49 protein-coding genes are annotated in these 56,133 nt (G+C 73.9%); 24 read left to right on the top strand and 25 right to left on the bottom strand.

Features of this window, described 5'->3' with window-relative positions; all coding sequences use genetic code 11:
* Positions 1-150 precede the first annotated feature (150 nt).
* Positions 151-1,104 (top strand): ROK family protein, encoded by a 954-nt coding sequence (locus ACFWJB_RS22535; protein ID WP_385463973.1) that lies wholly within the window; start codon positions 151-153, stop codon positions 1,102-1,104.
* Between the two features lie 16 nt (positions 1,105-1,120).
* Here ACFWJB_RS22535 and ACFWJB_RS22530 read toward each other — a convergent pair whose 3' ends face one another.
* Positions 1,121-3,151, bottom strand: coding sequence for an NPCBM/NEW2 domain-containing protein (locus ACFWJB_RS22530; protein WP_386924314.1), 2,031 nt, complete (start codon positions 3,149-3,151; stop codon positions 1,121-1,123).
* A gap of 233 nt (positions 3,152-3,384) precedes the next feature.
* On the opposite strand from ACFWJB_RS22530, the gene ACFWJB_RS22525 reads away from it, so the two are divergent.
* Entirely contained in the window at positions 3,385-3,582 is a 198-nt protein-coding gene (locus tag ACFWJB_RS22525) for a hypothetical protein (protein ID WP_385463966.1), read from the top strand.
* Positions 3,583-3,724: 142 nt separating this feature from the next.
* Positions 3,725-4,765 (top strand): NUDIX domain-containing protein, encoded by a 1,041-nt coding sequence (locus ACFWJB_RS22520; RefSeq protein ID WP_386924312.1) that lies wholly within the window; start codon positions 3,725-3,727, stop codon positions 4,763-4,765.
* 126 nt (positions 4,766-4,891) lie between these two features.
* Here ACFWJB_RS22520 and ACFWJB_RS22515 read toward each other — a convergent pair whose 3' ends face one another.
* On the bottom strand, positions 4,892-6,247 hold the full coding sequence (locus ACFWJB_RS22515; RefSeq protein WP_386924310.1) for a dipeptidase: 1,356 nt from the start codon (positions 6,245-6,247) through the stop codon (positions 4,892-4,894).
* Between the two features lie 228 nt (positions 6,248-6,475).
* On the opposite strand from ACFWJB_RS22515, the gene ACFWJB_RS22510 reads away from it, so the two are divergent.
* The 3 genes from ACFWJB_RS22510 (at position 6,476) to ACFWJB_RS22500 (ending at position 9,821) form a co-directional block, all read left to right on the top strand.
* A complete protein-coding gene (locus tag ACFWJB_RS22510; protein ID WP_386924308.1) occupies positions 6,476-7,717 on the top strand; it encodes a geranylgeranyl reductase family protein in 1,242 nt (413 codons plus the stop codon).
* 203 nt (positions 7,718-7,920) lie between these two features.
* Positions 7,921-9,159, top strand: a complete 1,239-nt coding sequence (locus ACFWJB_RS22505) for a sensor histidine kinase (RefSeq protein WP_386924306.1) — start codon at positions 7,921-7,923, stop codon at positions 9,157-9,159.
* Positions 9,156-9,821, top strand: a complete 666-nt coding sequence (locus tag ACFWJB_RS22500) for a response regulator (protein ID WP_386924304.1) — start codon at positions 9,156-9,158, stop codon at positions 9,819-9,821. The genes ACFWJB_RS22505 and ACFWJB_RS22500 overlap by 4 nt, the downstream gene beginning before the upstream one ends.
* 24 nt (positions 9,822-9,845) lie before the next feature.
* On the opposite strand, the gene ACFWJB_RS22495 is transcribed toward ACFWJB_RS22500, so the two are convergent.
* Both ACFWJB_RS22495 and ACFWJB_RS22490 read right to left on the bottom strand, forming a co-directional pair.
* A complete protein-coding gene (locus ACFWJB_RS22495) occupies positions 9,846-10,595 on the bottom strand; it encodes a maleylpyruvate isomerase family mycothiol-dependent enzyme (protein ID WP_386924302.1) in 750 nt (249 codons plus the stop codon).
* A 75-nt stretch (positions 10,596-10,670) separates the two neighbouring features.
* A complete protein-coding gene (locus tag ACFWJB_RS22490) occupies positions 10,671-11,843 on the bottom strand; it encodes an MFS transporter (RefSeq protein ID WP_386924300.1) in 1,173 nt (390 codons plus the stop codon).
* Positions 11,844-12,001: 158 nt separating this feature from the next.
* Between ACFWJB_RS22490 and ACFWJB_RS22485 the strand changes: the two genes are divergently transcribed.
* A complete protein-coding gene (locus tag ACFWJB_RS22485; RefSeq protein WP_386924298.1) occupies positions 12,002-13,243 on the top strand; it encodes an ROK family protein in 1,242 nt (413 codons plus the stop codon).
* A gap of 50 nt (positions 13,244-13,293) precedes the next feature.
* On the opposite strand, the gene ACFWJB_RS22480 is transcribed toward ACFWJB_RS22485, so the two are convergent.
* From ACFWJB_RS22480 to ACFWJB_RS22465, 4 genes are read right to left on the bottom strand one after another with little or no spacing between them, the layout of a single operon-like run.
* Positions 13,294-14,673: a GH1 family beta-glucosidase gene (locus tag ACFWJB_RS22480; protein WP_386924296.1), complete on the bottom strand. Its 1,380-nt coding sequence runs from the start codon at positions 14,671-14,673 to the stop codon at positions 13,294-13,296.
* A 29-nt stretch (positions 14,674-14,702) separates the two neighbouring features.
* Positions 14,703-15,530, bottom strand: a complete 828-nt coding sequence (locus tag ACFWJB_RS22475; RefSeq protein ID WP_385470000.1) for a carbohydrate ABC transporter permease — start codon at positions 15,528-15,530, stop codon at positions 14,703-14,705.
* Positions 15,531-15,536: 6 nt separating this feature from the next.
* Positions 15,537-16,487 carry a carbohydrate ABC transporter permease gene (locus ACFWJB_RS22470; RefSeq protein ID WP_385470002.1) on the bottom strand — a complete coding sequence of 317 codons (951 nt, stop codon included), beginning with the start codon at positions 16,485-16,487 and terminating at the stop codon, positions 15,537-15,539.
* A 12-nt stretch (positions 16,488-16,499) separates the two neighbouring features.
* Entirely contained in the window at positions 16,500-17,756 is a 1,257-nt protein-coding gene (locus ACFWJB_RS22465; RefSeq protein ID WP_386924377.1) for an ABC transporter substrate-binding protein, read from the bottom strand.
* 283 nt (positions 17,757-18,039) lie between these two features.
* On the opposite strand from ACFWJB_RS22465, the gene yicI reads away from it, so the two are divergent.
* On the top strand, positions 18,040-20,310 hold the full coding sequence (gene yicI / locus ACFWJB_RS22460) for an alpha-xylosidase (protein ID WP_386924293.1): 2,271 nt from the start codon (positions 18,040-18,042) through the stop codon (positions 20,308-20,310).
* Positions 20,311-20,317: 7 nt separating this feature from the next.
* On the opposite strand, the gene ACFWJB_RS22455 is transcribed toward yicI, so the two are convergent.
* The 3 genes from ACFWJB_RS22455 to ACFWJB_RS22445 all read right to left on the bottom strand — a co-directional run bounded on the left by ACFWJB_RS22455 (position 20,318) and on the right by ACFWJB_RS22445 (position 23,406).
* Positions 20,318-21,520: a cysteine desulfurase-like protein gene (locus ACFWJB_RS22455; RefSeq protein ID WP_386924291.1), complete on the bottom strand. Its 1,203-nt coding sequence runs from the start codon at positions 21,518-21,520 to the stop codon at positions 20,318-20,320.
* A gap of 88 nt (positions 21,521-21,608) precedes the next feature.
* On the bottom strand, positions 21,609-22,670 hold the full coding sequence (locus ACFWJB_RS22450) for an ABC transporter permease (protein WP_386924289.1): 1,062 nt from the start codon (positions 22,668-22,670) through the stop codon (positions 21,609-21,611).
* Positions 22,671-22,812: 142 nt separating this feature from the next.
* Positions 22,813-23,406 carry a Dps family protein gene (locus ACFWJB_RS22445; protein WP_385470010.1) on the bottom strand — a complete coding sequence of 198 codons (594 nt, stop codon included), beginning with the start codon at positions 23,404-23,406 and terminating at the stop codon, positions 22,813-22,815.
* Between the two features lie 276 nt (positions 23,407-23,682).
* Between ACFWJB_RS22445 and ACFWJB_RS22440 the strand changes: the two genes are divergently transcribed.
* From ACFWJB_RS22440 to ACFWJB_RS22425, 4 genes are all read left to right on the top strand, one after another.
* On the top strand, positions 23,683-24,798 hold the full coding sequence (locus tag ACFWJB_RS22440) for a Gfo/Idh/MocA family protein (protein WP_386924287.1): 1,116 nt from the start codon (positions 23,683-23,685) through the stop codon (positions 24,796-24,798).
* On the top strand, positions 24,795-25,724 hold the full coding sequence (locus ACFWJB_RS22435) for a PmoA family protein (protein ID WP_385470014.1): 930 nt from the start codon (positions 24,795-24,797) through the stop codon (positions 25,722-25,724). Before ACFWJB_RS22440 ends, ACFWJB_RS22435 begins: the two co-directional genes overlap by 4 nt.
* 155 nt (positions 25,725-25,879) lie before the next feature.
* Positions 25,880-26,332, top strand: a complete 453-nt coding sequence (locus tag ACFWJB_RS22430) for a phospholipase (RefSeq protein ID WP_386924285.1) — start codon at positions 25,880-25,882, stop codon at positions 26,330-26,332.
* A 185-nt stretch (positions 26,333-26,517) separates the two neighbouring features.
* Positions 26,518-27,156 (top strand): SRPBCC family protein, encoded by a 639-nt coding sequence (locus tag ACFWJB_RS22425; RefSeq protein WP_386924283.1) that lies wholly within the window; start codon positions 26,518-26,520, stop codon positions 27,154-27,156.
* On the opposite strand, the gene ACFWJB_RS22420 is transcribed toward ACFWJB_RS22425, so the two are convergent.
* Together ACFWJB_RS22420 and ACFWJB_RS22415 are read right to left on the bottom strand one after the other, a co-directional pair.
* Entirely contained in the window at positions 27,132-27,800 is a 669-nt protein-coding gene (locus ACFWJB_RS22420; protein WP_386924281.1) for a phosphatase PAP2 family protein, read from the bottom strand. The two genes, ACFWJB_RS22425 and ACFWJB_RS22420, sit on opposite strands and share 25 nt — an antisense overlap.
* A gap of 275 nt (positions 27,801-28,075) precedes the next feature.
* Positions 28,076-30,334, bottom strand: a complete 2,259-nt coding sequence (locus ACFWJB_RS22415; protein ID WP_386924279.1) for a heavy metal translocating P-type ATPase — start codon at positions 30,332-30,334, stop codon at positions 28,076-28,078.
* Between the two features lie 187 nt (positions 30,335-30,521).
* Between ACFWJB_RS22415 and ACFWJB_RS22410 the strand changes: the two genes are divergently transcribed.
* Positions 30,522-31,496, top strand: coding sequence for a hypothetical protein (locus ACFWJB_RS22410; protein WP_386924277.1), 975 nt, complete (start codon positions 30,522-30,524; stop codon positions 31,494-31,496).
* Between the two features lie 8 nt (positions 31,497-31,504).
* Here ACFWJB_RS22410 and ACFWJB_RS22405 read toward each other — a convergent pair whose 3' ends face one another.
* Positions 31,505-32,284, bottom strand: coding sequence for a DeoR/GlpR family DNA-binding transcription regulator (locus ACFWJB_RS22405; protein ID WP_385470582.1), 780 nt, complete (start codon positions 32,282-32,284; stop codon positions 31,505-31,507).
* Positions 32,285-32,431: 147 nt separating this feature from the next.
* Here ACFWJB_RS22405 and ACFWJB_RS22400 point away from each other — a divergent pair, with 147 nt between their 5' ends.
* The gene (locus tag ACFWJB_RS22400; RefSeq protein WP_385470584.1) at positions 32,432-33,313 is read left to right on the top strand and encodes an SIS domain-containing protein; all 882 of its coding nucleotides are present in this window, start codon (positions 32,432-32,434) and stop codon (positions 33,311-33,313) included.
* A gap of 41 nt (positions 33,314-33,354) precedes the next feature.
* A complete protein-coding gene (locus tag ACFWJB_RS22395) occupies positions 33,355-34,215 on the top strand; it encodes a ketose-bisphosphate aldolase (RefSeq protein WP_386924274.1) in 861 nt (286 codons plus the stop codon).
* Here ACFWJB_RS22395 and ACFWJB_RS22390 read toward each other — a convergent pair.
* Positions 34,205-35,338 carry a methyltransferase gene (locus ACFWJB_RS22390; RefSeq protein WP_386924375.1) on the bottom strand — a complete coding sequence of 378 codons (1,134 nt, stop codon included), beginning with the start codon at positions 35,336-35,338 and terminating at the stop codon, positions 34,205-34,207. The genes ACFWJB_RS22395 and ACFWJB_RS22390 overlap by 11 nt on opposite strands.
* Before the next feature lie 88 nt (positions 35,339-35,426).
* Here ACFWJB_RS22390 and ACFWJB_RS22385 point away from each other — a divergent pair, with 88 nt between their 5' ends.
* Both ACFWJB_RS22385 and ACFWJB_RS22380 read left to right on the top strand, forming a co-directional pair.
* The gene (locus tag ACFWJB_RS22385; RefSeq protein ID WP_385470588.1) at positions 35,427-36,074 is read left to right on the top strand and encodes an alpha-ketoglutarate-dependent dioxygenase AlkB family protein; all 648 of its coding nucleotides are present in this window, start codon (positions 35,427-35,429) and stop codon (positions 36,072-36,074) included.
* A gap of 37 nt (positions 36,075-36,111) precedes the next feature.
* A complete protein-coding gene (locus tag ACFWJB_RS22380; protein ID WP_386924272.1) occupies positions 36,112-37,350 on the top strand; it encodes an ROK family protein in 1,239 nt (412 codons plus the stop codon).
* Positions 37,351-37,357: 7 nt separating this feature from the next.
* Here the strand turns inward: ACFWJB_RS22380 and ACFWJB_RS22375 are convergent, their stop codons facing one another.
* Positions 37,358-37,756, bottom strand: a complete 399-nt coding sequence (locus ACFWJB_RS22375; RefSeq protein WP_386924270.1) for a VOC family protein — start codon at positions 37,754-37,756, stop codon at positions 37,358-37,360.
* Between the two features lie 235 nt (positions 37,757-37,991).
* Here ACFWJB_RS22375 and ACFWJB_RS22370 point away from each other — a divergent pair, with 235 nt between their 5' ends.
* Positions 37,992-38,276 carry an SHOCT domain-containing protein gene (locus ACFWJB_RS22370; protein WP_386924373.1) on the top strand — a complete coding sequence of 95 codons (285 nt, stop codon included), beginning with the start codon at positions 37,992-37,994 and terminating at the stop codon, positions 38,274-38,276.
* A gap of 71 nt (positions 38,277-38,347) precedes the next feature.
* Here ACFWJB_RS22370 and ACFWJB_RS22365 read toward each other — a convergent pair whose 3' ends face one another.
* Positions 38,348-38,851, bottom strand: coding sequence for an ATP-binding protein (locus ACFWJB_RS22365; protein ID WP_386924268.1), 504 nt, complete (start codon positions 38,849-38,851; stop codon positions 38,348-38,350).
* A gap of 215 nt (positions 38,852-39,066) precedes the next feature.
* A complete protein-coding gene (locus tag ACFWJB_RS22360; protein WP_385470596.1) occupies positions 39,067-39,390 on the bottom strand; it encodes a hypothetical protein in 324 nt (107 codons plus the stop codon).
* A 343-nt stretch (positions 39,391-39,733) separates the two neighbouring features.
* On the opposite strand from ACFWJB_RS22360, the gene ACFWJB_RS22355 reads away from it, so the two are divergent.
* The gene (locus tag ACFWJB_RS22355) at positions 39,734-40,858 is read left to right on the top strand and encodes a PLP-dependent cysteine synthase family protein (protein WP_386924266.1); all 1,125 of its coding nucleotides are present in this window, start codon (positions 39,734-39,736) and stop codon (positions 40,856-40,858) included.
* A gap of 12 nt (positions 40,859-40,870) precedes the next feature.
* On the opposite strand, the gene ACFWJB_RS22350 is transcribed toward ACFWJB_RS22355, so the two are convergent.
* Both ACFWJB_RS22350 and ACFWJB_RS22345 read right to left on the bottom strand, forming a co-directional pair.
* Positions 40,871-41,344, bottom strand: coding sequence for an SRPBCC family protein (locus tag ACFWJB_RS22350; RefSeq protein WP_386924264.1), 474 nt, complete (start codon positions 41,342-41,344; stop codon positions 40,871-40,873).
* Positions 41,345-41,458: 114 nt separating this feature from the next.
* On the bottom strand, positions 41,459-42,280 hold the full coding sequence (locus tag ACFWJB_RS22345) for a DeoR/GlpR family DNA-binding transcription regulator (protein WP_385470602.1): 822 nt from the start codon (positions 42,278-42,280) through the stop codon (positions 41,459-41,461).
* 271 nt (positions 42,281-42,551) lie between these two features.
* On the opposite strand from ACFWJB_RS22345, the gene ACFWJB_RS22340 reads away from it, so the two are divergent.
* Entirely contained in the window at positions 42,552-44,936 is a 2,385-nt protein-coding gene (locus tag ACFWJB_RS22340; protein WP_386924262.1) for a hypothetical protein, read from the top strand.
* 203 nt (positions 44,937-45,139) lie between these two features.
* Here ACFWJB_RS22340 and ACFWJB_RS22335 read toward each other — a convergent pair whose 3' ends face one another.
* The 4 genes from ACFWJB_RS22335 to ACFWJB_RS22320 form a co-directional block, all read right to left on the bottom strand.
* A complete protein-coding gene (locus ACFWJB_RS22335) occupies positions 45,140-47,587 on the bottom strand; it encodes a right-handed parallel beta-helix repeat-containing protein (RefSeq protein ID WP_386924260.1) in 2,448 nt (815 codons plus the stop codon).
* Positions 47,588-47,809: 222 nt separating this feature from the next.
* Positions 47,810-48,415, bottom strand: a complete 606-nt coding sequence (locus tag ACFWJB_RS22330; protein WP_385472112.1) for a hypothetical protein — start codon at positions 48,413-48,415, stop codon at positions 47,810-47,812.
* 185 nt (positions 48,416-48,600) lie between these two features.
* Complete coding sequence (locus tag ACFWJB_RS22325; protein ID WP_386924257.1) at positions 48,601-49,428, bottom strand: MOSC domain-containing protein; 828 nt, start codon at positions 49,426-49,428, stop codon at positions 48,601-48,603.
* Between the two features lie 43 nt (positions 49,429-49,471).
* Positions 49,472-49,921 carry a DUF6643 family protein gene (locus ACFWJB_RS22320; RefSeq protein ID WP_385472107.1) on the bottom strand — a complete coding sequence of 150 codons (450 nt, stop codon included), beginning with the start codon at positions 49,919-49,921 and terminating at the stop codon, positions 49,472-49,474.
* Positions 49,922-50,219: 298 nt separating this feature from the next.
* Between ACFWJB_RS22320 and ACFWJB_RS22315 the strand changes: the two genes are divergently transcribed.
* Positions 50,220-51,500 carry a TerD family protein gene (locus tag ACFWJB_RS22315; protein WP_386924371.1) on the top strand — a complete coding sequence of 427 codons (1,281 nt, stop codon included), beginning with the start codon at positions 50,220-50,222 and terminating at the stop codon, positions 51,498-51,500.
* A 19-nt stretch (positions 51,501-51,519) separates the two neighbouring features.
* Here ACFWJB_RS22315 and ACFWJB_RS22310 read toward each other — a convergent pair whose 3' ends face one another.
* Positions 51,520-52,746 carry a glycosyltransferase gene (locus tag ACFWJB_RS22310; protein ID WP_386924255.1) on the bottom strand — a complete coding sequence of 409 codons (1,227 nt, stop codon included), beginning with the start codon at positions 52,744-52,746 and terminating at the stop codon, positions 51,520-51,522.
* A gap of 38 nt (positions 52,747-52,784) precedes the next feature.
* Between ACFWJB_RS22310 and ACFWJB_RS22305 the strand changes: the two genes are divergently transcribed.
* From ACFWJB_RS22305 to lnt, 3 genes are all read left to right on the top strand, one after another.
* Entirely contained in the window at positions 52,785-53,570 is a 786-nt protein-coding gene (locus tag ACFWJB_RS22305) for a glutamate racemase (RefSeq protein ID WP_385472098.1), read from the top strand.
* Positions 53,571-53,651: 81 nt separating this feature from the next.
* Positions 53,652-54,197: a hypothetical protein gene (locus ACFWJB_RS22300; protein WP_385472095.1), complete on the top strand. Its 546-nt coding sequence runs from the start codon at positions 53,652-53,654 to the stop codon at positions 54,195-54,197.
* Positions 54,198-54,338: 141 nt separating this feature from the next.
* A complete protein-coding gene (gene lnt / locus ACFWJB_RS22295) occupies positions 54,339-55,952 on the top strand; it encodes an apolipoprotein N-acyltransferase (RefSeq protein ID WP_385472092.1) in 1,614 nt (537 codons plus the stop codon).
* The last annotated feature ends 181 nt before the right edge of the window (positions 55,953-56,133 follow it).

Here is a 56,133-nt window from a genome sequence, read left to right as displayed (position 1 = left end):
GTGGCGTCGAGCATAGAGCCTGGACAACGTTGTCAGATGCGGGGGACACTGTCCATCGCACTCTTCGGTCCGCGACCCCCACCGCGCGGCCGTCCGCTGCTCCCGCTCGTGTTCCCACTTTCTTACGGTTGACGGGGAGATCCGACTCTGATGCACACCGACCTCGTGGCAGCGCTGGACATCGGCGGCACCAAGATCGCCGGGGCGCTGGTGGACGGCCACGGCCGGATCCAGGCCCGCGCGCAGCGTGCGACGCCCGCCCGGGAGGACGGCGAGACCGTGATGGGTGCCGTGGACGCGGTCCTCGCCGAGCTGACCGCGTCGCCGCTGTGGGGAGGGGTCACGGCCGTCGGCATCGGCAGCGCCGGACCCGTGGACGCCTCCGCCGGCACGGTCAGCCCGGTCAACGTGCCCGGCTGGCGCGGCTTCCCCCTCGTCCGGCGGGTCGGCGCCGCCACCGGTGGCCTGCCCGTCGAGCTGATCGGCGACGGAGTGGCGATCACGGCGGCCGAACACTGGCAGGGCGCGGCCCGCGGGCACGACAACGCGCTGTGCATGGTCGTCTCGACGGGCGTCGGCGGCGGTCTGGTCCTCAACGGCGCGCTGCATCCCGGCCCGACCGGCAACGCCGGGCACATCGGGCACATCAGCGTGGATCTGGACGGCGACCCGTGCCCGTGCGGCTCGCGCGGCTGTGTGGAGCGGGTGGCCAGCGGCCCGAACATCGCGCGGCGCGCGCTGGCCGACGGCTGGCGTCCCGGCCCGGACGGCGACACGTCGGCCGCCGCGGTGGCGGCCGCCGCCCGCCTGGGCGACCCGGTGGCCCTGGCCTCCTTCGAGCGGGCGGCGCAGGCGCTGGCCGCCGGGATCGCCGCCACCGCGACCCTCGTCGAGATCGACATCGCCGTGGTCGGCGGGGGAGTGGGCAAGGCCGGCGAGGTGCTCTTCGGCCCGCTGCGCAAGGCCCTGGCCGACTACGCGACGCTGTCCTTCGTGCAGCGCCTGACGGTCGTGCCCGCCCGCATGGGCACGGACGCGGGACTGGTCGGGGCCGCCGCGGCCGCGCTCACCAGGACGGCGGGCGTGACCACGGCGGGGGTCTGACCGGGGCGGACGCGGCTCAGCAGGTCAGCCGGGCCCGCGCCCAGTCGGCGTGGTCCGAGTCGGTGTTGTCGCCGCCGTTGGTGACGACGAGCCGGACCACCTCGGCGCCGGTCACGTCCGCGCTGATCGGCTGGGCCGGCATCGCGTTGGTGAGGACCCCGGTCGACGCCACCTCGGTGCCGTCCGCCCAGATCTGGAAGGCGACGGTTCCCTTGGCGCCCTTCTCGTCGTCGACGCCGACCTCGGCGGTGACCTTCTCGCAGGCCCTGCCCGTGTAGTACGCGACGCTGCTCGCCGCGTGCACCCCGAGCCCGGCCTCGTACACCACGCCGCCGATGGTGATCGGGTTGCCGTCGCCCGCGGCGCTCTCCCCGTTGCTGGTGTCGCGCTCGACCGGGCCCCAGCCGTTGGTGGCCGACAGCCACGGCAGGTCGCCGAGCCCGGACGTCCCGGCGGGCGGCGGCACCACCACGGACGCCGTCACCGGCAGGGTCGTCCCCACGCGTGCGCCGTCCGGTGAGCGGTGGGTCACCTCGACGGTGAGGTCGTACGGCCCCGGGGGAGTGCCCGCGGGCGCGGTGAGGGACCACGTGGTGCGCAGCGAGCGGCCCGCCGGGAGGACGGCGGTGCCGGTCGGTGAGGTGGCCCGCACCCGCCAGCCCTCCGGGCCGCGCACGGTCACGGACACCTGCCGCGCCGGGGTGCGGCCGAGGTCGGTGGCCGTCGTGGTCAGCGGGGCCGGGGTGCCCGCCTCCACCAGCGTGCCGCCCTCCAGGCCGAGTGCGACGGCGGGCGGATGCTGGGCCCAGCCGCGGTCGGTCCGGACCCGAAGGAGGACCGTGCCGTGCGCGGGGACGGTGGCCGACAGGGTGCCCGCGGTGTGGTAGTCGCGGTGCTGCCACAGGTCCCGCAGGGTGTAGGCGGGAGCGTCCGGGAGTCCCACGGCCTCGGCGTCGGTGGTGATCCGCTGCGGGCTGTCGGACTCGTTGAAGAGCGCCACCGCGCGGCTGCCGTCCCGCATCTCCTTGGCGACCACCCAGCGGCCGCCCTCGGAGGAGATCACGGTGCCCTGCTTGCCCAGCGGGTCCTGGTCGACCGCGATGACCTCGCGGTTGCCGAGGATCTCGAGGGTCTCGTCGGACGCCTTGCGCAGGTCGGTGCCGATGAGGAGCGGGGCGGCCATGACCGACCACATCGAGAAGTGGGTGCGGTACTCGGTGCCGGTCATGCCTCCGTTGCCGACCTCCAGCATGTCCGGGTCGTTCCAGTTGCCCGGGCCGGCGTACGGGGCGAGCGGGAGGTTCTTCTTGAGGATCGACAGCATCGAGCCCCAGTTGTCGCTGATGTCGCCGGTGGTGCGCCACAGGTGCCCGAGGTCGCCCGCCCACTCCCAGGGCTTGTTCTCGCCCCATTCGCAGATGCTGTACACGATGGGCCGGCCGGTGGCCCGCAGGGCGTCGCGCATGGTCGTGTACCGCTGCACGGCGTCCAGGCCCTGGTTGTTGCAGTTGTCGTACTTGAGGTAGTCCACGCCCCAGTCGGCGAACTGCCGTGCGTCGCTGTACTCGTGGCCCAGGGCGCCGGGCATGCCGGTGCTGTCGCACGTCTTCGTGCCCGCGCTGGTGTAGATGCCGAGCTTGAGGCCCTTGGCGTGCACGTAGTCGGCGACCGCGTCGATGCCGTTCGGGAAGCGCGCCGGGTCGGGCACGAGCTTGCCGTCGGCGCCCCGCTGCGGGAGCGCCCAGCAGTCGTCGAGGTTGACGTACTCGTACCCGGCGTCCTTGAGGCCCTTCTCGACGAAGATGTCCGCGATGCCCTTGACCATCGCCTCGTCGAACTCCGCGCGGCAGTGCGTGGAGTTCCAGTTGTTGAAGCCCATGGGCGGGGTGAGGGCGAGTCCGTCGTCCGGGGCGGCCGCCGGCTGCTCCCGGGCGGCCGGCGGGGCGGCGGCCGCGGGGGCGGCGAGTCCCGCCGCGCACAGCAGTCCGGTGACGAGCGCCCCGGCCAGGGCTCTGCGGGTGGGGCGGGGGGAAAGGTGACGTCTCATTACGTTCCTCCGAATCCGCGGCAGGTGGAACGACGGGTGAAACGTGGCACGGGCGCGGAGGGACACGGTCCGGGGCGCCATGTGCACGTCATCACTGCGCGTTTACGTTAGGACGTGTCGGGCTTTGTTGGAAGAGGGTGGGTGATGGTGATTAGACGCCACTCGTGAACCGGCTCGTGGACCGGACGGACGCCCGGCCGTGACCAGGGACCGGTCACGCAGTTGAAGCAGGCATGAAGAAGCGCAGCATGCTCGCCCTCGCCTCCCTGGCCACCGGCTTCGTCGTCGCCGCCGTCAGCCCGTCCCACGCCGCCCCGGACGACGTCCCGCTCCACCACCTCGACGTGGACGACACGCTCGGCACCGTGGAACGGACCGTCGCCCCCGAGGGACTGTCCCTGGGCCAGGACCGTCCGGCGCGGGGCGCCTGACGCGCCGTTCGCGGCCCGCGCGGCGCCGGTGCCCTTCGTCCGGGGGGCACCGGCGCCGCCGTCGTAGGCCCTCAACTGGATCTGGTTTCCGTGGCAGGGTGAAGCGGGCAAGCCACAGGGGGCCAAGACAAGAGGGGGACCTGTGACCGTCGTCTGGATCAACGGCGCGTTCGGTGCGGGGAAGTCCACCACCGCACGGGAACTGATCGAGCTGATCCCGAACAGCACGCTCTTCGACCCCGAGGTCATCGGCGCGGCGCTCGGGCACCTGCTGCCGCCCAAGCACCTCGCCGACGTCGGAGACGTCCAGGACCTGCCGATCTGGCGGCGCCTCGTGATCGACACGGCGGCCGCGATGCTCGCCGAACTCGGCGGGACGCTGGTGGTCCCCATGACCCTGCTGCGCCAGGAGTACCGTGACGAGATCTTCGGCGGCCTCGCCGCCCGCCGGACAGCGGTCCGGCACGTCCTCCTGGCTCCGGCGGAAACGATCCTGCGGGAACGGATGGCGCGCCGCGAGGGGTCGGAGGCGGCGGACGGGGAGATACCCGTACGCCAGTGGTCGTACGACCGCATCGAGCCGTACCGGGCCGCCCTCGCTTCCTGGCTGACGGCCGACGCCCATCCCATCGACAACGGCGGCCTCACCCCGTACGAGACCGCCGCCCGCATCGCCGAGGCCGTCGGCACCGGGAAGGTGCCCGCCTGCGACATCGTGCAGACCCCGGAGCCCACCGCCGAGACGCTGGCCGCCGGTGTCCTCCTCTTCGACGAGCAGGACCGGGTACTGCTCGTCGACCCCACCTACAAGCCCGGCTGGGAGTTCCCCGGCGGTGTCGTCGAACCGGGCGAGGCGCCCGCCCGGGCCGGGATGCGCGAGGTCGCCGAGGAGACCGGCATCCACCTCGACGAGGTGCCCGCCCTGCTGGTCGTCGACTGGGAGTCGCCCGCGCCCCCCGGTTACGGCGGTCTGCGCCTGCTCTTCGACGGCGGCCGGCTCGACGCCGAGGAGGCGGACCGGGTGCTGCTGCCGGGTCCCGAACTGCGCGACTGGCGCTTCGTCGGCGAGACCGAGGCCGCCGCCCTGCTGCCCCCGGTCCGCTACGAGCGCCTGCGCTGGGCCCTGCGGGCCAGGGAACGCGGCAGGGCGCTGTACCTGGAGGCGGGCAGGCCGGTCGGCTGACACCGGCCGGCCGCACCGCGCGTCCGCACCACCGCCCGCCGCGCCCTTCCGGGCCGCCCGCGGGGACGGCCCGCGCCCGTGACGGGGGCCGTCCCCCGTCCGGCCGAGCGCGAAGGGGCGGAGTCGTCAGCTCGCCGCGTAGTTCCGCAGGAACAGGGCCTCCGCCACGGACAGCCGCTCCAGTTCCTCCGGGGACACGCTCTCGTTCACGGCGTGGATCTGCGCCTCCGGCTCGTTCAGGCCGATCAGCAGGATCTCCGCCCGCGGGTAGAGCGCGGCGAGGGTGTTGCACAGCGGGATGGATCCGCCCTGGCCGGCGTACTGCATCTCCTCGCCCGGGTACGCCACCGCCATCGCGTCCGCCATCGCCTGGTACGCCGGGCTGGTGGTGTCGGCGCGGAACGCCTGGCCCTGGCCGATCTGTTCGACCTCCACCCGCGCGCCCCACGGCGTGCGCGTCTCCAGGTGGGCCCGGAGCAGCTTGGTGGCCTCGGCGGCGTCCACGCCCGGCGGGACCCGCAGGCTCACCAGGGCCCGGGCACTCGCCTGCACCGAGGGAGTCGCGCCGATCACCGGCGGGCAGTCGATGCCGAGCACCGTGACGGCGGGGCGCGCCCAGATGCGGTCGGCGACCGAGCCGGAGCCGATCAGTTCCACACCGTCCAGCACCTTGGCGTCCCGGCGGAACTGCTCCTCGTCGTACTGCAGCCCCTGCCACCCGTTGTCCGACGCCAGGCCGTCGACGGCCGTCGAACCGTCCTCGGCGCGCAGCGAGTCCAGGACGCGGATCAGCGCGCCCAGCGCGTCGGGTGCCGCGCCGCCGAACTGGCCGGAGTGCAGGTTGCCCTCGAGCGTGTCGACCTTCACGCGGACCAGCGTCATGCCGCGCAGGGTCGAGGTGACCGTCGGCAGACCGACGCGGAAGTTGCCGGCGTCGCCGATGACGACGGTGTCCGCCGCCAGCAGCTCGGGGTGTGCCTCGGCGTACCGCTCCAGACCGCCCGTGCCCTGCTCCTCGGAGCCCTCGACGATGACCTTGACGTGCACCGGCACGCCGCCGTTCGCCTTCAGCGCGCGCAGGGCGAGCAGGTGCATCAGCACGCCGCCCTTGCAGTCGGCGCTGCCGCGTCCGTACCAGCGGCCGTCGCGCTCGGTCAGCTCGAACGGCGGTGTGTCCCAGCCCGCCTCGTCCAGCGGCGGCTGCACGTCGTAGTGCGCGTAGAGCAGCACCGTCCTCGCGCCCTCGGGGCCCGGCAGGAAGCCGTACACCGACTGGGTGCCGTCCGGGGTGTCGAGCAGGGCCACGTCCTCGAAGCCCTCGGCGCGCAGCGCGGAGGCTATCCAGCCGGCGGCGCCCTCGCTCTCGACGCGCGGGAACTGGCCGAAGTCCGCCACCGACTTGAAGGCCACCAGCTCGGCCAGCTCCTCCTTCGCCCTGGGCATCAGCGAGGACACGGTCTCGGCGACCGGATTCGACGACATGGGCACGCTCCTTGCGGGTGCGACGTTGTACCGATGAGTACGTGAGCGGGCGCTGCGGCGAGTGCCCGCATGCGTACCGCTGTGTACGGGTGATCCTGCGGGTGCGGGCACCTCCCGGTGTGCGGGTGGCGTCCGTCGCCGATCCTCCCACAGTGGCCTGCGGCGATGCCCGCCGTAGGATGCGGGGGTCAGGTGCGGCATGCGGTTTGATCGGAGCAGTAGACCATCGTGAGCAGCGAGAACTCTTCGGCGGACGACACGCGTCAGGTCTGGGACGTCGTCGTGGTGGGCGCGGGACCGGCAGGGGCCTCGGCCGCCTACGCGGCGGCGGTCGCGGGGCGGCGCGTGCTGCTGCTGGAGAAGGCGGAGCTGCCCCGCTACAAGACGTGCGGCGGCGGCATCATCGGACCCTCGCGCGACACCCTGCCTCCCGGCTTCGACCTGCCGTTCCGGGACCGTGTGCACGCGGTGACGTTCTCCCACAACGGCCGCTTCACCCGGACCCGGCGCTCCAAGCAGATGCTGTTCGGCCTCGTCAACCGGCCGGAGTTCGACCAGCAACTCGTCGAGCACGCCCAGAAGGCGGGCGCCGAGCTGCGCACCGGGGCGACGGTGACGCGGGTCGAGCAGCACGGGTCGGCGGTGCCCGACCGGCGGACCGTCGCCGTCGTCCTCCAGGGCGGCGAGACGGTGCTGGCCCGGGCCGTCGTCGGCGCGGACGGCAGCGCGAGCCGGATAGGCGCGCACGTCGGGGTCAAGCTGGACCAGGTCGACCTCGGCCTGGAGTCCGAGATCCCGGTGCCCGAGACGGTCGCCGACGACTGGAAGGGGCGGGTCCTCATCGACTGGGGCCCGATGCCGGGCAGTTACGGCTGGGTGTTCCCCAAGGGCGACACGCTCACCGTCGGTGTGATCTCGGCCCGCGGCGAGGGCGCGGCGACCAAGCGGTACCTGGAGGACTTCATCGGGCGCCTCGGTCTCGCCGGCTTCGAACCGAGCATCTCCTCCGGCCACTTGACGCGCTGCCGCGCCGACGACTCGCCGCTGTCCCGGGGCCGGGTGCTGGTGTGCGGGGACGCGGCGGGGCTCCTGGAGCCGTGGACGCGCGAGGGCATCTCGTTCGCGCTGCGCTCGGGACGGCTCGCGGGGGAGTGGGCGGTGCGGATCGCGGAGGCGCACGACGCCGTGGACGCGCGCAAGCAGGCCCTGAACTACGCGTTCGCCGTCAAGGCCGGGCTGGGCGTCGAGATGAGCGTCGGCAAGCGGATGCTGACGATGTTCGAGCGCCGTCCGGGATTCTTCCACGCGGCGCTGACCGGCTTCCGTCCCGCCTGGAAGGCGTTCCGGGACATCACCCAGGGCTCGACGTCGCTCGGCGAGCTGGTCCGCAGCCACCCGCTCGCGCAGCGGGCCCTGTCGGCCGTGGACCGGCGGTCCGCGGCGCCCGCGGCCGACGAGACCGGAGCCTGACCGCGCTCCCGGCCAACGGGAGGCACGGGTGCGCCGGCCCGTCCGGGAGGCGCCGGGAGCGTCCGCTCCGGTGGCCGCGGGCGGGGCGCCGAGCCGCCCCGCCGCTCCGCGTCGCCGGCCGCCGCCGTACTTCGCCGGGAGTACCCGCGATCACCACGCGCGGGTGACGCCGCCCGGCGTGCGCGGCGTCTAGCGTGGCGGGCATGGACGGACAGCACGAGCACGGGGGCGGGCCACCGCCGCGGTGGCGGTACGCGCCCTCGTGGCGGCACCACCGGGGCGACGGCGAGCGCGGTCCCCGGTGGCCCTGGCTCTCCACGGCGCTGATCACGGCGTTCGTGCTGCTCGGCTCGAACTTCGCCGCCCACGCCCAGACGGGGGAACGGTCCCCGCTCGACCCCTTCGCCCGCGTCCTGCTGCTCGTGACCGGCGTCGCCCTGCTGGCCCGGCAGCGGTACCCGGTGGTCGTCGTGTCCGGCACTGCCGCCACCACCCTGGTGTACCTGGGGGCCGGATATCCGTACGGGCCGGTGTTCCTCGCCGTCGCGGTGGCCTGCCTCAGTGCCGTCGTCGCCGGGCACCGCGGAGCCGCGTGGGCGGCGATGGCCGCGCTGTGGGCCGGGCACGCCCTGCTGGCCCACTGGCTCTACCGGTGGCTGCCGCCGTCGGGGGACCGGGCCGCCTCCTGGGGGCAGGAGCTGGTGATCGCCGTCTGGGTGGTGGCGATCGTCGCCCTGTCGGAGCTGGCCCGCACCAGGCGCGAGCAGTGGGCGCGGGAGCGGGCCGAACGCGAGCAGGCCGCCAGGCGGCGCGCGGACCGGGAACGGCTGCGGATCGCCCGCGAACTGCACGACGTCCTCGCCCACAGCATCTCCGTCATCAACGTGCAGGCGGGCGTCGGTCTCGCCCTCCTGGACAGCGACCCGGAACAGGCCCGCACCGCGCTCACCACCATCAAGGGCAAGAGCAAGGAGGCGCTCGGCGAGGTCCGGCAGGTCCTCGACACCCTCCGCGCCCCCGGAGACGCGCCCCGCGCCCCGGCCCCCGGCCTGGACCGGCTGCCCGAGCTGGTGGAACAGGCGGCGAGCGCCGGACTCACCGTGGAGGTCGAGGGGGAGCCGCCGCGCCTGCCGCCCGGCACCGGCCTCGCGGCGTTCCGGATCCTCCAGGAGGCCCTCACCAACGTGGTACGGCACTCGGGTTCGCGCCGCGCCCGCGTCCACCTCACCCGGGACGGCGGCACCCTGCGGCTGCGCATCGACGACGACGGACCCGCGACCGGCGCCCCGGCGGGCGGCAGCGGCAACGGACTGGCCGGCATGCGGGAGCGGGCGGCGGCGCTCGGTGGCACCGTCGAGGCGGGCCCGCGCCCCGGCGGCGGCTTCCGGGTGCTCGCGTCCCTTCCGCTCACCGTGCGGCACGCCGAGGAGGAGGACCGGTGATCCGGGTACTGCTGGCCGACGACCAGTCACTGGTCCGGGCGGGCTTCCGGGCCCTGCTGGACGCGCAGCCGGACATCGAGGTGGCCGGTGAGGCCGCAGACGGCGAGGAGGCGGTGCGCGCGATCAGCGAACTGCGCCCCGACGTCGTCCTGATGGACATCAGGATGCCCGCCCTCGACGGCCTGGCCGCCACCCGCCGGGTCACCGGCGACGAGGCGCTGAAGGACGTGAAGGTGGTCATGCTCACCACCTTCGAGCTCGACGAGTACGTCTTCGAGGCCATCCGCTCGGGCGCCTCCGGGTTCCTGGTCAAGGACACCGAGCCCGCCGAACTCCTGCGCGCCGTGAGGGCCGTGGTGGCCGGGGACGCGCTGCTCTCGCCGGGGGTGACCCGCCGTCTGATCGCCGAGTTCGCGGCGCGCTCCAAGGAACCGGCCGCCGCCGGCGCGCTGTCCCGCCTCACCGAGCGGGAACGGGAGGTGATGGCCCTGGTCGGCATCGGCCTGTCCAACGACGAGATCGCCCGCCGCCTGGTCGTCAGCCCCCTCACCGCCAAGACCCACGTCAGCCGCACCATGGTGAAGCTGGGCGCCCGCGACCGTGCCCAACTCGTCGTCCTCGCCTACGAGTCGGGGCTGGTGCGCCCGGGCTGGCTGGGCTGAACCCCGCGCCCGGACCGGCTCGGCTCAGGTGACGCCCGACCTCTCGCGCCACAGCGCGGCCAGGGACCGGTCGCCGGTCACCTCCGGGAACGGGCGGCGGTTCCACAGCGCCGCGTACAGCGCCGCGGCCGGACCGCTCAGTTCGCAGTCGGCGGCGTCGGCGCCTGTGCGGTGCGCGACGGGCGGCTCGGCCGACAGCCGTACGGTCCACACGGCACCGGGGGCGTCCGTCGCCCGTACCCGCAGGGCGTGGGGTTCCCCGGTGCGCACCGCGCTCCTGGGGCGGGCGTGGAACGCGCACAGCAGCTCCTCTATGCCGTCCACGGCGAAGTCCGTGCCGACGTCGGCCGGGGCGCCGCCGGCCGGGTCGCCGTCCCGGGCCGACTCGGCGTCGAGCCGGTGCACGGTCGTCTCGTGCGCCTGGCGCCGGGCCCAGAAGGCCAGCGGCGACGGCGCGGGCAGGAAGTGCCAGCAGCGCACGTCGGGCGGGGCGGTGGCGAGGGTGGTGACGAGCTGCCGGTGACCCTCGCGGAACCAGGCCAGGAGCCGGTCGCCGTCCAGGTCGGGCAGGCCGCCGTCGGGGTGGTACGAGGTGTGGCCCTCGGCGACGAACCCGGCCGCCCAGCGGTGCACCGTCCCGGTGTGCCGCAGCAGGTCGCGCACCCGCCAGCCGGGGCAGGTCGGCACCTCGGCGCCGGTCCCCGCCTTCTCCGCGGCGGCGGCCAGCAGCCCGCCCTCGCGGTCCAGTGTCTCGACGAACGTGACGGTCTCCATGGCGCAGAGTCTGCACGACGGGACGCGCCCCGGGGCAGGCCCGTCACCACCCGGTGCGCGGGACGCCGGACCCCGTCAGGGCGAGGCCGCCGCGCGGCGGGTCGCGAGGGTGATGAGCACCGCCACGGCCGCCAGTGCCGCGACGCTGGTGAGCGCCGCCGGCAGCGACATCCAGTCGGCCATGAAGCCGATCGCGGGCGGCCCGAGGAGCATGCCGCCGTAGCCCAGGGTGGACGCGGTGGCGACGCCGCTCGGGCCGCCCAGCGCGCCGGCCCGTTCCACCGCGACGGGGAAGAGGTTGGCGAGACCGAGCCCGGTGACCGCGAAGCCGAACAGCGCCGCCCACACGGAGGGGGCGAGCGAACCGAGCAGCATGCCGGCCACGGCGACGGTGCCGCCGGCCACCACCGTCGGCGTCTGCCCGAGGCGCTCCAGCAGCGTCGTGCCGGTCAGCCGGCCCACGGTCATGGCGAGCGCGAAGCAGGAGTAGCCGGCCGCCGCCAGGCCCGGCGACACGTCGAGGTCCTGCTCCAGGTGCAGGGCGCCCCAGTCGGCCATCGCCCCCTCCCCGTACGCCGTGCACAGCGCGATCAGGCCGAAGGTGAACACCAGGCGCCGGGTACGGCCGTCGAGCCGGCGTGGGGTGCCCTCGTGCCGGCGGGCGGCGTCCGGCGGCGCGGCGGGTGCGCAGCGCAGCAGGGCGCGGCCCGCGACCGCCGTGACCAGCAGGCCGATCACGGTGAGGCCGAGCAGATGCCGGACCGGCGACAGCGACCCGGCGACGAGCCCGCCGAGCCCGGCGCCGACCATGCCGCCGAGGCTGAACGCGGCGTGGAAGCTCGGCATGATCGGGCGCCGCAGCACGGCCACCAGATCGACGGCGGCACTGTTGAAGGCGACGTTGATCCCGCCGTACGCGCTGCCGAACACCAGCAGGAAGGCGCCGAGGGCGAGCGCGGAGTGGGTCAGCGGGGGAAGGGCCACGCTCAGGCAGAGCAGGACCGCGCAGGCGACGGTGACGGGATGGCTGCCGTAGCGGCGGCACAGCCGTCCCGTGAGGGTCATGGTGACCACGGCGCCCGCCGAGACACCGAGCAGGGCCAGTCCCAGCGTGGCGGCGGAGGCGCCGGTCTGCTCCTTGATGGCGGGGATGCGCACGACCCAGCCCGCGAAGACGAAGCCGTCGAGGGCGAAGAAGGCGGTCAGGGCGGCTCGGAGACGGGTGAGATCGGTTCGGGGACCCGGCACGGCGCTGTGCGATCGGGTTTTGTTTATTTGCGGCACAAAACAGCAGGCTAGGTGCGGACCCCGGCGACCGGCAAGGCCGGGTCCTCGCCCGCCGCCCGCTCGTCGCGGCTCCGTCCCAGGTGGGAGCCGGGTTCGCCGTCGCATACGCTCGACGCACGATGATGAACAACCTGACCCCCCTGGAGCCGAAGGCCGACAAGGCCACGGTCAGACGGCACAACCTCAGTCTGGTCCTGAGAGCCGTGCACGACGCGGGGGAGGCGACCCGGGCCGGGATCGCCACGCACGTCGGGCTGACCCGCGCCGCGGTGTCGTCCCTGGTGGAGCAGTTGCTGGAGTACGGCTTCGTCACCGAGTGGGGCAAGACCAGCAGCGGCCAGGTGGGCCGGCCCGGCACCGTCCTGAAGGTGTCCCGGTCGGGTCCGGCGGGTCTGGGCGTCGAGATCAACATCGACTACGTCACCGTGTGCGTGGTCGACCTCGCCGGCACCGACCGGGTGCGCCTCGTGGAGCACCACGACAACCGCGGGGTCCAGCCCTCCGAGGTGCTGGCGCGCGCGGCCCGGCTCGCGGCCCGCGCCGTCGGCTCGGCGGCCGAGCAGGACCTCGCACCGGCCGGCGTCCACGTCGCGCTGCCCGGACTGGTGACCGGCGGCACCGTCCGCCAGGCACCCAACCTCGGATGGCAGCGGGTCGCCGTCGAGGGCCTGTTCGCGCAGGCGCTCCTGGCCCTGCGACCCGCCCACCGCCCGCTGCCGGTCAGCTCCGACAACGAGGCCAACGCCGCCGCGCTCGCCGAGCTGTGGTTCGGGGCGGGCACCGCGGGAGTGCGCAGCTTCCTCTATCTGACGGGCGAGATCGGCATCGGCGGCGCGCTGGTCCTCCGGGGCGAGCTGCTGCGCGGCGCGCACGGCTTCGCCGGGGAGATCGGGCACATGGTCGTCGACCCGGACGGTCCGCTGTGCCGGTGCGGGGCCCGCGGCTGCCTGGAGCAGTACGCCGGTCAGGCCGCCCTGCTGAAGGCCGCGGGCATCGACGCGGGCACCGGCGTGCGGGGCGTCGCCGAACTCGAACGCCGGGCGCGGCGGGGCGAGCCGTCCGCGCTGGCGGCGATCGAACGGGCGGGACGGCAGCTGGGCGTCGTGGTGTCGGGTGCGGTGAACCTCTTCGATCCCGAAGCGGTGATGCTCGGCGGTGTCTACCGGGAGCTGATGGACTGGCTGGCGCCCGCCGTCGACCGCGAACTCGCCCTGCGGGTGGTCTCCGGGCTGTGGACCGAGGACGGGAAGCGGCTGCGGGCCGCCTCGTCCCTCGGCGACGCGGCCCGGGGCGCGGCCGGAGCGATCGTCCGCGAGGTGCTCGCGGACCCGGCCGGGCACGCGGAACGCGGCGCGGGCTGAAACGGGGAGGGGGCCGCCCGGCTGCCCGGCGGCCCCCTCCCCGCGGTGTCTCACCCGCGGTGCGCGGCGATCAGCTCCCGGTACCAGCGGTAGCTGTCCTTCGGCGTGCGCTCCTGCGTGCCGTAGTCGACCCGCACGATGCCGAAGCGCTTGTCGTAGCCGAACGCCCACTCGAAGTTGTCCAGCAGCGACCACACGTAGTAGCCCCGCACGTCCACGCCCGCGTCCATCGCCGCCCGCAGGGCCGTGAGGTGGTCGCGCAGGTAGGCGACCCGGTCCGTGTCGTGCACCGCGCCGTCCGCGGCGACCGTGTCGTCCTCCGCCGAGCCGTTCTCCGTGATGTGGACCGGCGGCAGCGCGTCACCGTACTGCTTCTTCAGCTGCACGAGCAGGTCGGTGAAGCTGCCGGGGACGACCGGCCAGCCCATCGCCGTGTGCCGCACGCCGGGCAGCCGCACCTCCTCGTAGCGGTTGTCCGTCGCCACCCTGAGCGCCGGGTCCGCCTCGCGGTACGGGGCGTCGGCGACCACGATCGGCCGGTAGTAGTTGATGCCGAGGAAGTCCAGCGGCTGGGAGATCAGCTCCAGGTCGCCGTCCCGCCGGAAGTCCTCGCCGGTGATCAGCTCGCCGAAGGTCTCCTCCTCCGTCGCCGGGTACCGGCCCGCCAGGAGCGGCTCGGTCCACACCAGGTTGTGCTGGGTGTCGGCGCGGACCACGGCCGCCAGGTCGGCGGGGGAGTCGGTGGCCGGCAGGTTGCGGTCCAGGTTGAGCGTGATGCCGGCCTCCCGCACCCCGGCCGCCCGCAGTGCCCGGACCGCCAGACCGTGGCCGACCAGCAGGTGGTGGACGGCGGCCAGGGCGCCGCGGCCCTCCTTGGCGCCGGGGGCGTGGCGGCCGATGGAGTAGCCGAGGAAGGAGCTGCACCACGGCTCGTTCAGCGTGATCCAGCGCGGCACGCGGTCGCCCAGGTGCTCGGCGACCACGGCCGTGTACTCGGCGAACCGCTCCGCCGTCTCCCGCACCCGCCAGCCGCCGCGGTCCTCCAGCGCCTGCGGCAGGTCCCAGTGGTAGAGGGTGGCGGCCGGCTCGATGCCGGCCTCCAGCAGCTCGTCGACGAGGCGGGAGTAGAAGTCCAGCCCCTTGCCGTTCACCGCGCCCGACCCGTCGGGCACGATGCGCGGCCAGGCGATCGAGAAGCGGTACGAGTCCACGCCCAGGTCGCGCAGCAGCGCCACGTCCTCCCGGTAGCGGTGGTAGTGGTCGCAGGCCACGTCACCGGTGTCGCCGTTGGCCGTCAGACCGGGGGTGTGGCTGTAGGTGTCCCAGATCGACGGCCCGCGGCCGTCCTCCCGTGCCGCGCCCTCGATCTGGTACGAGGCGGTCGCGGCGCCGAAGACGAAGCCGGGCGGGAAGCCGGGGAAGTCACTCATGCGGAAGAGCCCATCTCCAGGTGCGGTGGTCACTTGACGGAACCGCCGGTGATGCCGGCGGCGATGTACTTCTGGGCGAGGACGAGCAGGATCGCCGCGGGGACGGCGGACAGCACGGAGGCGGCCATCACCGAGCCCCAGTCGCCGACGTGCGCGCCGATGTACTGGTAGATGCCCAGCGTGACCGGCTTGACCTCGTCGGTGGTGTTCAGGGTGAGCGCGAACATGAAGTCGCTCCACGAGAACAGGAAGGCGAACAGGCCCGAGGTGATGAGGGAGTTGCGGCTCATCGGCAGGACCACCCGCAGGAACGTCCGGACCGGTCCGGCGCCGTCCATCTGCGCGGCCTCGATCACCTCGCCGGGGATCGACACCATGAAGGACCGCATGAGGACGATGGAGAACGGGATGCCGAGCGAGGCGTCCGCCAGCATCAGGCCGAAGTAGGAGTTGACCAGGCCCAGGTCGACGTAGGAGTTGTAGAGCGCGTTGGCGATGACGATGCCCGGCACCATCTGGGTGATCAGCGTCCCGAACACGATGGTGCGCGAGCCGCGCAGCCCGAACCGCGCCAGCCCGTACGCCGCGGGCGCCGCGATCGCCAGGCAGATGACGACCGCGCCGAGCGAGACGGCCAGCGAGGTCAGCAGATGGCCGCCCTGGTCACTGAGCGCCTTGGAGAAGCCGGACAGGTCCACGCCGCCCGGCACCGGGTCGACCTCGAGCAGCCCCGACTCGGGCTGGAGCGCGGTGTTGAGCATCCAGTACAGCGGGAACAGCATCACGCACAGGACGAGCACACCGGCGACGGTGGAGCCCCAGCGGCGCCGGGACCCGGGGGGAGTCTGAGGAGCCATCGTCGGTCACTTCCCTTCGGAGCGGTTGGCCCGCAGGTAGAACACCGCGAACACGGCGGAGATCAGGATCAGTACGTTGCCGACGACCGCGCCCGCGCCGAAGTCGAGCTGGACGAACGAGTTCTGGTAGGTGAGCGTGCCCAGGGTCTGGGTGGAGTCGGCGGGGCCGCCGTCGGTCAGGGCGAGGATCAGGTCGAGGATCTTGACCGTCGACATGAAGCCGAGCACGAGCACGACGGTGATGACGGGCCTGAGCATGGGCAGCGTCACGGAGCGGAAGGTCCGCCAGGCGGAGGCACCGTCCAGGGAGGCCGCCTCGTGCAGCTCCTTCGGGATCTCCTGGAGACCGCCGTACAGGATGACCATGTTGAACGGGATGCCGATCCAGATGTTGACCAGGATGACGGACAGCAGCGCCATGTCCGGACTGGTCAGCCACGGCGTGTGGCCGCCGAGCCCGAGGGTGTCCAGGAACGAGTTGAGCACGCCCGTGTCCTGGTCGAGGATGCGCCGCCAGACGATGCCGGACACCACCATGGGCACCAGCCAGGGCAGCAGGATCAGCGAGCGCAGCACGCCGTTCAGCGGGAAGCGCCGGCTGAAGAACACCGCGAGTGCCAGACCGATGCAGAACTGGCCGAGCAGTGAGCCCGCGGTGAACACGAGCGTGTGCCACAGCGCCTTGCCGAAGAGGGCGTCGTGGAAGACGGTGGACCAGTTGTCGGTGCCGTTGAAGGGCGCCTCACCGGTGAAGAACGTCTTCGGCGTGTAGTGCTGGAAGCTCATCACGACGTTGCGGACGAGCGGGTAGCCGAAGAACAGCAGCATGAAGACGACGGCGGGGGCGACGAAGCCCCACTGGGAGAGCCTGCGCCGGCGCCCGGCCCGGGCGGGGTCCGGCGCGGCCGGTGCGGACGCCCCGGCGGGTGTCTGTGCGGTGACGGTGGACGTGGTCATGGGTGCGCTCCCTCAGTTCCCGCTCGTGGCCCGCTGCTGGGCGCGCTTCAGTGCGGCCTCGCTGGACTGGCCGGTCAGGGCGGACTGGAAGGCGCTCTGCAGGGCGAGCGACACCCCCGACCAGCCGGCGCCGAGCTTGGCGGTCCGGGACCGGGCGGTGGCGACCTGGTCGGCGAGGGCGTCCAGCTCGGGCACCCGCTCGCGCCACACGGCCGCGGCCTTGGCGTTCGCCGGGACCATCCAGCTGTTGAGCGCGTAGGTCAGCTGCTCCTTCTGGCCGGCCAGGCAGGCGACGATCCTACCGGCCGTCCTCTCGCGCGCCGCGTCGCCCGTCCTCGGCACGGTGAGCACCGCGCCACCCAGTGGTCCCACCGAGTCGTCACCGGCCTCGGGCACCGGAATCCGCGCGATGCCCCAGTGCAGCGACTTGTCGGTGTTGAGGGTCTCCACCTGCCACGGGCCGTTGATCATCATCGCCGCGTTGCCGGCCATGAACTGGTCGTTGACGTCGGCCTGGGTCCAGTTGACCGTCGACTTCGACAGCGAACCGTCCTTCAGCAGGCTCTTCCAGTAGTCGAGCGCCCCGGCGACCTGCGGGCTGTCCAGCTTCGTCTCGTCGCCGCCGTTGGACCACATGAACGGCGTGAACTGGAAGACGCCGTCCTCCGCGCCGCCCGCGCTGAGCGCCAGACCGTACCGCTTGCCCCGCGTGAGCGTCCTGGCGGCCTCGCGCAGCTCGGCCCAGGTGGCGGGCACCCGGACACCCGCCTTGTCCAGCACGTCCTTGTTGTAGAAGAGGGCGAGCGTGTTCACGGAGCGGGCCGCGCCGTAGTACGTCCCCTCGTACGAGCCGAAGTCGACGATGCCGTCGGGGATGTCCTTCGTGCTCAGCCCGAGCGTGCGGAGGTCGACGAGGCCGCCGGCGTCGGCGAACGTGGGCATCTCGGAGGCGTCGAACTGGACGATGTCCGGCAGTGACTTGGACGACGCCATGCGCAGCGCCTTCGTCATCACCTGCGCCGCGGGGACGCTCTGCTGCTCGATGGTGACGCCCAGCTGCTCCCCGCAGCGGGCCATCGCCTCCGCGTCCCAGCGGTGGTACGACTCGTCGGTCGAGGAGTTCATCACGGTGTACACATCGGCGTCGCGCTGCTGCCCGCAGCCGGTCAGTGCCGTTCCGGCGACCAGGACGGAGACGGCGGCGAGCGGGACGACGGCTCTGCGTGAGCGTTCGCGCCCGCGGTGCGCGGCGTTGAAGCGCTTCGACATCATGCGGCCCTTGCTGTCGTACGATCCGGCTTCCTTGCCGGACTGTTTTGTTTGTTGTGATGACTAATACGTCAGAGGCGGGCCGCGGCGCTAGGGGTAGACGGCCTCCATCTCGTTCTTCCGCCGCGTGAAGGCGTCGTTCTTTTACGTGATCGCACCTGATCAGAGCGACAAAGGCCGACCGGGGGCCTCGGTTTCCGGATTTGTTCTGTGTACGATCAAAACGCTGTGGGACGGCCTCCGCGCACCCACTCGACCGTTCCCGCCCCATCCAAGGAAGATCATGAAGTTCACCGACGGCTTCTGGCTCATCCGCGAGGGCGTGCACCTGTCGTACGCCACCGAGGTACGCGCTGTACGCACCGAATCGAAGCGCTTCACCGCCCATGCCGCCGTGAAGAAGGTGACGCGGCGCGGCGACACGCTCAACGCCCCGCTCCTCACGGTCGAGTGCTTCTCCCCCGTCGAGGGCGTCATCGGCGTGCGGGTCACCCACCACGCGGGCAAGCACCGCCCGGGCCCCGACTTCGCCCTCACGGAAACCCCCGACGGCGCCGGCGCGGTGCGCGAGGACGGCACGGTCACCGAGCTGACCAGCGGCCCGCTGACCCTGCGCCTGGACAGCGCCGGCCCCTGGGGCCTCACCTTCCACGACGCCGACGGCCGCGAACTGACCCACGCGAACGCCAAGAGCACCGCGTTCGCCACGACCGGCGACGGCGCGCACCACATGCTGAGCCGGCTGGCGCTCGGCGTCGGCGAGCAGATCTACGGGCTCGGTGAGCGCTTCACCCCGTTCGTGAAGAACGGCCAGGTCGTCGACATCTGGCAGGCGGACGGCGGCACCAGCAGCGAGCAGGCCTACAAGAACATCCCGTTCTACCTCTCCTCACGGGGCTACGGCGTCTTCGTCAACCACCCCGGCGCGGTCTCCTTCGAGGTCGGCTCGGAGTCCGTCGGGCAGGTGCAGTTCAGCGTCGAGGACCAGACGCTGGAGTACTACGTCGTCGCCGGCCCCACCCCCAAGGACGTCCTCACCCGCTACACCGCCCTCACCGGACGCCCCGCCCTGCCGCCCGCCTGGTCCTTCGGCCTGTGGCTCACCACGTCCTTCACCACGTCCTACGACGAGCGGACGGTGACGTCGTTCGTCGACGGCATGGCCGAGCGCGGCATCCCGCTGACCGTGTTCCACTTCGACTGCTTCTGGATGCGCGAGTACCAGTGGTGCGACTTCCAGTGGGACCCGGAGGTCTTCCCCGACCCGGAGGGCATGCTCGCCCGGCTCAAGGCACGCGGGCTGAAGGTCAGCGTCTGGATCAACCCCTACATCGCCCAGAAGTCACCGCTCTTCGACGAGGCCGCCGCCCTCGGGCACCTGGTGCGCCGGCCGAACGGCGACATCTGGCAGTGGGACCTGTGGCAGGCCGGGATGGGCCTGGTCGACTTCACCAGTCCGGCCGCCCGCGACTGGTTCGCCGGCAAGCTCAAGCCGCTGCTCGACCAGGGCGTGGACTGCTTCAAGACCGACTTCGGCGAGCGTGTCCCCACCGACGTGGTCTGGCACGACGGGTCCGACCCGGAGCGGATGCACAACTACTACACCCACCTGTTCAACCGGACCGTCTTCGAACTCCTCGAGAAGGAACGCGGGCAGGGCGAGGCCGTTCTCTTCGCCCGCTCCGCGACCGCGGGCGGCCAGCAGTACCCCGTCCACTGGGGCGGCGACTGCTGGTCCTCCTTCGAGGCGATGGCCGAGTCGCTCCGGGGCGGCCTGTCCCTGTCCCTGAGCGGCTTCGGCTTCTGGAGCCACGACATCGGCGGCTTCGAGGGCACGCCCGACCCGGCGGTCTTCAAGCGCTGGCTGGCCTTCGGCCTGCTCTCCTCGCACAGCCGCCTGCACGGCTCCTCGTCGTACCGGGTGCCGTGGGAGTTCGGCGACGAGGCCGTCGACGTGGCCCGCCGCTTCACCCTGCTCAAGCACCGTCTGATGCCCTACCTGTACGGGGCCGCCGCCGAGGCCCACCGGACCGGCGTGCCGGTGATGCGGCCCATGGTCCTGGAGTTCCCGCACGATCCCGGCTGCCGCCCGCTGGACCGCCAGTACATGCTCGGCCCCGACCTCCTGGTTGCCCCGGTCTTCACGGAGGACGGCGAGGTCGAGGTGTACCTCCCCGAGGGCACCTGGACGCACCTGCTGTCCGGCGAGCGCGTCACCGGCCCGGCGTGGCGCACCGAACGGCACGGCTACGACAGCCTCCCGCTGTACGTCCGCGAGGGCGCCGTCCTGCCGCTGGCCTCGGACGACCGGTGCCCCGACGGCGACTGGCTGGACGCCCCGGTGCTGCTGGTGCACCCCACCGCCGCGCCCGGGTACACCGCCGAGGTCACCGTGCCCGACCTGCTGGGCGCCCCGGCCGCGACCTTCAGCGTCCGGCGCGACGGCGACGTCCTGCGGGTCACCGCGAGCGGGACCGGGCGTCCGTTCACTGTGCGCGTCGCGGGCGGGGAGAGCGCCCAGGGCAGCGGCGAGGTGAGCGTGCCCCTGGCGTGAGCGACGGTCAGCGGGGGAGGCCGCCCAGCGCCGTCAGCAGCCGGTCCACGTCGTCCGTGCTGCTGTACGGCGCGAGACCGACCCGGACGCCGCCCTCGTCGCCCAGCCCCAGGTGACGGGAGGCCTCCACCGCGTAGAAGGACCCGGCGGGGGCGTCGACCCCCCGCTCGGCCAGCAGGCGGTAGACCTCGGCCGGGCGCAGGCCCGCCACGGTGAACAGCAGGGTCGGCGTGCGCCGCGCGGCCCGCGAGTACACCGTGATCCCGCCGAGCTCGGACAGCCCCCGCTCGATGCGGCCCCGCAGGGAGTCCTCGTGGGCCTCCAGCGCCGCGAAGGACGCGGCCAGCCGCTCCCGCCGGCCGCCGGAGGTGTCCGGCGCGAGGTCCGCGAGGAAGTCCACCGCGGCGCGGGCACCGGCCAGCAGCTCGTACGGCAGCGTGCCCAGCTCGAAGCGCTCGGGGACGGCGTCGCTCGAGGGCAGCAGCTTGTCCGGGTGCAGGGTCTCCAGGAACTCGGGCCGGGCCGCCAGCACGCCGAGGTGCGGGCCGAGGAACTTGTACGGCGAGCACACCAGCGTGTCCGCGCCGAGCGAGGCCAGGTCGACGGCGGCGTGCGAGGCGTAGTGCACGGCGTCGACGTGCAGCAGTGCCCCCACGCCGTGCGCGAGCCGGGCGACGGCCGGCAGGTCGGGCATGGTGCCGATGAGGTTGGACGCGGCCGTGACCGCGACCAGCCGGGTGCGCGGGGACAGCACCGCCCCGATGTGCTCGGGCAGCAGTTCCCCGGTGGCCGGGTCGAAGTCGGCCCACCGCACGGTCGCCCCGGCCGCCCGGGCCGCCTGCGTCCACGGCCGGATGTTGGAGTCGTGGTCGAGGCGGGTGACGACCACCTCGTCACCGGGCCCCCACGTCCTGGCGAGGGTCCGGGACAGGTCGTACGCCAGCTGCGTGGCGCTCCGCCCGAAGACCACGCCGCGCGGATCGGCACCGAGCAGGTCGCCCAGGGCGGCGCGGGCACCGGTGACGATGCCGTCCGCGTTGCGCTCGCCCTCGGTGGTCCGCCCCCGGTTGGCCAGCGGGGCGGCCAGGGCCTCCGCGACGGCGTCGATGACGGGCTGCGGGGTCTGGGTGCCGCCGGGCGCGTCGAAGCGGGCGGTGCCGGACTTGAGGGCGGGTATCTGCGCGCGGATCGCGTCGATGTCGAGGGCCATGTGCACTCCAACCGGTGGCGGGGACTCCCGTCATGATCGCAGCCGGGCGGCGGCCGGAACAGATCCGCGGGGCGGACGGGGCGGCAGGTCAGGACTCGGCGTCGGCCTGGCTCCTCTCGCGGCCGCCCGGGTGGCGGTGCCGCCAGGTCCAGAACACCGCGCAGGACAGCAGCGCCCACCCGCCCAGCACCAGGTACGGGAACAGGTGCTGGTGGCCCTGGAAGTACACGGCCGTGTGCTGCGCGTTGACCGAGCCGCCCGGCGGCAGCCACCGGCCGATCTCGCCCAGCGGGGACGGCAGCAGCGGCCAGGACACCGCGCCGCCGGACGAGGGATTGCCGAGCAGCACCATGAGGCCCCAGGTCGGCAGCATCGCCCACCGCCCGACCAGGGTGTTGAACATCGTGAACACCATGCCGCTGGTGAACAGGGTGAGCGCCAGGATCGACCACGACTGCACGAACGGCAGGTCGAGCGCGCCCAGCAGCCAGTCCACGGTCGCGGCGATGGCGAACCCGCCGAGCAGCGCGTAGGCGATCGTGAAGAGGATGCGTTCGAACGGGGTCAGGGAACGGGCGTGCACGCTGAGCTGGATCGCCCCGACGAAGCCGATGATCACGGCGGCCAGGGAGATGTAGAAGATCGCCAGTCCGCGCGGGTCGCCCTCCTGGAGGGGATTGATGTCCCGGACGGTGACCGCGACCCCGGTCTTCTTCCCCACCGCCGGGGCGGTCTGCTCCAGCACCTCGGCGACGGAGGCGCCCGACGCGCTGGACAGGTCGAGCACGGCCGTCCGCCCGTAGTCGTGCAGTTCGAAGATCCCGAAGACCTTCTGGTCCTCGATCGCGTCGCGCGCCGCGGCGGTGGTGTCGTAGGGGTGCAGCCTCACCGAGGCGTTCAGCGCCTGCTCCAGGCCGTCCAGGAAGGCCTTGCCGCGTCCCTGGTCGTACGGGCCGACCACGGCCGTCGGGATCGAGTGCGGCGTCGGGTTCGCCATGGAGTAGGTGTACGAGCCCGCGAAGAGTCCGGCCGCCGCCGCGAGGATGAGCACCAGCACGGTGGCCGGCCAGAATGGCGACTGCCGGAACGTGGACCACTTCTGACCGCGCGTCGGCGGCTGGGCACGGGCGCCGTGGGAATCGGAGGGCATGTGGGCCATAACGGGACACTTTCACAGCGGAGGTGAAAGAGCGGCGAGGCGCTTCGGCGGCGGGCGCGGGGCGACCGCGGGTGCGGTACGGGCCGGCCCCGGACGGAGGACGTCCGGGGCCGGCCGGCCCCTCGGCGGTCGGTCAGACGTGCACGAGAGGCGTGTCGACGAGGTGCTCCGCGAGGAACCAGGCCTGGAGCTCGTTGGTCCGCACGACCTCGGAGACCAGGAGGTCGTTCGTGCCGTCGTCGCCGAGTTCCTGGGTGCGGGCCGCGGCGTCGTGGCAGTCGGTGAGGATCAGCTCGTGCGCCTCCAGCAGCCGCGAGAGCATCGCCGGGACCTCCTCCACGCCGTCCGGCGGGCGCGGCACCGTGGTGATCTCCGCGACGTGCCGGGGGTCGCCGATCGCCACGCCGCCGAGCGTCTGGACGCGCTCCGCGACGGTGTCGATCAGCTCCAGCTGCTCCCCGGCGTGCTTGTCCAGCAGCAGGTGGAGTTGGTAGAACGTCGCCCCGCGCATGAGCCAGTGATACTTCTTGTACAGATCGTGCAGGATGCGGGTGTCCGCCAGGACCTTGTTGAGCCGCTGGCACGAGTAGAGGCGGGTCTCCATGGACATCGCCACGGGGAACTGCTTGACGGTGCCGAACTCCTGGATGGTCCGGCCTCTCTGGTGCAGCCAGGGCTGGCTGCCGTCGGAGCTCTGCTGCTGTGCCGACGGCTTCGGGGTGCTCACGCCTGTACTCCTTCCGGAGAAGAGCTGAAGGGTCCGCACCGGCGCGGTGCGACCGGCTCGCCCCCCGCGACAGTCGACCAGCCGCCCGCCGGTCCCGCAAACGCTGGGACCCGGTCAGGTCTCCCGTCCGCGGCTCCCGCGAGGGCTTGTGGGGTGCTTCCTCCGCGATCTAGGGTGCGCCGGAGGGCAAGCGCTTTCTAAGCCTTCGGGAGTGTCCGCGAGGGCGCACCCGCGGCCCGGAGCGCGGGCCGTCCGCCGCCGTCAGAGGAGGACCGCATGTCCCCACCACCCGCCCGCCGCCGCGTCGCCGTGGTCGGTACCGGCGCCGTCGTCACCGGCGGCCACCTGCCCGCGCTCGCGGCCCACGCCGACCGCGTGGAGCTGGTCGCCGCCGTCGACGTGGACCGGGCCCGGCTCGACGCCTTCCGGCGGGCCGCGGGCGGTGACGTCGCCGGCTTCACCTCGACGGGCGCCATGCTGGACGAGGTCCGCCCCGACCTGGTGCTCGTCGGCACACCGCCGTCCCTGCACCGGGAGCAGGCGGTGGCGGCGCTCGAGGCCGGGGCCTGGGTGCTGTGCGAGAAGCCGCTGTGCCTGTCCCTCGCCGAGTACGACGACATCGCGGCGGCGGAGGAGGCGTCCGGGGCCTACGCCTCCGTGATCCTCCAGCACCGGTACGGCTCCGGCGCCGCGCACGCCCGGGAGCTGATCGCGAGCGGCGAGCTCGGCGCCCCGCTGGTCGCGCACTGCCAGACCACCTGGCACCGCGACGCCGCCTACTACGCGACGCCCTGGCGCGGGCGCTGGGCCACCGAGGGCGGCGGCCCGACGATGGGCCACGGCATCCACCAGTACGACCTGCTGCTGCACCTGCTGGGGCCCTGGCGGGAGATCCGGGCCATGGCCGCGCGCCTGGTCCACGACACCGAGAGCGAGGACGTCTCCACGGCCCTGGTGCGCTTCGCGAACGGCGCCCTCGCCACCGTCGTCAACAGCGTGCTCTCCCCGGACGAGGTGAGCCGTGTCCGCGTCGACTGCGCCGACGCCACCGTGGAGCTCACCCACCTGTACGGGCACCGCAACGAGGACTGGACCTACACTCCGGCCCGGCACGTGGACCCCGCGCGCGCCGCTGCCTGGCGCACCCCGGCGGCGGACGTGCCGAGCTCGCACACCGCGCAACTCGGCGCCGTGCTGGACGCCTGGGACGCGGGGGCGAGACCGCCCGGCAGCGGTGCCGAGGCCCGGGGGACGCTGGAGTTCGCCGCCGCCCTGTACAAGGCGGCGTTCACCGGCCGGCCGGTGAACGCGGGCGACATCGGTCCCGGCGACCCGTTCCACCCGGCCATGCACGGCGGCCACCCCGGCTGGGCCCCCGGGGGGCGCGCATGAGCACCCTGCGCGTCGGTCACACCCTCGGCGACCACATCGCGGTCACGGCGGCGAACGGCACCGAGATCCTCCGCTACGTCTACCGCCCCGATCCCGAGGCCTTCGAGTCCCGCAAGCCCTACGCCCATCCCGTGCGCACTCTCGCCGGGCACACGGTCACCGGCTACCGGCCGAACGACCACCGCTGGCACAAGGGCGTGCAGATGACGGCCAGTCACCTCTCCGGCCAGAACTTCTGGGGCGGCAACTCCTACGTCCACGGCGAGGGCTACCTGCCGCTGCCCGAGCGCGTCGGCGCCATGCGGCACGACGGCTTCCCGGACCTCACGGCCGGGGACGACCGGCTCGACGTCACCGAACACCTGACCTGGGTCGAGAACGGCGGTGCCGAGTGGGCCCGGGAGGAACGCGGGCTCGCCGTCCACTCGGTCGACGAGGAGGCCGGCGCCTGGTCCCTGGACTGGTCGATCCGCCTCACCAACATCCGGGCCGAGCCGCTGGTCTTCGGCTCGCCGACCACAGCGGGCCGGGAGATGGCGGGCTACACCGGCCTCCAGTGGCGCGGCCCCCGCGACTTCACCGGCGGCACCGTCTTCGCTCCGGACGCCGGTGCCGGCGCCGAGAGGCTGATGGGCACGCAGGGCCCGTGGCTCGCCTTCACCGCGGAGCGCGACGGGAGCGACGGCCACTCGACGCTCGTCTTCGCGCACGCGCCGGAGAACCTGGACGGCGGGAGCGCGATCCACCCCTCGCACTGGTTCGTGCGGGCCACGCCGGTGCCGACGGTCGCGTTCTCCTGGGCGTTCTTCGAGGAGTTCGCGCTGCCGCCCGGTGAGTCCTTCGCCTACCGCTACCGCCTGGTGATCGCCGACGGGGCGTGGGACGCCGGCCGGGTCGGCGCCCACCTGGACGGCCTCCCGTGGTGAACGCCTCCGCCGGGCGCGGCGCGTCGAGGGCGCCCGCGCCCAAGAGTTAACGACCCGTTAGGGACGCGGGGGTGTGAAGAAGTGGCCGTGATGCGCATCATCTTGACATGAACCTGCGGTCCGAGGGGCGGGCCGCACCCTCATGGAGGTGTGGAATGCGCCGCAGACTTGCCACCGGACTCGCCGCCTCGGCCCTGGCCGTGACCACCGTGGTCGCCACCGCCGCGACCGCCGACGCCGCTCCCGCCGACAAATCGCAGGTGCTCGCGAGCTGGACCCAGACCAGCGCGTCGAGCTACAACGCCTGGACCGCCGCCCGGGCGAACAGGTCCGCCTGGAGCGCGTACGGATTCGACTGGTCGACGGACTACTGTTCGAGCTCGCCCGACAACCCGTTCGGCTTCCCCTTCAGCACCTCCTGCGCACGGCACGACTTCGGCTACCGCAACTACAAGGCCGCGGGCACCTTCAGCGCGAACAAGTCGCGCGTCGACAGCGCCTTCTACGAGGACCTCAAGCGCGTCTGCGCCGGGTACGGCGGGGGCACGAAGACCGCCTGCAACAGCACGGCGTGGACGTACTACCAGGCGGTGAAGGCCTTCGGCTGACGGGTGCCTCCCGAACACGGGCAGACCATCAGCTGATGCCCGCACCCGTGCCGGCTGACAGTCTGTGCGCATGCACGCCTTCGACGTGCGCGCAGCCCCCGTGCGCCACCGGTGCCCCGGGTCGCTCGCCGACGGAAGGGCGGCTTCGGGGCCGGTCGGCGAGTTCGCTCAGGAGGTATTCACCCGTGATCGATGAGACGCACCAGATCGACTCCGTGCGCCGGCAGGTCGGCCGGCGTGCCGGCAGGGCGGGTGAGGCCCGCGTCCTGACGGTGGGCCGGACGTACGACACCCCCCTCGACGACCTGTGGGCCGCCTGCACCGATCCCCGGCGCATCCCGCAGTGGTTCCTGCCCGTCTCCGGCGATCTGCGGCAGGGCGGGCGGTACCAGCTCGAGGGGAACGCGGGCGGCACGATCGAGACCTGCGACCCGCCCAGGAGTTTCGCCGCGACCTGGGAGTACGGTGAGGAGGTCAGCTGGATCGAGCTGCGGCTGACGCCCGGGGAGGGGGGCACCCGCTTCGAGCTGGAGTACCTGGCCCATGTCGACGACGAGCGGTGGGCCGGGTTCGGTCCGGGCGCGGTGGGCATCGGCTGGGACCTGATGCTCGTCGGCCTCACGCTGTACCTGTCGAGCGGCGGCACGCCGGTGGACCCCCAGGAGGTCGCGGAGTGGTCGGCCTCGGAGGCCGGGCGCCGGTTCGTGCTCTCCAGCGGCGAGGCCTGGTACGGGGCCGACGTGGCGAGCGGTACGGATCCCGCGTCGGCGCGCGTGCGGGCGGATCGCACCGCCGCCTTCTACACGGGCGGCGCCACCGAGTAGACCGTCCGCAGACCGGGCACCGGAAGCGCCGCGGCCACCGCCAGCGCGGTGGCCGCCCCGGCGATGCCGAGGACGGCGCCCGCCACCACGTCGCCCGGATAGTGCACACCGGTGTGGACGCGGGAGTATCCGACGGCGGTCGCCAGCGCACCGAGGGGCGCGGCGGCCGCCGGCAGGACGACGCCGACCGCCGTGGCGAAGGCGACCGCCGAGGCCGTGTGACCGGACGGGAACGAGGCCGACGCGGGCATGGGCACGTATCGGTCGACGCTCACGCGGGCCGCCTCCCGGTCGGGCCGGGGCCGGCGCACCAGGCGCTTGCCCAGCAGGTTCGCGGCCGTGGACGTCACGGCCACCGCACCGACCCCGACGAGCGCCGCGCCACGGGCCCGCGCCCCGCCCAGGGCGAGGGCGGCGGCGATCCCGAGCGAGATCCTCGAATGGTCGGCGGCGCGGGACAGCCGTCGCAGGAACCGGTCCAGCGTGGGCGTGTACGTGGCGGCCACCGCCGCGTACAGCGCGCCGTCCACCGCCCGCAGATCGCCGAGCACGGCGGCGAGGGCGCGGCCGGGGGACCGCGCCGGCCCCGCGTCCGGTGCGAGCGGTCCGCCGGTGTCCCCGCCGGCGTCGGTCGGTTCGGTCATGGGCTCCTGCTCCGTGAGGTGTCGGGGGGCATGTGCGGGGTCCCCCCCCCGCGTCCGGTTCACGGTGCCGTCCGTGCGGCCCGCGGCCGTCCGTCGCGTCCGCCGCGGGATCCGTCCGCCGGACCAGCCTCGTCCGTGTCCTGCCGTACGGCGCCCCGGCGGCACCCGTCCGGGCGACGGTGCGCGCCCCACAGCGGCCCGGGGGCCTGGCCTGGCACGCGGAAACGGGGCGGGGGCGGACCCCGGGGCCCGCCCCCACCCCGCGCGCGGGCGGCTCAGCCCGCGGCCCTGAACCCGCGCAGTCGCAGACTGTTGCCGACGACGAAGACGGAGGAGAAGGCCATGGCCGCCCCGGCGATCATCGGGTTGAGGAGTCCGGCGGCGGCGAGGGGGAGTGCGGCGATGTTGTAGGCGAAGGCCCAGAAGAGGTTGGACCTGATGGTGCCGAGGGTCCTGCGGGCCAGCCGGATGGCGTCGGCGGCGGCCCGCAGATCGCCCCGGACGAGGGTCAGGTCGCCGGCCTCGATGGCGGCGTCCGTGCCGGTGCCCATGGCCAGCCCCAGATCGGCCTGGGCGAGCGCGGCGGCGTCGTTGACCCCGTCGCCGACCATCGCGACCGAACGGCCCTCGCCCTGGAGGCGCTTGACGACGTCGACCTTGTCCTGCGGCATGACCTCCGCGACGACGTGCTCCTGGTCGATGCCGACCTCGCGGGCGACGGAGGCGGCCACGGCCCGGTTGTCGCCGGTCAGCAGGACCGGGGTGAGGCCCAGGGCCCGCAGCCGCGTGATGGCCTCGGCGCTGGTGTCCTTGACCGCGTCGGCGACCTCGAGGACCGCCCGGGCCTCGCCGTCCCAGGCCACGGCGATCGCCGTGCGGCCGGCCGTCTCCGCGTCGGCCTTGGCGCGGGCCAGGTCCGCCGGCAGGCTCATGGCCCACTCGGCGAGCAGCTGCTCGCGGCCGACGAGGACCGCGTGGCCGTCGACGACGCCCTGCACGCCGAGCCCGGCGACGTTCGCGAAGTCCTCGGGCGCCGGCAGGGTGCCCAGCTTCTCGAGGGCGCCGTCGGCGACGGCGCGGGCGATCGGGTGCTCGGAGGAGTGCTCCAGGGCGCCCGCGAGCCGCAGTACGTCGGACTCCTCGGTGCCGGCGGCGGTGTGCACGGCGAGCAGGGTCATGCGGCCGGTGGTGACCGTGCCGGTCTTGTCCAGCACGATCGTGTCGACCTTGCGGGTGGACTCCAGGACCTCGGGGCCCTTGATGAGGATGCCGAGCTGGGCGCCGCGCCCGGTGCCGACCATCAGCGCGGTCGGTGTGGCCAGGCCCAGGGCGCAGGGGCAGGCGATGATCAGGACGGCGACGGCGGCGGTGAAGGCGGCGGTCGGCCCGGCGCCGTTGCCGATCCAGAAGCCGAGCGTGGCCAGCGCCAGGGCGATGACGACCGGCACGAAGACGCCGGAGACGCGGTCGGCGAGCCGCTGGGCGGCGGCCTTGCCGTTCTGCGCGTCCTCGACCAGCTTCGCCATGCGCGCCAGCTGGGTGTCGGCGCCGACCCGCGTCGCCTCGACCACCAGCCGGCCCCCGGCGTTCAGGGTGGCCCCGGTGACGTTGTCGCCCACGCCGACCTCGACCGGCACGGACTCGCCGGTGAGCATCGACGCGTCCACGGCCGAGGCGCCCTCCACGACCGTGCCGTCGGTGGCGATCTTCTCGCCCGGACGCACCAGGAAGCGGTCACCGGCCTTCAGATCGCCGACCGGGATCCGCTCCTCACGGCCCTCCCTGATCACGGTGACGTCCTTCGCCCCCAGCTCCAGCAGCGCCTTCAGCGCGGCGCCGGCCTTCCGCTTGGATCGGGCCTCGAAGTAGCGCCCGGCCAGGATGAACGCCGTCACTCCGGCGGCGGCCTCCAGGTAGATGTTCCCGGAACCGTCGCTGCGGGCGATGGTCAGCTCGAAGGGGTGCGTCATGCCGGGCGTGCCCGCGCTGCCGAGGAACAGCGCCCACAGCGACCACAGGAACGCGGCCGAGGTGCCGACCGAGATCAGCGTGTCCATGGTGGCCGCACCGTGCCGGGCGTTGGTGAACGCGGCCCGGTGGAACGGCCAGGCGGCGTAGGTGACCACGGGCGCCGCCAGGGTCAGCGACAGCCACTGCCAGTACTCGAACTGCAGGGCCGGCACCATCGCCATCGCGATGACCGGAACGGCCAGCAGGACCGCGGTGACCAGCCGCTGCCGCAGTGGCCGCAGCCCGTCCTCCTCGTCCCCCGCCGCGTCCGGCGCTGGCTCGTCCCGGACCGGCTGCGGCTCGCGGGCCGTGTAACCGGTCGCCTCGACGGTGGCGATCAGCTCGGGGACGGACACCCCCTCCGCGAAGCTGACCCTGGCCTTCTCCGTCGCGTAGTTGACGGACGCCGTGACCCCGTCCATCCGGTTCAGCTTCTTCTCGATCCGGGCGGCGCACGAGGCACAGGTCATCCCGCCGATGGCGAGTTCCACCTCGGTCGGTGCACTGGTCGTACTGGTGGTCATGACTGCTCCTGACGCGGGGTCGTCGAGGGCGCCCCGGGAAGTGCGCCCGCCGACAACTTTTATACCCCAGGGGGGTATGCGTCAACCCTCGGTCGAGCGCTTGACTGACTACCCCCTGGGGGTATTGTGAAGTGCATGAAGAGGCGTCCATCAATGCGGGCGCCGGGGAATCGAGGAGACGACCGCCATGAGCACGGGACTCAGTACCGGACTGCGGATCACCGCGTTCACCGCCGTCCTGGCCGCGACCTTCGGCACGGCGTACGGCGTGGGCCGGGTCGTCGATCCGGTCGTCGCGGACGCCCCGCCCGTCTCTCACGAGCGACACCCGGGCGAGCCGCCGGCGGATCCGGGAGGGGACGGCGGCCACCCGGGCGGCCACGAGGGCGAGCCGGCCGGCGGCCTGGGGATCTCCGAGGGCGGCTACACGCTCGACCTCGCCACTCCGCGCGTCACCGCCGGTCAGCGAACCGAGCTGCGCTTCACCGTCCGCGACGACGACGGCCGGGCCGTCACCGCGTACCAGCGGGAGCACGACAAGGAGCTCCATCTCATCGTCGCCTCACGTGATCTGGCCACCTACCGCCACCTGCACCCCACCCGCGCCGCCGACGGCAGCTGGACCACCCCCGTCGACCTGCCCGAGGCGGGCGGGTACCGCGTTTTCGCCGACTTCACCCCGGCGAAGAAGGGCGCCGGGAACCTCACCCTCGGCGCGGACCTCGCGGCCGGCGGCGCCTACCGGCCCGCGCTACTTCCCGAGCCGAACACCACCGCCTCGGCCGACGGCTACCGGGTCGCCCTCACCGGCACCCTGAACCCCGGCAGGGCGGGCGAGCTGAGGCTGAGCGTCTCCCGGGGCGGGCGGCCCGTCACCGACCTCCAGCCCTACCTCGGCGCCTACGGCCACCTCGTGGCGCTGCGCTCCGGTGACCTCGCCTACCTCCACGTCCACCCGAACGGCGAGCCCGGCGACGGCAGCACGAAGCCCGGCCCGGACATCTCCTTCACGGCCACCGCGCCCAGCACCGGCACCTACCGTCTCTTCCTCGACTTCCGGCACGAGGGCAAGGTGCACACCGCGGCGTTCACCGTGAAGGCCGGCTCGGTCCCCGCCGGCCGGGAGACCGCCCCCGGGCACACCGACGGCCACGCCCACTGACAAGCCGCCTACGCCGTGACGACCCGGATCCCGGCCTCCTCGAACCGCTGGACGGTCTCCGGGTCGGCCGCGCCGTCCGTGACCAGCGTGTCCACCGTCTCCGCGGCACAGATCCGGGCGAACGCCCGCCGGCCCAGCTTGGTGGAGTCGGCGGCCACCACCACGCGCTCGGCGCGCTCGCACAGCAGCCGGTTGATCGCCGCCTCCGCCTCGTCGTGGGCCGCGGCGCCGTGCGCGACGTCGAAGGCCACGACCCCCAGCACCGCCACGTCGAGCGTGACCTGGCCGAGCACCCCGTCCGCCAGCGGCCCGATCAGCTCGTACGACTGCGCCCGGGCCACCCCGCCGGTCACCACGATCTTGAACTGCGGCCGCACCGCCAACTCGTTGGCGATGTTCAGCGCGTTCGTCACCACCGTCAGCGCGGGCGTCCCGGAGGCCAGATCGGCGCGCACCGCCAGGGCGCGCGCCACCTCGGTGGTGGTCGTGCCCCCGGTCAGACCCACCGCCTCGCCCGGCGCCACCAGCTCGGCGACGGCCTGCGCGATGCGCTGCTTCTCCGAGGCCCGGCGGGCGGTCTTGTAGCGCAGCGGCAGCTCGTACGACACTCCGTGCACGACCGCGCCCCCGCGGGTGCGCACGAGCATCTGCTGCTCCGCCAGCCGGTCGAAGTCGCGGCGGATCGTCGCGGCCGACACCTCCAGTTCGGTCGCCGCCTCCTCGACGTCCAGGCGGCCACGCTCGACGAGCAGCTCCAGCAGCGCCTTCCAGCGGGCGTCGCGCGACATCCGCGCCTCCGTTCCTCGACCTCCCGCCGACCCTAGCGCACGGCCATCCTTCGCCAGATTGCTTGATAGTGCTCGAAAGTTCGCTGTATCTTGCAGAAACAACCAAGCGAGCCAGGTCTGTTCGGAGACCGATCGGGAGTGTGCGCCATGACCTATGTCGAGGACGAGCTCAACAGCCAGCCCGAGTGCTGGACACGCGCCGCCGCCGAGGCGGCCGGGCACGCGCCGGCGCTGCCTGCGGCGGGGGAGCGGGTGGCGATCGTCGGCTGCGGCACCTCGTACTTCATGGCGCAGTCGGCGGCGGCGCTGCGCGAGGAGGCGGGACTGGGCGAGACGGACGCCTTCGCCGCCTCCGAGTTCCCGCGGGGCCGCGCCTACGACCGCGTCGTGGCACTCACCCGCTCCGGCACCACCACCGAAGTGCTCGACCTGCTCACCGTGCTGAAGGGCCGTACCCGCACCGTCGCGCTCACCGCGGACCCGGACACGCCCGTCATGGCCGCGGCCGACGACGTCGTCGTCCTCGACTACGCGGACGAGCGGTCGGTCGTGCAGACCCGGTTCGCGACCACCGCCCTGACCCTGCTCCGCGCCCACTTCGGCCTGCACCCCGAGGCCGCCGTCGCCGACGCCCGCACCGCACTCGCCGCCGGCCTGCCCGAAGGGCTCGTCGACCGCACCCAGTTCACCTTCCTCGGGCGTGGCTGGACCGTGGGACTGGCCAACGAGGCCGGGCTCAAGATGCGCGAGGCGTCCCTGTCCTGGACCGAGGCGTACCCGGCGATGGAGTACCGCCACGGCCCCATCAGCATCAGCACCTCGGGCACGGCCACCTGGATGTTCGGCGAGGCCCCCGACGGACTGGCCGAGCAGGTCCGGGACACCGGCGCGCTGTGGGTGGCCGGAGGCCTCGACCCGCTCGCCGAACTGGTCCGCGCCCAGCGGCTCGCCGTCGCCGTCGCCGCCGCCCGCGGACTCGACCCGGACCGGCCCCGCCACCTCACCCGCTCGGTGATCCTCGCCCCCTGACGCCCGTACGACAACCGGAACGTCCGGGAGAAGGAGACACCGTGCCCCTCGCCACGACCGGCGACCTGATCACCCGCGCCGCCGCCGCGCGCTCCGCCGTCGCCGCGTTCAACGTCATCACCCTCGAGCACGTCGAGGCCGTCGTCGCCGGCGCCGAGTCGGTGCGCGCACCCGTCGTGCTCCAGGTCAGTGAGAACGCGGTGAAGTTCCGCTACGGCCGCCTGCTGCCGCTGGCCCGGGCCGCCGTCGCCGCCGCCGAGGGCGCCGCCGTGCCCGTCGCCCTCCACCTCGACCATGTCGAGAGCGACGGCCTGCTGCGCCAGGCCCCGGACGCCGGATTCAGCTCCGTGATGTACGACGCCTCCCGGCTGCCGTACACGGAGAACCTCGCCGCGACCCGGGCCGCGGCCGACTGGGCGCACGCCCAGGGGCTGTGGATAGAGGCCGAGTTGGGAGAGGTGGGCGGCAAGAACGGCGGGGCGCCGCTCGACGCCCACGCGCCCGGAGCCCGCACCGACCCCGCCGAGGCCCGTGCCTTCGTCGCCGACTCCGCGGTGGACGCCCTCGCCGTCGCCGTCGGCAGCAGCCACGCCATGACCACCCGTACCGCCGCCCTCGACCACGACCTGCTCAAGGAGCTGTCGGGGACGCTGGACGTGCCGCTCGTCCTGCACGGCTCCTCCGGAGTCCCGGACGCCGAACTCGCCGCGGCGGTCGCGGGCGGCATCGCCAAGGTCAATGTCGGCACCGCGCTCAACATCGCCATGACGGGCGCGATCAGGGATTACCTCGCCGCCCACCCGGACGCCGTCGACTCGCGCCGCTACCTCACGGTGGGCAGGGAGGCCATGGTACGGACCGTGGCGGCGCTGATCCGGGTGGTCGCGGGCCCTACCGCTTGACGGCCTTCAGCACCACGAACTTGCGGTCGCTCGCCACCAGTCGGCTGTTGCCGAACAGCCGGCGCAGCTTGACGTGGTAGCCGAGGTGCCGGTTGCCGACCACCCACAGCTCGCCGCCGGGGCGCAGCACGCGCTTCGCCCCGGTGAACATCCGCCATGCCGTGGCGTCGGTCGTCGCCTGGTGGGAGTGGAACGGCGGATTGTTGAGCACCAGGTCCACGCTGCCGTCCGGCACCCCGGCCAGCCCGTCGCCGACCCGGAACTCCGCGTGCCCCGGCGACCCGTTGGCCTTGTAGGTGGCCTCCGCCGAGGCCACGGCCTGGAAGGACTCGTCGGTGAACAGCACCTCGGCGTCCGGATCGGCGAACGCCACCGCCGTACCGACCACGCCGTTGCCGCAGCCCAGGTCCACCACCTGCCGGGCGCCGCCGGCCTCCGGCAGGTGTTGCAGGAAGAAGCGGGTGCCGATGTCGAGCCGGTCGGCGCAGAAGACGCCGGCGTGGTTGACCACCGTCCGGCCCGCGAGCACGCCGACGTCGTCGGGAAGCCGGTAGCTGAGCGGCCACGGACTGGCGGGCCGTTCCAGCGCGGGATCGGGTGTGCAGAAAACGAGCCGCGCCTTCTTCTCGGCGAGCGAGGTGCGGGTCGGGCCGAGGATCCGCTCGAACAGCGCGAGCGTCGAGGTGTGGATCTCCTTCACCATGCCGGTGCCGACGACGACCGTGTCCCCGTGCACGGCGGGCGCCAGGCGCAGCAGCTGGTCCTCCAGCAGAGCCAGGCTCTTCGGCACCCGCACCAGCAGCACGTCGATCCGCCCGGGCGGCGGGTCCTGCGTGGTGAGCAGCCGTACCGAGCCGGGCGCCACGCCGTTGCGTGCCAGGTTGCCGCGGGTCGCCTCCCGGGCCAGGTGGGAGTCGGTGATCTGCACCGGCCGGTGCGCGGCCAGCGCCGTCACCAGTGCCCCCCACCGGTCGCCGGCCACGACGACCGTGCCCGACAGCGGGATGTCCTGGTCCGCGAGGTGCCGCAGCAGGTACTCGTCGGCGGCGTCCCAGGCACGCAGCCGGTCGCGCGGGTCCTCGGGGAAGCGGGCCAGCGCGTGCTCGCCCCACGGAGTCGTCATACGGTCGCTGCGGTCGTTCATCGTGCGTCCAGGCTAGCGGAGCCGCAGCTCAGGCCGGATCGGCGGGACGGTCGGGCAGGATGGAGGCATGGACGCCGAGCTGTTCCCGAGGGACCGCACCGAGGTCGCCCCGGGCGCGGTGCACCTGCCGGACTGGCTGGACGCCGGCCGGCAGCGCGAGCTGCTGCGCGCCTGCCGGGAGTGGGCCCGCCCGCCCGCCGGGCTGCGCGCCGTCCGCACCCCCGGCGGCGGCACGATGACCGCCCGGCAGGTGTGCCTGGGGTGGCACTGGTACCCGTACGCCTACGCCCGCACCGTCGTCGACGGCGACGGCGCCCCGGTGAAGCCCTTCCCGGCCTGGCTGGGCGATCTCGGGCGCCGGGCGGTGACCGACGCGCTGGGCGCGGAGGCGGCCGCGGCGGCGTACGACATCGCGCTGGTCAACTTCTACGACGCCGACGCCCGCATGGGCCTGCACCGCGACGCCGACGAGCGGGCGGACGCGCCCGTGGTCTCCCTGAGCCTCGGTGACACCTGCGTCTTCCGCTTCGGCAACACCGAGACCCGGGCCCGGCCCTGGACCGACGTCGAGCTGCGCAGCGGTGACCTGTTCGTCTTCGGCGGCCCCTCCCGGCTCGCGTACCACGGGGTGCCGCGGGTGCACGCGGGCACCGCACCGCCCGAGTTGGGGCTCACCGGGCGGCTGAACATCACGCTCAGGGTCAGCGGCCTCTAGGACCCCGGCACCGGCGGATCATGGGAGACTCCCCTCCATGAGCGGCAAGGCGGACCCCCGGGCGGCGGGGGAAGGGACCACCTCGAGGACGCGGCTGGACCGGGGGCGCGGCGCGCTCGGACCCGCGTTGGAGCTCGTGCACACCGGACGCGCCCCCACCCGGGCCGTCCTCACCGCCGAACTCGGCGTGACCCGGGCCACGGCCGGCGCGGTCGCCGCCGAACTGGAGGCACTCGGCCTGATCCGGGTCGACGCCCGGCCCGGCGCGGCGGCCGGCTCGCAGGGCCGCCCCTCGCACCGGCTCGCGGTCGCCGAGGACGGCCCCGTCGCCCTCGCCGCCCAGGTCCACGCGGACGGATTCCGCGCGGCCCTGGTCGGCCTCGGTGGCCGGATCGTCGCCACCGCGCCCGGCTGCGAGGCCGTCGACGCCGACCCGGCCAAGGTGCTCGGCTCCGTCGTCGAGGCGGGCGCCGGCCTGCTGCGGCAGACCGGGCGGCGCTGCGTCGGCGCGGGACTCGCCGTACCCTCCGCCGTCGCGGAGCCGGAGGGCCTGGCCCTGAACCCGCTGCACCTGGCCTGGCCGGCCGGTGCCCCGGTGCGCCGGATCTTCGCCGAGCAGGTGCGCGCCGCGGGCATCGGGGGACCCGCGTTCGCCGCGAACGACGTCAACCTCGCCGCCCTCGCCGAGCACCGGCACGGCGCCGGACGCGGCGCCCGCGACCTGCTGTGCGTCGCCACCGGCCACCGGGGTGTGGGCGGCGCGCTGGTCCTCGACGGGCGTCTGCACAGCGGCAGTTCCGGACTGGCCCTGGAGGTCGGCCACGTCACCGTCAATCCCGAGGGCCGCCCCTGCCACTGCGGCAGCCGCGGCTGTCTGGACGTGGAGACCGATCCGCTGGCCTTCCTGACCGCGGCCGGACGCGATCCGGGGCCCGAGGTGTCCCTGCTCCAGCAGTCCAACGACCTGATCCGCGGCCGGTACGACGACCCGGCCGTCCGCACCGCCACCGAGGCCCTCATCGACCGCCTGGGCCAGGGCCTGGCCGGCCTGGTGAACATCCTCAACCCGGACCGGATCATCCTCGGCGGACTCCACCGCACCCTCCTGGACGCCGATCCGGAACGGCTGCGGGCGGTCGTCGCCGACCGCAGCCTGTGGGGGCAGAGCGGCAGCGTGCCGATCCTGCCGTGCACCCTGGACCACAACAGCCTGGTCGGCGCGGCCGAGTTGGCCTGGCAGCCGGTGCTGGACGACCCCCTGGGGGCCCTGTCCTAGGGGCGGGTCAGGGTGCCGGCCGGTCGCCGCCGTCCGGCGCGTGGCCGAGATCGACGACGCAGAACCTGTTGCCGTCCGGGTCGGCGAGGACCACGAAGTCGGGGTCGGACGGGTAGAGGTCCCAGTCGACGGCCCGGGCACCGAGCCCGATCAGCCGCCGCACCTCCGCCTGCTGCTCCTCGGCCGTGTCCGTGAACAGGTCCAGATGCAGCCGGGGACGCGGCTCGACCGGGGACTCGCTGCGCATCACGGCGAGAGCGGGGCCGGAGCCGTCGGCGTGCAGGAGGGACCGCCAGGTCTCGCTCGCCCTCTCCGCACTGGGGACCAGATCGAGCGCGGCCGTCCAGAACGCCACCGCGCGGGGCACGTCGGTGACACCGACGACGGGGAATCCGAGTCTCAGCATGGGCCAGAGCCTAGGCGTGCCGCAGCCGGGCGCCGCCCAGGGCACGTAGTGGGCGATTCCGGCCCCCGCGACAACCCGCGCCTCTGCTCCCGACACCCCGGCGGGAGCAGACGCGGCCCGCCGCCCTGCTCCCCGCGCGGTACGCGCACTGCCGCCGGCCGTACGACGACCCGGACCTCTGCCGGGGCGAGGCTCGGAGGTGACACAGGACATCGCCACCGAGGAGCTGGACGACATGCAGACCCTGGCACACTTCGCCGACGGCGGGCCCGGCCCGTGGATCCTTCTCTTCCCGGTGATCTGGGCGCTGGTCATCGGCGGCGGCGTCGCCCTGCTGCGCCGCACCGGGTGGCGCGGCCGCCGCGGCCCCTGGCGCCCGCCCACCGCCGGGGACGGCTCGCCGATCGCCGTGCTCGGCCACCGCTTCGCCTCCGGTGAGATCGACGAGGACGAGTACTGGCGCCGGCTGTCCGTGCTCGACGAGCAGTTCGGCCGGCCGGGCGGGGGCGGCGCGGCATGACCCGCGAGCGTCCCCCGGCGACCGGCCCGCACCACCGGCCGCGCGTGCACGGGTGAAGGGTCACCGCCCGGTCAGCCGGCAACGGCCGACCGGGCGGGAGCGGGTTGCGGTCCGCCCAGTTCGACCGCGCGCTCGGCGTCGGCGAACACGGCGACGGGCACCTCGTCGACCAGGCGGCGCGGCGGACGCGTGGCGACGGGAGCCACGGTGGCGGCCGTGGGAAGCGCGAACCAGACGACCTTGCCGGACTCGCCGTCCGGCCGGGCACCCCAGCTCTCGCTCATCGCGGCCACCATCGCGAGCCCGCGCCCGCAGGTCGCGAGGGGCTCGGCGTCGTCCACCACGGGCAGACGCGGATCGTGGTCACGCACCGAGACCGTGAGCCGGTCAAGGAGCAGTTCTATCTCCACGGTGCACGTCTTGTCGGGGACGGCATGCAGATGGACGTTGGTCAGCAGTTCCGTCACGCCGAGCGCCGCCCGGTCGATCAGGGAATCCATATGCCAGTAGCGCAATTGCGCAGATACGATTCTGCGGACCTGGCCGATCCGCGACGGCAGGGCTTGGAGCTCCACCGTGCAGTGTCTGCTTGGGTGACTGATCACGGCTGCGACTCCCCGACATAGAGGTCCGGAAGAACACGGAGTTCGGATCCAGCAGGGCGCACGCGGCACATCGCCGCCTGCTGTCATGGCCGGCGGGCTGGTTCGCAGCGTTATCGCCGGTAAACCCAGAGTGACGTGTGACCAGAGTGACGCAAGGGGTGGGGCACCGCAAGTTACGGACATTCTCAGCCGTTGTGTCCCGCCGCCCTGCGCACGGCCTCGATGAAACGGCGTGCGGCGGGCGGTCCCGGCTCACCGGGAGCGGGGTCGCGCTCCCCGAGGGTCAGCAGGTACCGCTTGCCGTTGAGGTCGGCGAGTGCCCGGTCCTCCGGGGCGAACCAGGGCCGGGAGGCGCGCACCGCCTGCACCGGCGCGCTGTCTATCTCGCTGCCGTAGCTGGTGAGCAACTCCAGCCTGCCGCCGCTGATCCGGACCTGGCCGGCCCGGGTGAGCGAACGCAGCCGCTTGCCGATCCGCACCCCCGTGGCCGTGAACTCCGGCTCCACCATGCCGCCGCCCCCTCGTGCGCGTCGGTCTGCCGGACCGTGCCACCGCGAGGGGGCCGGGACCGGCTCGTCTCGTGCTCCAGTGTGCGCCCGTGACGGGACCCCGGTCCCGCCGGGTGAAGTCTGCCCGCACCCGGCGTCGAGCACCAGTACGCACCGCCCCTTTCCGAGGGTCGCCCGGAGCACTCGCGCGAATGCGCCCCCACCCGGACACACGCTCTGCCCCAGCGCGCCTTTGAGCCCCCCAAAGGTGTGTTTATGCAGGTGAGAAGCGTGTGGAAGGTGCTTATGATCGGTGTGCCGGCCGCGCGAGGCGCCGTCGGAGCGCAGCGTAAGGAGCCCCGTCGTGAGCACCCCCCAGCCGTCCCGCACCGGCGCCACCGTCGACGTCGACCGCAGCGACGCCGACTACCGAGCCTGGCTGAAAGAAGCCGTGCGCAAGGTCCAGGCCGACGCCAACCGGTCGGCCGACACCCACCTCCTGCTGTTCCCGCTGCCGGAGCGGTGGGGCATCGACCTCTACCTGAAGGACGAGTCGACCCACCCCACCGGCAGCCTCAAACACCGGCTCGCCCGCTCGCTCTTCCTCTACGGCCTGTGCAACGGCTGGATCCGGCCGGGCCGGCCCGTGATCGAGGCGTCCAGTGGCTCGACGGCCGTCTCCGAGGCGTACTTCGCCTCGCTGATCGGCGTGCCCTTCATCGCCGTGATGCCGCGCACGACCAGCCCCGAGAAGATCCGCCTGATCGAGTTCCAGGGCGGGCGGTGCCACTTCGTGGACGACTCGCGCAGGATGTACGAGGAGTCCGCCCGCCTCGCGGCCGAGACCGGCGGCCACTACATGGACCAGTTCACCTACGCGGAGCGGGCCACCGACTGGCGCGGCAACAACAACATCGCCGAGTCGATCTTCCGTCAGCTGCGGCTCGAGCGGTTCCCCGAACCGGCGTGGATCGTCGCCACGGCCGGCACCGGCGGCACCTCGGCGACCCTCGCGCGCTACGTGCACTACATGCAGCACGACACCCGCATCTGCGTCGCCGACCCGGAGAACTCCTGCTTCTTCGACGGCTGGACCACCGGCGACCCCGACGTCACCTGCGACTGCGGCTCCCGCATCGAGGGCATCGGCCGGCCCCGGATGGAACCGAGCTTCGTGCCCGGCGCGATCGACCGCATGATGAAGGTCCCCGACGCCGCGAGCGTCGCCGCCGTACGGGCCCTCGAGCGGGTCATCGGCCGCAAGGCCGGCGGGTCGACGGGCACCGGACTGTGGAGCGCGCTGAAGATCGTCGCCGAGATGGTGGCCGAGGGACGCCGGGGCAGCGTGGTCACGCTGCTGTGCGACCCGGGCGACCGGTACCTCGACAAGTACTACTCCGACGCGTGGCTCGCCGAACAGGGCCTGGACATCCGGCCGTACGCCGCGGCCATCGACTCGCTCCTGGCCACCGGAGCCTGGCCCGGGTGACCGCGCGCGGGCCTACCGCACGGCCAGCCGCCGGTCCAGCGCGGCGACCGCGTCCCGGAAGGCCCGCCCCAGCGCCGGACCGCCCAGGCGCACGGCCCAGCGGAAGGGCGCCGTGCCGTCGGCGGCGAACGTCCACCGCACGCGCGTCCCGGTGCCGGCCGGGGCCAGTCGCCACTCCTCGGCAAGGGCCCGGGCTCCCGGCGCGTTGGTGACGTCCACGCGGTACGCGTACACCTCGGGGCGCCGCGCCGCGAGCACCGCCTCCAGGAAGCGCCCACCGCCCACGAGCCGGATCTCGCGCCCCGCTCCCTCGCCTATGGGCCGTGCGGACGTCACCGCGGAGAACCACGCGGTCCAGCCCGGCACGTCCTCGGCGAGCGAGCGGAAGACCTCCTCGGGGGCGGCGGCGGTCTCCGCCGCGAACACCAGACGCACGGGGGCCGACTCGACGAAGTCGAGCCCCACCGGACGAAGACGGCGAGCCATGGATGACGACCCCCTGGTGACGAGCCGCGGGACGCGGGCGACGGGTGAGGTGGCGTCACCCTAGCGGCCGGCGCGGCCGCTGTCAGCGGCGCCTCGGCCGGCCGCCGGAGACGCTCAGTCGCCGCTGTCCGGCTCGCCCGCCACGACCAGCCGCAGATGCTCCGCGATCCCCGCCCGTGCGTCCGCCGGCAGACCGCCGTCGGTCACCAGCGTGTCGACCTGCTCCAGCGTCGCGAACGAACTCAGGCCCACCACACCCCACTTGGTGTGGTCGGCGACCACCACGACCCGCCGCGCCGACTGCACCAGCCGCCGGTTCGTCTCGGCCTCCGCGAGATTCGGCGTCGACAGACCGGCCTCGGCCGATATCCCGTGCACACCGAGGAACAGCACGTCGAAGTGGAGGGCCGCGATCGCCTGGTCGGCGACGGGCCCCACCAGCGAGTCGGAGGGGGTGCGCACACCACCGGTCAGCACCACCGTGGCCGCGCCCTGCCGCGTGCCCGAGGTGCGCTGCGCGACGTGGAACACGTCGGCCACCCGCACCGAGTTGGTCACCACGGTCAGATCCGGCACGTCCACCAGCCGGTGCGCCAGCGCGTACGTCGTCGTGCCCCCGGACAGCGCGATCGCGGCGCCCGGCGCGACCAGCTCGGCCGCGGCCCGCGCGATGTCCTCCTTGGCGGTCGGCTCCAGACCCGACTTCGCCTCGAACCCCGGCTCGTGCGTGCTCGCCTCGACCACCGGCACCGCACCGCCGTGCACCTTCTCCAGCACACCCTGCCGGGCCAGCGCGTCGAGATCGCGGCGGATCGTCATGTCCGACACGCCGAGCTTGCGGGTCAGTTCGTTGACCCGGACGCCACCACGGCGGCGCACCTCGTCGAGGATCAGGGCGCGCCGCTGCTCCGCGAGGAGGTTCGGATTCTCGCTCACGTACGCTTCGGTCCTTTCGCCGCAAAACCCTCCGACACGCCCCGCCCACCCGCTCCCGTGAGATTCTTCCCGCTCCGGTGCGCGGACGCCCCATCCTCGCACGCCCAACGGCGGGCCGCGCCACCGGCCGCAGGAGCGCACGCGCCCCTCGCGTCCCGCCGGTCACCCGGTTCGGGGAGATTCCGTGCCGGGGGGTGTGCGACGCCCGGGAAGTGGAGATCCTTGTGCCCGCACGGACACGGCCGACGGCGCGTCACGGGGGGTGCGGACAGTGGAACAGGCACAGGAACGGGCGGGATCCGGCGGTGGGAGCGGCCCCGCCGACCCCGGCCCGCCGTCCCGGGAGACCGGCACCGCCCTGGAACTCCTGGTGCACGGGGTGGGCGGTACGACACCCGCACAGATGCTGGACGACCCGCGCACCGTGCGGATCACCGGCGACCACATCGCGGCCGTCTTCCGGCGCACCGAGGACGCCGACGCGGAGTCCCGGCCCGAGGACTACCGGGGCCGGCCGGTGCCCGAGGCCTACGTCTGGTGCAACCTCACCTCCGGCAACGGCACCCGCGCCCTGTGGCTGCTGCTCCTGCCGTTCATGGTGGTCAACCTCGCCCACTGGATGCGGCCCGGCGCGCACGGCCGGATCCGGACGGTCCGGCTCTACGGGCTGCTGGTGCGGCTCGCGGCCCTGACCCTGACCGTGCTGCTGGTCGCCGCGGCCTGCGAGGTCGCGATCGACCTCGTCGCCTGGCAGTGCGCGGGCACGCGCGCCTGCGCGGAGCGGCACTCCTGGCTGGGCTTCCTGTCGCCGGTGACGTCCGACGGCGGCTGGTGGAGCCCGCCCGGCCGCAGACTCGCCCTCGCGGCCGCCGTGCCCGCCGCGCTCACCGGCCTCCTGTGGTACCTGTCCCTGCGCACCTGGCGGGCGTACGAGTCCCAGCAGCCGATGGACCGCACCGCCGAGGCCGAGGGCGACTTGGGCGGGACCGCCCTGAACCGGCCGGGATTCTGGTACGGACGGCGCCTGGTGGCGCGGCTGCGCTCCGCGCACACCGCCGCGGGGCTGCTGACGGTCGCCGCCGCGGTCGGGGTGCCGGCGGCCCGCTTCGACCGGGCGCCCGGTGGCCCGGCGCCGCTCGACACGCTGGGACGGCTGCTCGAGGCGGCACTCGTCGCCGGCGCGATCGCCGCGGTGGGCGTCACCTGCCGCCGGGGCCGCAGCGAGAACCGCCTCGACCGCACACTCGACCAGCACGTCGTACGACGCCTGCCGTTCGCCGCCCTCGTCCTGCTCGTGCTCGCCCTGGTGTACGCGGGCTGGGCCCGCCCGGGGTGGACGTCGTCGGGCCGGCTGCCCGGGGACATGACCTTCGGCGGCATCGCCCTGGTGCAGGGACTGCTGGTCGTCGTCCTCGGCGTGGTCGCCCACGCGCTGTACCGCGCCCGCCCCGAACCGCGGGCCGCGATCCGCGGCCTCGGCGGGCCCGCCGTCGCCATGCTGGCCTGCGCGCTGGGCGGCGTAATGTCGGGCGGGGTGGCGCAGCGGGTGTCGGACTGGCTGGACGGCACCGGCACCTCCATCGACGGGCCACCCGTCCTGCTGACCTGGCAGGCGTCCGTCATCCCACCGCTGCTCCTCGTCGTGCTGCTGCTCTGCGCCGTCCTCGCCGGGCACACCTGGCGTCTCGCCCGGGCGGAGCGGGCCGCCGTGGAGGGCGATCACCCCGGAGAGGCCGGAGACCCGGCCCGCACCCGCCGCATCGCCGCCGCCCGAGCCATGGCCGGCCTCACCGACCGGGGCCCCCTGATCGTCGCCGTCACCTCCGTCACCACCCTGCTGCTGGGCGCGGCGGCACTCGTGGGCGCCCTGGCGACCGACCAGGTGCCGGCCGACGCCACCCGCGGCACCTACGCCGTCGTGCACGGGGCCGCGGAGACCGCGCAGGCGCTGGGCTCCTGGCTCATCGGCCTCGGCTTCCTGCTCTTCGTCACCTGGGGCAGACGCGCCTACAAGGACGCCTCCGCCCGGCGCACCATAGGCATCCTGTGGGACGTCGGCACCTTCTGGCCGCGCGCCGCCCACCCCTTCGCGCCGCCCTGCTACGCCGAGCGCGCGGTTCCCGACCTGACCTGGCGGATGGCGACCTGGACCCGCGTCACCGGCGGGCGGCTGGTCATCTCCGGGCACTCGCAGGGCAGCGTCCTGGCGGCCGCCGCGGCCTGGCAACTGGCGCCCTCCGCCCGCAGAAGGGTCGCCCTGCTGACCTACGGCTCCCCGCTGGAGCGCCTCTACGGCCGCTGGTTCCCCGCCCACTTCGGCGCCGACGCGCTCGGCTCCCTGCACCGCGACGTCGACTGCTGGCGCAACCTCCACCGGCGCACCGACCCCATCGGCGGCCCGGTGCGACTGCCCGGCGACTGCGGCCCGGCCGTGGACCGCGAACCCCTCAAGGATCCGCTGACGTACGGCCGCACCGATCTGCACCCGCTGCCCGCGCCGATCCTGGGCCACTCCGACTACCAGGCGGACCCGGCCTTCGCCGAGGAACGGCGGCGGCTGCTGGCCCGGCTGCGCCCGGAGGTGCCGGCGCCGCGCCACACCGGCCAGGCACCACCCGTCGTACCGGGCGCGGACGGCGGCCCCGGCGGCTGCTAGGGCCTGTCGTTTGGATCATGCCGGTGTCGCGGGGTGTGGCACGCACATCTGCCGCGTTGTCGTCGGTTGCCAGGGCTCCGCCCTGGCGCCCTCCTCCGCCTTGCAGCTGCACGCACCACACCCCGCTCGGGTCGGCCGGGACGCGCCGTCCGTCACAGCCGGCCTGATCCAAACGACAGACCCTAGGGCCGCCGCCCGGGGGCCTACCGAGGCAGCTCCGGGAGGTCCTCCGGGTAGAGCAGGCTCAGGTCGTCGGTGCTCGGGTCCGCGAGCTGGGCGACGCGGCTCGCGTGCCGCTCCACCATCGCCTCGAAGGTCTGGCGCGCGGTGCGGCCGTTGCCGAAGGCCGGACCCTTGGGGATGGCCGCGAAGTACCGCGTCAGCGCCTCGGGCACGCCCTGCGCCAGCCGGTACTCGTGCTCCTCGGCCTGCTGCTCCACGATCCGCAGGAGTTCCTCGGGCCCGTAGTCGCCGAAGGTGATGGTCCGCGAGAAACGGGACGCCACACCCGGGTTGACCGACAGGAACCGCTCCATCTCCGCCGTGTAGCCCGCGACGATCACCACGACCGAGTCCCGCTGGTCCTCCATCAGCTTCACCAGCGTGTCGATGGCCTCCTTGCCGAAGTCCCGGCCCGCGTCCTCGGGGGACAGCGCGTACGCCTCGTCGATGAACAGCACACCGCCGCGCGCCCGCTGGAACGCCTCCTGGGTGCGGATCGCCGTGGAGCCGATGTGCTCGCCGACCAGGTCGACGCGGGACACCTCGACGAGATGGCCCTTCTCCAGGACGCCCAGGGACGCGAGGATCTCGCCGTACAGCCGGGCGACCGTCGTCTTGCCGGTGCCGGGGGACCCGGTGAAGACCAGGTGCCGTTTGACCGACGCGGCCTTCAGGCCCGCCTGCTGCCGGCGCCGGCCCACCTCGATCATGTCCGTCAGGGCCCGCACCTCCCGCTTGACGCTCTCCAGGCCGACCAGCGCGTCCAGTTCACCGAGCACGGCCTTCGACGTCCGCGCGGGCTCCTCCGGACCGGGGGCCGCGATCAGCGGCTCCGGCTCGGTGCTGCGCTGCCCGGGGATCGAGCCCAGCAGGCCGGCGGGGGAGTGGCCCGCCGTCTGCACGGCCGTCTCCCGGGCCGGGGGCGGCGCCAGGCCGCCGCCGCTCTCGTCACTGGAGCAGTCCTCCACGAGCGGCCCCGAGTCGGACGACCCGTCCGGGCCGCCGTCGGCGAACTCGAAACCGCCGCGCGCGCACCGCTCCGTACGGCACTTCCTCAGCGTCGTGCGGCAGCCGTCGATCACGTGGAAGCCGTAGCCGGCGCTGCCCGTCACCCGGCAGCCGAGGAAGCTGCCGCGGCCGCCCGCCGACACGTACACCCCGGCCTCGGAGGGGGAGTCGACCGTGCAGCGCTCGATGGTGGGGTCGGCGCCCTTGGTGACGATCACGCCGGTGCGGTTGCCGCTCAGGGTGCAGTTGTTCAGGGTGCCGCCGCTGCCGTGGTCGCGGAACCACGCGCCGGTCGCGGCGTCCCGGATGCGGCAGTCGTCGAGCTGCGCGACGGCGCCGTCGCTCACCGACACCGCCGTGTTCCGCACCTGGGACAGGTCGCTGTCGACGACGTCCGCGCGCGAGCCGCGGTCCAGCACGAACAGCGCGTCCGGCACGTCGTGCACCCGGCAGGAGTCGAGCACCGCGGTGGCGCCGTCGCTGACCCAGACCGCCGGGTAGTCGCCCGTGCTGTCGAAGATCTCGCACTGGTTGGCGTCCACACGCGTGCCCGGGTCCCACACGGACAGCCCGTTGCGCCCGAACTGCCGCACGCTGGTGCGGGTCAGGGTGAGCACGGAACGGGAGCGCAGGTCGACCGCGTTCTCCGGGATGTCGTGGATGCGGCAGTCCGCGAGCGTGAGCACGGCGTCGGTGTCGAGCGTGACGCCGTCGGCGGTGGTGCGGTGCACGTCGCAGTCGGTCAGGTGGGCGGTGGCCCGGCCGGAGACCTGGACACCGCTGCCCCGCACCTCGTAGATCTCGCACCCCACCGCCTCCAGCCCGGAGTGCTCGCCGGTCGCCGTCAGTCCGGAACCGGCGGCGTGGTGGATCCGGCAGCGCTCCAGCCGCGGGTGGGCGCCGGAGCGCACCGCGACGCCCGCCTGGCCGGCCGAGACGACCTCGCACTCCTCGAACACCCCGCCCCCGCCGTCCAGGACGGCGATGCCGACGCCCGCCGGATTGTCGACGGTGCAGCGCCGCACCGTGGGCCGGGCGCTGCCGCGCACCTCGATGCCGGACGCGGACCGCGTCACCACGCGGACGTCCAGCAGCTCCGGGGTGCCCTCCTCGACGAGCACCGCGGGAGCCGCGGCGTCCTGGCCCTCGATGTGCAGGTCCTGGACGACGGCCGAGGCGCGCACCGTCAGCGGCACCCCGTCGGCGGGCGCGATCCGGACCGAGCCCTGGGACCCCTCGGGGCCGCGCAGGGTGACCGCCCGCTGGACGACGAGGTTCTCCCGGTAGGTCCCGGGGGCGACGGTGAGGACGTCACCGTCGGCCGCGGCCTCCAGGGCTGCGGCGAGCGATGCGTACTCACCCGTGCGGCGCCGCCACCGCGAGGTGCCGGTGTGCGTCACCTGGACCGTGCCCTGTGCCATGGCGTTGCTGTGCCCCCACCTCGTCGTACTGATGGCTCGTTCACCGTCGGGGACGCACCGGCCGGGGCGGGTCCGCGGCCGTGCCCGGACTCGCGGGCCCGCACGCGCTCCCGACACCGGCGCGCACCTGTGGCTTCCTCACGCGCGAGTCGTCGCCGATTGGTTCGGCCGGTCCACCGTAGCGTGCGCGCAGACGGTGGGTTGACCAGAGGCGGAACCCGGTCAGCTGCCGGTGCCGGTCCGGCCCCAGTCCGGGCCCGCCCGGTCCCACTCCCGCTCCCAGCGGTCGTAGCGGCGCCGGACCATGCGCCACACGACGATGCGCCGGCCCGCCTCGACCAGGAGCGCGGCGGTCAGGGCGGCGCCGACACCGGCGAGCGTGGCGTGCGTCGTGGCGGTGGCGGAGTCCAGGGGGCGGGCCACCAGCCGTCCCTGCCCGTCGGTCCATATCCGGAAATGGTCGCCGGGGTGCGGGTCCCGCAGGCCCGCCAGCACGGAACCGCGGTGCTCGGAGCCGTCCGGCGCCGCCCACCGGGCGAGGACGCGGCTGCGCAGGTTCCCGGCCGAGACGCCGTCCGGATCGACGTCCAGCGAGGAGCGCTTCAGCTCCCGGACGACGGAGGCCGTCACCCGGTGCCGGGACGCGTGCTGGTCCCGGACCGACCGCTGCAGGGACTCCTGCGCCGCACCGCCCACGAGGGCGCCGATCAGGGGCGCGACGAAGAGGATCAGCAGCAGGCCCGTCAGGGCCACCCAGGCCTCGACCAGGTCGGTGGTGCGGCGCAGCGGATTGTGCCGCCAGTGCCAGATCCCCCTGATCGCCCGCACCGCCCGGCCCCCTTCCCGCTCCCTGCCGCCCCCGGTCGATCCGTCCGCCCACGAGCCGGCCGGGGAGACCCCGGCGGCATCCCGCGCCGGCGTCCCCGGCCGTCTCTCCTCGCATGTCCATGAAGGCCAACGCGCGGGCAGGGGACCGGGTTCCCGGTCGGCGGGGTACGAGCGTGTCGCTCTCGTCACCCGATGATCCGCACCGGATCGCCGACCCGGACCGTGCCGGGACCGAGGGGCACGAGGTTCTGCCCGAAGACCAGCCTGCGACCGATCCGGCGGTGCCGCCCGAGGCTGTACAGGGGCTCCCGGCCGCGGACGGCGGTGTCCTGGTCGGTGGTCGTGACCACGCAGCGCCCGCACGGTTTGGCGACGCGGAAGCCGACCTCGCCGACCGCGATGCGCGACCAGCCGTCCTCGGCCCACGCCTCGGTGCCGGTGACGACCAGGTTCGGCCGGAAGCGGCTCATGGGGAGCGGGCCCTCCGCCGCGTGCTCCCCGCGCGCGATCAGGGAGTTGAGGGCGTCGAGGGAGGCCGTCGTGGTGAGCAGCAGCGGGAATCCGTCGGCGAAGGAGACGGTCTCGCCCGGCAGCGCGTACTCGGGGTCGACGGGCCGGCGCGTGGCGGGATCGTCCAGGTGCACCAGCCGCACGCCGGTTCCGAGAAGGGCGCTGCACCAGGCGTGCGCGGCGTCGTCCCGCGCCGGCACCGCCTCGACCTTGTCGCCGAAGAGCTGCACCGGGACGGTGCTCACCGCCTGCGGGACCGGGACGGTCAGCGGGCTGCGGCCGGGCGCGGACAGCCGGACGCCGCCGCCGGGCAGGAGCTCGGCGGCGGCCAGGGCGAGGCGCGGCTGCTCGCGTTGTGTGACGACCTTTCCCCCGTCGTCGACCAGCATCCAGCGGCGGTCCCCGGCCAGCCCCCAGGGCTCCACGAGGGCCTCCCGGGGCGCGAGGCCCCGGAAAGCCTTGACCGGATGGACGTGGATCGACCGCAGTCGCGCGTTCCCCATGGGGTCATGGTGCCAGGCGGCACCGGTCGCCGGGGGATACGGCTCAGTAGCCGCGGTACTGCTGGCTGTTGTACGGGTCCTGGTAGGGCGCCGGGGCGGGCCGCGGTGCCGCGGGGCGCATGGCCTCGTACCCCGCGGGGCCGGGCGCGACCGGGCGGGGCGGCTGCGGCTGCTGGGGACCGGGGTATCCGCGCGGGGCGCTCGCCTGCTGCGGGATGTACGCGGCGGGCGCCTGCTGCAGCGGTGCGGGCTGCTGCATCTGCTGCATCTGCTGCGGATAGCCGTAGGAGGGCTGGGAAGGTGCCGCCGGAAGGGCGGGCAGGGCCGACGGCAGCGCCGGCAGGTGGCTGCCCGGCGCGTCGTACGCGGCCGGAACCCGGATCGGGGCGATCTGCGGGGTGCCCCGCTCGGCGACGAGCGAGTCGTAGATCGGGGTGTCCGGGAAGGAGGCGGAGTAGTAGCCGCCGCCATAAGTGGAGCGGGGGGAGGTCATGGCACATAAGTTAAGCCCACGATGTGCTGGTTGGGGAGACCGATAAGAGGGTTGTTTTCCGTGCCCGCGGTGCCCTGGGATCCCCAATCCGAGCGAAATCGGCAAAATGGGGCAGCGTGGGGCGCGATCTTGGGGTAAAGGCCAAGTTCCGGGCGGGTTACCGGCGGTTGGCCCACGGTCCTCGCGCCCTCCTCGTGGGCGGCCGACGGGCGGGGGGAATAGGTTGGGCGCGGGAAACCAGACGAACGGGCCGGGGCGCGGCCCGGCGCGCTGACACGTGATGGGGGCGGACATGTCCATGTCTAAAGGCTCGAACACCCCGGTGCCGGCCACGGCACTGCGGGTCGAACTGGGCTGGCGATCCGGCCCCGGCGTGCCCGACGCGGACGCCTCGGCGCTGCTCCTGGTGGCGGGAAAGGTCCGCTCCGACGCGGACTTCGTCTTCTACAACCAGCCGGCGCACTCCTCCGGGGCCGTCCGGCACGAGGGCAAGCGGGACGCCGGCGGCAGGGTCACCGACAGCCTGCTGGTCGACCTCGCCCGCGTGGAGCCCGCGATCGAGACGGTGATCGTCGCCGCCTCCTCGGACGGCGGATCCTTCGGCCGGGTCCCGGACCTGTACATCGAGGTGCGCGATGCGGCGAACACCGTCGTCGCCCGCTTCGACAACCCCGGCGCCACGGTCGAAACGGCCTTCGTGCTGGGCGAGTTCTACCGCCGTCAGGGCGCCTGGAAGTTCCGCGCCGTCGGCCAGGGCTACGACAGCGGCCTGGAGGGTCTGGCCACCGACTACGGCATCACGGTCGACGAGCCCCAGCAGGCCCCCGCGGCCTCCACACCCCCGCCCCCCGTCCCGGCCACCGTGCCGCCCCCGGTCCCGCCCGTGACGCGGCCCGCGGGCACGCCGCCGCCCCCGGCCGCGGCGCCCTCCCCGGAGCCGGTCCGCCTGACCAAGGTCACCCTCACCAAGGCGGCGCCCTCCGTCTCCCTGACCAAGCAGGGCGGCACCTCGGGCGCCATGCGCGTGAACCTCAACTGGCAGGTGCGCAAGCAGTTCTCCGGCTGGGCCCGCAAGCTGGGCCGCCCGGTCGCCATGCACGACGACCTCGACCTCGACCTGTGCTGCCTGTACGAACTCGGCGACGGCAGCAAGGGCGTGGTCCAGGCCCTCGGCAACGCCTTCGGGTCCCTGCACCAGCCGCCGTTCATCCACCTCGACGGCGACGACCGCACCGGCGCCGTGACGACCGGCGAGAACCTGACCGTCAACCTCGACCACCGGAAGCACTTCCGGCGCATCCTCGTCTTCGTCACCATCTACGAGGGAGCGCGCTCCTTCGCCGACCTGCACGCCACCGTCACCCTCCAGCCGCAGTACGGCGCCCCGATCGACTTCTCGCTCGACGAGTGCACGGTCCCCTCGACGGTGTGCGCCCTCGCCCTGATCACCAACACCGGCGACGACCTCGTCGTCCAGCGCGAGGCCCGCTACCTGGTGCCCGAGCGCGGCGTGAGCCCCCAGCGGACGGTCGACTACGCCTACGGGTGGGGCATGAACTGGACCCCTGGCCGCAAGTGAACCGGCCCGGCGGGGGTCCTCAGCCCTCGTCGGGCAGGGCGCCCGGACGGGCGTAGGTGCGGCCCTTCCAGGCCGCACCGCGCCCCCGGTAGTGCTGCACCGCGGAGTCCACCGTCATCAGGAGGTACAGGAACGCGGTGAACGGCAGCAGCGGAGCGAGCCACGACGGCTGCCGGTAGTAGCGCAGCATCGGTAGGTACGTCCCCGCCATCACCAGCCACGCGGCCGCTCCGCACACCGCCGCCGTGCCGCCGCCGGCCACCGCGCCCGCGACCGCTGCCGCCGGCGGCACCAGATACACCAGCACCAGGCCCGCGACCGTGCCGGCGAGCAGCAGCGGACTGTGCCGCAACTGCGCGTAGGCGCTGCGCGAGACCATCCGCCACAGGTCGCGCAGCCGCGGGTAGGGACGCACACTCTCCACGCCGTCGGCCAGCCCCAGCCACACCCGGCCGCCACTGCCCTTGACCGCCCGGGCGAGGGCCACGTCGTCGATGACCGCGTGCCGGATGGCGTCCGGGATCCGTACCCGCTCGGCGGCGTCGGCGCGCAGCAGCACACAGCCGCCCGCGGCGGCCGCCGTCCGAGTCGCCCTCTTCCCGCTCCGGCCCCCGCCGATCCGCCGGAACGGGTAGAGCTGTGCGAAGAAGTAGACGAAGGCCGGCACCACGAGGCGCTCCCAGGCGCTCTCGACCCGCAGCCGGGCCATCTGCGAGACGACGTCGAAACCGCCGGTGCGGGCAGCGGCCACCAGCTGCCGCAGGCTGTCCGGCGCGTGGGCGATGTCGGCGTCCGTCAGCAGCAGGAACTCGGGGTCACGCGCGCGTGCCAGGGCGATGCCGTGCCGCACCGCCCACAGCTTGCCCGTCCAGCCCGCCGGCGGCTCGCCGGGCGCGGCCACGGTGAGCGCCAGGCCGTCCTGGTGCCGGGCCAGCTCGCGCGCCAGGTCGCCGGTGCCGTCCGTGCTTCCGTCGTCGATCAGGAAGACCTCCGCCCGCCCCGGATAGTCCTGGGCGAGCAGCGACGGCAGGCTCGCCGGCAGGACCGCCGCCTCGTCGCGGGCCGGCACGACGACGCACACGGGCGGCCACGCCTCCGGTTCCGCGCGGCGGGGCAGCCTGACGTCCGTGCGCCAGAAGAATCCCTGGGCGAGCAGCAGCCACAGCCAGGCGGCGAGGGACACGGCGGATACGGCGGTCACGACGGAAGTCCACGCATCGGCGCTCACGTGCGCAGTCTGCCCCACGAGGCGGCGCGCGAAGGCCCATCGTCTATCGTGGCCTGGTGAAGATCGCGCTCATGGACTCCGGAATCGGTCTGCTGGCGGCCACCGCTGCGGTACGGCGCCTGCGGCCGGACGCCGATCTCATCCTCTCCCTGGACCCCGACGGCATGCCCTGGGGCCCGCGGACGCCACAAGACCTCACGGGTAGGGCCCTGGCCGTCGCCGAGGCCGCCGCAGCGCACCGGCCCGAGGCCCTGATCGTCGGCTGCAACACCGCCACCGTGCACGCGCTGCCCACGCTCCGTGCCCGTTTCGAACCCGGCCTGCCGGTCGTCGGCACCGTCCCGGCGATCAAGCCCGCCGCGGCCGGCGGCGGCCCCGTCGCGATCTGGGCGACGCCCGCCACCACCGGCAGCCCCTACCAGCGCGGACTCATCGAGGACTTCGCCGCCGGCACGCCCGTCACCGAGGTGCCGTGCCACGGTCTCGCCGAGGCCGTCGAGCACGCGGACGAGACGGCGATCACCGCCGCCGTGACCGCCGCCGCCGCGCTCACGCCCGAGGACGTGACGACCGTCGTCCTGGGCTGCACCCACTACGAGCTCGTGGCCGAACGCATCCGCGACGCCGTGCAGCGCCCCGGTGCCCCGCGCCTCGTCCTGCACGGCTCCGCCGGAGCGGTCGCGGCGCAGGCCCTGCGCAGGATCGGCGCCCGGCCCGACCCCGGTGCCCCGGCCACGGGCACCCTCACCGTGCTGTTGAGCGGACGCGAGGGCGCTCTGCCCGCGGCCGCGACGGCGTACGAGGAAGGCCGGCTGCTGCGCACGGCCGCCCCCGCCGGCTGACGGACGGGCGCACGCCCGCTCGGCCCAGTCACCCTGTGCGACGAGGCGCCCGCGCAGCGAAATCTGAGTAGTCTCATATCCATGAGGCATCGCCCCGGCGAGAGCACCCCCGCACCGGACGTCTGGACCGGACGTGCCACCAATCGCGTCCAGTGGTTCCTGGCGCTCATCGGTGTCGCCTGTGTGGCTCTCGGTATCGCGCTGGCCGTCGACTCGGCCTGGGAGTCCGGCATCGCCCCGCTGGCCATGGCCGTCGTCGGCTGCATCGCGGCGGGACTGCTCGTCCTGTTCGGCACCGTGGCCTTCGTGCACGTCGCGCTGAGAGTCGACGACGAGTGCCTCGAAGTGCGCTGCGGCCACATCGGCGTGCCCCGCCGGCGCATCCCCCTCTCCCATGTCGTCGGCGCCGAGTTCATCCCGCACGTCACCCCGCGTCACTGGGGCGGCTGGGGCTACCGCTGGCGGCCGGAGAAGGGCACCGCCGTCGTCGTGCGGCGCGGCGAGGGTGTGGTGCTGCGGCTGTGGGACGGCCACACCTTCACCATCACCGTCGACGACGCGGAAGCGGCTGTCCAGGTCATCAAGGACCGCCTCCGCCCGAGGGCCCCGGGCCCGGCGGCGCACTGAGGCCGCACCGGCCGGCCGGCGGATCGTGGAGGGCACGGCGGCCGGTGGCGCCGAAACGATGCGGCACCGGCGGCCCACGCTCCACCCGGCCCCTCGCACCGTGCTGCCGGCGGCCAGGACCCGCGCCGTACACTCCGGGGGGTGACCGTCACCGCAACCACCGTCGGCGAGCCGGACCGGCTGAAGCCGCAGGCCACCCCCGCCTCGCGTCTCGCCGCGCGGCTCACGCGCCTGTTCCCGGCCGCCGCAGCCGCGCTCTCCGGAGTGCTGCTCTACGTCAGCTTCCCGCCGCGCACCCTGTGGTGGCTCGCCCTGCCCGCCTTCGCCGTCTTCGGCGCCGTGCTGCGCGGCCGGAGCTGGAAGGCGGGCCTCGGCCTCGGCTACCTGTTCGGCCTCGGCTTCCTGCTGCCCCTGCTGGTATGGACCGGTGTGGAGGTCGGTCCCGGCCCCTGGATCGCCCTGGTCGTGATCGAAGCGGTCTTCGTCGCGCTGGTCGGGGCGGGCGTCGCCGCGGTGTCGGCACTGCCGGCCTGGCCGGTGTGGGCGGCGGCCGTGTGGATCGCCGGAGAAGCCGCACGCGCACGCGTCCCCTTCCACGGCTTCCCCTGGGGCAAGATCGCCTTCGGGCAGGCCGACGGCGTGTTCCTGCCGCTCGCCGCGCTCGGCGGCACCCCGGTGCTCGGCTTCGCCGTCGTCCTGTGCGGCTTCGGCCTCGCCGAGGCGGTTCGCCTGGCCGTCGGGGCACGAAGCGCCGGTGCGCCGCGGCGGGGCGTGGCGGCGGCGGCCCTGCTCTGCGTGGCCGTGCCCGTCGTGGGCGCCGTGGCCGCCCGGCCGCTGGTCACCGACGAGGCGGAGGAGGGCACCGCGACCGTCGCCGTCATCCAGGGCAACGTGCCGCGCGCCGGCCTCGACTTCAACGCCCAGCGCCGGGCCGTGCTCGACTACCACGCGCGCGAGACGGAACGCCTGGCCGCCGAGGTCGCGGCGGGCAGGATCGAGCGCCCCGACTTCGTGCTGTGGCCGGAGAACTCCTCCGACATCGACCCGTTCGCCAACGCCGACGCGCGCTACGTCATCGACCGGGCCGCCAAGGCGATCGGCGCCCCCATCTCCGTCGGCGGCGTCGTCGAACGCGACGGCAGACTGCTCAACGAGCAGATCCTCTGGGACCCGGACAAGGGTCCCGTCGACACCTACGACAAACGGCAGATCCAGCCCTTCGGCGAGTACCTGCCGCTGCGCTCGATGATCGGGGCGATCAACGACGAGTGGACCTCCATGGTCGCCCGTGACTTCAGCCGCGGCACCGAGCCCGGCGTCTTCACCATGGCAGGCACCCCGGTCGGCCTCGTCACCTGCTACGAGGCCGCCTTCGACTGGGCCGTGCGCTCCGAGGTCACCGACGGCGCCCAGATGATCTCCGTGCCCAGCAACAACGCGACCTTCGACCGCAGCGAGATGACCTACCAGCAGCTCGCCATGTCCCGCATCCGCGCCGTCGAGCACAGCCGGACCGTCACCGTGCCGGTGACCAGCGGTGTCAGCGCGATCATCATGCCGGACGGCCGGATCACCCAGAGGACCGGCATGTTCGTGGCGGACTCCCTGGTCCAGGAGGTGCCGCTGCGCTCCTCCGAGACCCCCGCCACCCGGCTGGGCGTGTGGCCGGAGATCGCCCTCGTGCTCGTCGCGGCCCTCGGCCTCGGCCGGGCCGTCGGCGCCGGTGTGCGCGGGCGACGCGCCCGTGATGTGTGACCGTCCGCCCACCGCACGCCCCGCGAAGCGGGCGGGAGCGGCCCGCCCGGCCCGCTAGGGTCTGTCGTTTGGATCAGGCCGGCTGGGACGGACGGCGCGTCCCGGCCGGCCCGAGCGGGGTGTGGTGCGTGCAGCTGCAAGGCGGAGGAGGGCGCCAGGGCGGAGCCCTGGCAACCGACGA

This window comes from Streptomyces sp. NPDC127100 (assembly GCF_042724095.1).
Lineage (GTDB): Bacteria > Actinomycetota > Actinomycetes > Streptomycetales > Streptomycetaceae > Streptomyces.
This window is presented reverse-complemented; position numbering and strand designations above follow the sequence as displayed.

Excerpts from the sequence above, each read along its gene's own strand:
- ACFWJB_RS22535 (WP_385463973.1), top strand. The coding sequence starts at position 151 with ATGCACACCGACCTCGTGGCAGCGCTGGACATCGGCGGCACCAAGATC.
- ACFWJB_RS22530 (WP_386924314.1), bottom strand. The coding sequence starts at position 3,151 with ATGAGACGTCACCTTTCCCCCCGCCCCACCCGCAGAGCCCTGGCCGGG.
- ACFWJB_RS22525 (WP_385463966.1), top strand. The coding sequence starts at position 3,385 with ATGAAGAAGCGCAGCATGCTCGCCCTCGCCTCCCTGGCCACCGGCTTC.
- ACFWJB_RS22515 (WP_386924310.1), bottom strand. The coding sequence starts at position 6,247 with ATGTCGTCGAATCCGGTCGCCGAGACCGTGTCCTCGCTGATGCCCAGG.
- ACFWJB_RS22505 (WP_386924306.1), top strand. The coding sequence starts at position 7,921 with ATGGACGGACAGCACGAGCACGGGGGCGGGCCACCGCCGCGGTGGCGG.
- ACFWJB_RS22495 (WP_386924302.1), bottom strand. The coding sequence starts at position 10,595 with ATGGAGACCGTCACGTTCGTCGAGACACTGGACCGCGAGGGCGGGCTG.
- ACFWJB_RS22485 (WP_386924298.1), top strand. The coding sequence starts at position 12,002 with ATGATGAACAACCTGACCCCCCTGGAGCCGAAGGCCGACAAGGCCACG.
- ACFWJB_RS22480 (WP_386924296.1), bottom strand. The coding sequence starts at position 14,673 with ATGAGTGACTTCCCCGGCTTCCCGCCCGGCTTCGTCTTCGGCGCCGCG.
- ACFWJB_RS22475 (WP_385470000.1), bottom strand. The coding sequence starts at position 15,530 with ATGGCTCCTCAGACTCCCCCCGGGTCCCGGCGCCGCTGGGGCTCCACC.
- ACFWJB_RS22470 (WP_385470002.1), bottom strand. The coding sequence starts at position 16,487 with ATGACCACGTCCACCGTCACCGCACAGACACCCGCCGGGGCGTCCGCA.
- ACFWJB_RS22465 (WP_386924377.1), bottom strand. The coding sequence starts at position 17,756 with ATGTCGAAGCGCTTCAACGCCGCGCACCGCGGGCGCGAACGCTCACGC.
- yicI (WP_386924293.1), top strand. The coding sequence starts at position 18,040 with ATGAAGTTCACCGACGGCTTCTGGCTCATCCGCGAGGGCGTGCACCTG.
- ACFWJB_RS22455 (WP_386924291.1), bottom strand. The coding sequence starts at position 21,520 with ATGGCCCTCGACATCGACGCGATCCGCGCGCAGATACCCGCCCTCAAG.
- ACFWJB_RS22450 (WP_386924289.1), bottom strand. The coding sequence starts at position 22,670 with ATGCCCTCCGATTCCCACGGCGCCCGTGCCCAGCCGCCGACGCGCGGT.
- ACFWJB_RS22440 (WP_386924287.1), top strand. The coding sequence starts at position 23,683 with ATGTCCCCACCACCCGCCCGCCGCCGCGTCGCCGTGGTCGGTACCGGC.
- ACFWJB_RS22435 (WP_385470014.1), top strand. The coding sequence starts at position 24,795 with ATGAGCACCCTGCGCGTCGGTCACACCCTCGGCGACCACATCGCGGTC.
- ACFWJB_RS22430 (WP_386924285.1), top strand. The coding sequence starts at position 25,880 with ATGCGCCGCAGACTTGCCACCGGACTCGCCGCCTCGGCCCTGGCCGTG.
- ACFWJB_RS22420 (WP_386924281.1), bottom strand. The coding sequence starts at position 27,800 with ATGACCGAACCGACCGACGCCGGCGGGGACACCGGCGGACCGCTCGCA.
- ACFWJB_RS22415 (WP_386924279.1), bottom strand. The coding sequence starts at position 30,334 with ATGACCACCAGTACGACCAGTGCACCGACCGAGGTGGAACTCGCCATC.
- ACFWJB_RS22410 (WP_386924277.1), top strand. The coding sequence starts at position 30,522 with ATGAGCACGGGACTCAGTACCGGACTGCGGATCACCGCGTTCACCGCC.
- ACFWJB_RS22405 (WP_385470582.1), bottom strand. The coding sequence starts at position 32,284 with ATGTCGCGCGACGCCCGCTGGAAGGCGCTGCTGGAGCTGCTCGTCGAG.
- ACFWJB_RS22400 (WP_385470584.1), top strand. The coding sequence starts at position 32,432 with ATGACCTATGTCGAGGACGAGCTCAACAGCCAGCCCGAGTGCTGGACA.
- ACFWJB_RS22390 (WP_386924375.1), bottom strand. The coding sequence starts at position 35,338 with ATGACGACTCCGTGGGGCGAGCACGCGCTGGCCCGCTTCCCCGAGGAC.
- ACFWJB_RS22385 (WP_385470588.1), top strand. The coding sequence starts at position 35,427 with ATGGACGCCGAGCTGTTCCCGAGGGACCGCACCGAGGTCGCCCCGGGC.
- ACFWJB_RS22380 (WP_386924272.1), top strand. The coding sequence starts at position 36,112 with ATGAGCGGCAAGGCGGACCCCCGGGCGGCGGGGGAAGGGACCACCTCG.
- ACFWJB_RS22375 (WP_386924270.1), bottom strand. The coding sequence starts at position 37,756 with ATGCTGAGACTCGGATTCCCCGTCGTCGGTGTCACCGACGTGCCCCGC.
- ACFWJB_RS22370 (WP_386924373.1), top strand. The coding sequence starts at position 37,992 with ATGCAGACCCTGGCACACTTCGCCGACGGCGGGCCCGGCCCGTGGATC.
- ACFWJB_RS22360 (WP_385470596.1), bottom strand. The coding sequence starts at position 39,390 with ATGGTGGAGCCGGAGTTCACGGCCACGGGGGTGCGGATCGGCAAGCGG.
- ACFWJB_RS22350 (WP_386924264.1), bottom strand. The coding sequence starts at position 41,344 with ATGGCTCGCCGTCTTCGTCCGGTGGGGCTCGACTTCGTCGAGTCGGCC.
- ACFWJB_RS22335 (WP_386924260.1), bottom strand. The coding sequence starts at position 47,587 with ATGGCACAGGGCACGGTCCAGGTGACGCACACCGGCACCTCGCGGTGG.
- ACFWJB_RS22325 (WP_386924257.1), bottom strand. The coding sequence starts at position 49,428 with ATGGGGAACGCGCGACTGCGGTCGATCCACGTCCATCCGGTCAAGGCT.
- ACFWJB_RS22320 (WP_385472107.1), bottom strand. The coding sequence starts at position 49,921 with ATGACCTCCCCCCGCTCCACTTATGGCGGCGGCTACTACTCCGCCTCC.
- ACFWJB_RS22315 (WP_386924371.1), top strand. The coding sequence starts at position 50,220 with ATGTCTAAAGGCTCGAACACCCCGGTGCCGGCCACGGCACTGCGGGTC.
- ACFWJB_RS22300 (WP_385472095.1), top strand. The coding sequence starts at position 53,652 with ATGAGGCATCGCCCCGGCGAGAGCACCCCCGCACCGGACGTCTGGACC.